Below are 57671 nucleotides of genomic sequence, written 5' to 3' on the forward strand. Positions count from 1 at the left end.
CCCGGCTTGCTTCAATTGACGATTGATGCTGTCGGCCAGCTTGTCGAGTCCTTCGTCGACAGAGACCTCCTTTGCGACCATCTTCTGCAACGATGCCGCCCACTCGGTCGTCAGGTCAAAGAACAAGGGCTGCGCCGTGAAGTAGATCTTGGCGCCGGGCGAGGAGACGTCATGCTGCTCGAGATATCCGGGATAGGATTTCGCGATCCGGTCGCGGAATTCGCTGTCCTTCCACACCGACGCCCGCACCGGATTGACAAAATCCATTTTGCGCGCGCCGAACAAATCATGCTCCACGGAGGCCGCCCACTGCATGAACAACCAGGCCGCGTCCTTCTGCTTTGAGAACCTCGACAGCGCGAGCGACCAGATCCAGACATTCGGCGTCGGCGCCTTGGCTGCCGGATTGGGGGCGAAAGGTGCGTAGCCCAGATTGCCCTTTTCCTTGTTGTCGCCGCCGTTCATGAAGTAGCCGAGAATGTCGGCGTCGAAGATCATGCCGGAAGCGCCGGCGCCAAGGTCGGTGCCGACCTGATACCAGGTGTAGGTCGACCAGTTCTTCGGTCCCGAGCCCTGGATCATCCTGACCCATTTCTCGTGGAATTCCTTCGATGCCTTCGTGTTCATCGCGGCCTTCAGCTTGCCGCCCTCCATCACGAAATCCTTCTGCCCGAAGTTTGAATAGGCCGACAGGAAACCGGGATGGATGGTCGCCCAGGAGCGCGAGCCGCGGACGCCGACGCCGTAGGGCCCTCCCGCGTCCTTGGTGATTTTGGCCGCGACCTCGATCATCTCATCGAGGTTCTTCGGCGGCTTGACGCCGACCTTGTCGAAGACCTTGCGGTTATAGGCGATGTTGTTGAGCTCATAGCCCCAAGGGATGCACCATTGCTTGGCCTTGCCGGAGCCGAGCTCGGAGCCTGCAACGCCGTCCCATGCCGTCGAGGCACGCAATCCAGGCAGCACGTCTTCCCAAGCGAACGCCGGATTGGTTTTTGCGGGATCCTTGATGTAGGTGTTGAGGTCCTCGATCCAGCCTGCCGGACCGTAGGTCCAGGTCATGTAGGCCCCGGTCATGAAGGCGTCATACTGGTCCGACTTCGAGGACAGCGCCGCCGTCACCTTGTCGAAATACACGTCCTCCGGAAAGATGTCGTAAGCGACGTTCATGCCAGTCAGCGCCTTGAACGCCTCGATATCGCCGATCATCGCATCGACGTAAGGATGCTTGTTCAACAGCAGCTTGACCGTCTTGCCGCTGTGGGCCTTCCAGTTGAAATCCGCGGCCATCGCCCCCGACACGGAGGATGCGAAGGCCGCGTTTGCGGCGACGCCTGCGATACCGAGCTTGGCGGCGCCATCCAGCAGATCGCGCCGGCTGATGCGTTTGGCGGCGTAGGATTCGAAAAGGTTCTTCTCACGATCGAACATTCATTCCTCCCAGGTTGCGCTTCTTACTTTCCCTTCCGGCCTTTGTTTTTTGCTCTTCCGGATGTTTTCTCCGGCTTGTCGGAAGCGAGCGCCTGAGCGGTCGCTTCGTCGATGATCAATCCGTGAAGTATGCCGCTGCGCAGCACGCCGCGGAGCGCCGTCACCTTGGCTGGGCCACCGGCGATGGCGACGATCCGGTGCTTCCTGAGATCGGCCACGCTCATGGAGGTCGCCCGCGCCGACAGGTCGGTATTCAGCACTGTTCCGTCGGCGCTGAAGAAATGCCCGAGCAGATCCGCGCAGGCGCCGACCCGCTTCAATTCGGCCACCTCATCGGGCTTGATCATGCCGCTCGACACCAGAAACCCATCACGGCTGACCTGGCCGATGCCGACGAACAGGAGCGAAGCCTTGCGCGCCAGCGCAAACACTTCGGCAATGCCGTATTGCTGCATCAGGACGGCCCGGTCAGCGACCGAATTGGCGAATACCGGCACCGGCAACAGATAGGCCTCCGCGTCCGTGCGCTCGGCGAGGCGATGAATGACATCGAACGGATTGGCCGCGAATTTCCGCGTCAACCCGCCAAGCAGCGACACGAACTGCACGTTGCTTGCGGGCGTTTGCGGCATCTGCTCGACCACGGCAGCGAGTGTGCGGCCATGGCCGACACCGATGACCTTGTCTTCGCCGCGTTCGAGGATCTGACGCAGGAAGCTTGCACCTTCGAGCGCCAGCGCCTTGAGCGGCAGGCCGCCCTCCCCGAGATCGGGCGCGACGCGGCAGAACGCCAGGCCGAAGCGCTGGGTAAGCGTGTTTTCCAGCGCGACGCACTCCGCCACCGGGCCTTCCACGAAAACGCGAATCATGCCCTCGCGGCTCGCGCGCGCGATCAGGCGATGCGCCTTGGTGCTCTGGATGTTCAGGCGGCTTGCGACTTCCGACTGCGTCAGTCCGGCGGCGAAATACAGCCACGCCGCGCGGGTCGCGAGCGACGCATCGCCATCGATCATGGGCAGCTTGTCGGAAGGGGCAGCCACGCTCGAAAGGTCCCACTTGCAAATTTCTTCACAGGCTGCAAAAAATTGCAGAGGGCAAACCAACCGTCAAGCCCTTACTCATGCTGCGATGCAATCGGATCAGCGGGATCCTGTTGCTCGCGCGAAGCCGAAGTAGGCCAGCGGTCATAGAGGCGAGCGCCAAATGGTGGTGAATTCCAATGGCAGGTTTGTTCCTCGGAATTGATATGGGGACCGGCGGCGTTCGCGCATGCGCTGTCGACGCGCAAGGCAACGTCCAGGGTTTTGCCTCGACTGCACTCCCCGCCCCGCGCCAGGATGGCGACGCCGTTGACCAGGAGCCGGAACTTTGGTGGCAGGCCGCGGTCACGACCATTCGCAAGCTTGGGGAGACCATCGATCTCGGCCGCGTGGAACATATTGCCGTTGACGGCACATCCGGCACGCTGCTGCTGATCGATGCGCTCGGCCGGCCGTGTTCGCCCGGGCTGATGTACAATGACGCGCGTGCCGTCCGGGAAGCGGAACGTATCGCTGATGTTGCGCCGGCGGAAAGCGGCGCCCATGGCCGCAGCAGCGCGCTCGCCAAGCTGCTCCATCTTCTGAACCGCGGCGATGTCGGGAATGCGCGTCATGCTGTTCATCAGGCCGATTGGATTGCCGGCCGGCTCGCGGACCGCCACGGCATCAGCGACGAAAACAACGCGCTGAAGCTTGGCTACGACCCGATAGCCCGTGCATGGCCGGCCTGGCTTGACCGGCTCGATGTCCCCGGCGAATGGCTGCCAAAGGCGCTTGTGCCGGGCACGCCCTTCGCCGAGATCGATCCGAACGTCGCGCGCACGCTTGGGCTTTCGCCGTCAACGCGCATTGCGGCCGGCACGACTGATGGCGTCGCAGCCTTCATCGCCACCCGCGCCGATCAACCGGGCGACGCCGTCACCTCCCTCGGAACGACGCTGGTGGTGAAACTGCTGGCAACGCAGCCGATCTTCGCGGCTAACCAAGGCGTCTATTCGCACCGCCTTGGCGAGCGCTGGCTCGCTGGCGGAGCCTCCAACACCGGCGGCGCGGCGCTGCTTTTGCATTTCACGACCGAGGAGATGCAACGTTTGACGCCGCAGCTCACGCCGGCGGAACCGACCGGACTCGATTACTATCCGCTGCCCAAACCTGGCGAACGCTTTCCAATCGCCGATCCGAGGCTCGAGGCACGGATCACGCCGCAACCAGCCGAAGACCACCGCTTCTTTCAGGGGCTTCTCGAGGGCATCGCTTCGGTCGAGGCGCTCGCCTACCAGCGCCTCGCTTTGCTCGGAGCCCCACACTTGCGCCGCGTCGTCAGCATTGGCGGCGGTGCGAGGAACCATGCCTGGACCGCTATCCGACATCGCATTCTCGGGGTTCCCGTCGCCGTCGCCGAGCAGACCGAGGCGAGCTACGGCGCGGCGTTGCTTGCATTGCACGGCGGTCCGCCATGAACGTCGCCACAACCGCGATCTCCGGCCTTCGCGCGATCGCCGACAGGTTCGACCACGTCCTGCTCGACCAATGGGGAACCTTGCACGAGGGCAAGGCGATCTTTCCGGCCGCACGTGAATGTGTGACCCGGCTGCGCGAGGCCGGCAAGCGCGTCCTTGTACTCTCGAACTCCGGCAAGCGCGCGAGCAGCAACCAGGAGCGCCTCGCCACACTCGGCCTGTCGCCGGAAGCCTACGACGGCATTTTGTCGTCCGGCGAAGTCACCTGGAGCGGGCTTCACGCACGGGCGCACGAACCCTTCGCTGGATTGGGCCGGGCCTGTTTCCTGATCACGCGGGGTGGCGATCGATCCATTGTCGACGGGCTCGACCTGACCATCGTGACGGATGTGCAAGAGGCCGATTTCATCCTGCTCGGCGGGCTCGACGATGCCGCCGCCGAGCCCGAGCGCTGGCGCGAATGGCTGAGCACCGCGGCCGCGCGCCGGCTGCCGATGCTATGCGCCAATCCCGATCTCGTCATGTTCGGAGCAAAGGGATTGATCCCCGCGCCGGGAGCGCTGGCAGCCTTCTATCAGCGGCTCGGCGGCACCGCGACATTTGTCGGCAAACCTCATGCGCCCATGTTTGCGGCGGCGCTGGAGCGATTGGGAAATCCCGACCCGCGCCGCGTTCTCGTCATAGGCGATTCCCTCGATCACGACATCGCCGGCGGGCGTGCCGCAGCGATGCTGACCCTGCTCGTCCGTTCAGGCGCCCACCGGGAGACGCTGGCGGATGCCGACGAACTGCCGGCGATCCGGGTGGCAGCCGGCTCGGAAGCCGGAATGCCGCACTGGACGATGAAGCATCTCACCTGGTGAGGTTCGCGCGATGCAACAGCCCGAAATCCTGAACGAGCTCCGCCGCATGTCGGCGCAAGTCGGCCGAAACATACAGCTGGTACAAGGCGCCGGCGGCAACTCTTCCATCAAGCACGGCGACGTGCTCTGGGTGAAGGCGTCAGGCACCTGGCTCGCCGACGCCGAGGACAAGGAGATCTTCGTGCCGGTTTCGCTCCCGAGGGCCCGCGCCGCACTCGCTGCCGGCAATGAGCGCATACCGCTGGCGTCCGGTCATCCTGAAGGCCCACTTCGTGCCTCGATCGAGACCTCGCTGCATGCGCTGATGCCTCATCGGGTCGTTCTTCATGTCCATTCAGTCAACACCATCGCCTGGTCGGTCCGGTCGGATGCCGGGGACGAATTGATCGCCCGACTGCGCGGCCTGGCCTGGCGCCGGCTCGATTATCATCATCCCGGCTTGCCGCTTGCGCAGGCCGTGAGCGAGAGTCTCGCGCAAGGTCCGGCCGACGTCCTGATCCTCGGTAATCATGGCCTCGTGGTCGGCGCCGCGACCTGCGAGGCGGCGGGTGAATTGGTAACTGAAGTGGAACGCCGGCCGGCACTGGAGCCGCACGGCGCCGCGCGCACTGACCATGGTTCGCTTTACCGGATCTGTGCGGGCTCGCAATATCGTCTGCCGCAAGATCCGCTCTGCCACACGCTTGGCACCGATCACCACAATTTGGCGATTGCCACGAAGGGCTCGCTATATCCGGATCATGTCGTGTTTCTCGGACCTGCCCTGCCGGTGTTGTCGGAGGGCGAGAATCTGACCACGAAAGTTGCCCTTACTGTTACGCGCGGTTACCCTCCTCCGGTCGCCGTGATCGTTCCCGGTAAAGGCACCGTGATCCGCAACGACTCCAGCGCCGGCGCGGAAGCCATGTTGAGCTGCCTCGCACTTGTGACCAGCCGCCTGCCTCGGAACGCGACGATCAAATACCTGTCGTCGCGCGATGAGCAGGCCCTGCTGAACTGGGATGCCGAGCACTACCGACAACAGATGACAGAAGATCGCTGATGCGACGGGTGTGTTCGCCGTGTCAACGTTTTTGGATCATGCCATGGGGCATTCAGGATGAAGCAAATGATGATCCGGCCGATTCAGTCCATGCGCTATGGTGGACGGGCGGATGCGGCTGCATTGTTGAGCCAGACAGCCCGCCGCCAGAGAGAGTCTGTGGGAGGCGAAGCATGCTGAAATCGATCGATCCAATTCTGAATGCAGACGTCCTTTACGCATTGCGCGCCATGGGTCATGGCGACGATCTCGTCCTCTGCGACACCAATTTCCCAGCCGACGCGGTTGCCCGTCAGACCGTGCTGGGCCGCCTCCTTCGTATCGATAACGTCACCGCGGCCCGGGCGGCGCGGGCCGTCCTTTCAGTCCTGCCGCTCGACTCCTTTGTCGAAAAGCCCGCGTCGCGGATGGAAATCGTCGGTCAGCCCAACGATGTCCCTCCTGTGCAGCTCGAGGTGCAGAAGGAGATCGACGCGGCAGAGGGACGCTCCTTGTCGATGGGCTCGGTCGAGCGATTTGCCTTCTATGAACGTGCGAAGAATGCCTATTGCGTGATCCAGACCGGCGAACGACGCTTCTACGGCTGCTTCATTTTCAAGAAGGGCGTCATCGCTCCCGACACGACGTAGCTTGGCGAAACAACAGACCCGCGAAAAAGCCGCGATGAAGACGAAACCTTTGCGTCATCAAACACCCGTCGGCAACAACGCCGATCTTTCTCAGCGCTATCGCGAGTCGCTACCGCGAAGACGATGTCAGCGGATCACATCACCCACCCATGCTCGGACGGAGAAGTCATAAACAGTCTACATAACCAAACAGGGAGGTTACGCGATGAAACGGCAAGGACACGATTCGCATCCAGCAATGCGACCGAACCGGCGCGCTGTCTTGATGGGAGCAGCCAGTGCCGCCGCACTGGGTACGACTGGCGCGCTCGGCACGTTCTCCGGGCTTGCGTTGGCACAGAACAATTTGCGGTCCCAGATCTCGCTAATCCCGGGAGTGGGAAAAGGCGCGCCAACCGATGCCGATTGGCAGAAGGTCGGCGAACTCTGCCTCGGCCCGACCAAGGCCAGTGTCAGGGAAGGAGAATTCAAGGGCGTCGAGCTCTCCTTCATGGGGCTGAACAACCAGAATCTGCACAATTTGCTGTTCCGCGGTTTCCTGAAACCGTGGGAGGCCTATACGGGCGCCAAGATTTCATGGATCGACCTCGCTCAAGCTGACTACAACCCGCGACTGCAGCAAGCGATCGCGACCGGCACGGTCGACTTCGACATCCTCGAAATGGGCGCACCGTTCGAGGGAGACGTGTGCGGCAAGGGACTGGCGTCGGAGATGCCGGACTGGGTCAAGAAGCAGATCGATATCGACGATTACGTCGACTATCTGAAACCGCCGGTCGGAACCTGGAACGGCAAGACCTATCGCGTCACGATCGACGGTGACTGCCACAACTTCAACTACAGAACCGACTATTTCTCAGACCCCGCTCTCGCGAAGGCCTGGAAGGACGCCGGCAACCAGAGCGAATGGGGCGTGCCGAAGACCTGGCAGCAGGTCCAGGCGGTTACAAAATTCCTCAAGGGCAAGAAGATCAAGGGCCAGAACGCATACGGTTACCTCGATGCGCCGAAGCCCTGGGGTGGGTTCGGCTTCTACTTCCTTGCCAGCCGCGCCTCTGCTTACGCCAAGCATCCGGACGACAAGGCCTGGCTGTTCGATGTCGACACGATGAAGCCGCGCATCAACAATCCGGCCTGGGTTCGCGCCATTCAGGACGTCATCGACGCCTTACCGTCCGAGCCGGCCGATCAGCTCAACGCCGACCCCAACACCACCGGTTTCCAGCAATTCCTGGCCGGCATCGGCTCGATGATCCCCTGGTGGGGAGACATCGGCCAAGTGGCGAAGGCGAGCGACACCTCCGTCGTCGGGGATATCGTCAGCTTCGACATCCTGCCCGGATCGGACGACGTCTACAATTCCAAGACAGGCAAGTGGGACAAACTCGCGACCGGTCCAAACCATGCGCCGAACTGCGCCTATCTCGGTTGGGGCATCTACGTTATGGCAAGGGTCGCAAGCGACGAGCGCAAGCACAAGGCGGCCTGGAGCGCAGCCGCACATCTCGGCGGCAAGGACCTCTCGCTCTGGACGGTCATGTATCCGTCGGGCTTCCAGGCGCACCGGACCAGCCATTTCGAATTCGATGAGTGGGTGGCGGCCGGCTATGACCGGAAATACATCACGTCCTATCTGAACTCGCAGCGCACTTCCTATAATCACCCCAACCGGGCGGTCGAGCCGCGCATCCCGGGCATCTTCCAGTATTACAGCATCGCCGAGGATGAGCTGACCAAGATCTTCGCCGGCAAAATCGACGCGCAGACCGGCGCGAACAATATCGCCGCCGCCTGGGAAAAGCTGACCGACCAGATCGGTCGCGAAAAGCAGATCGCGCTCTACAAGGCGTCTCTCGGCGTGTAGCATCCCAGCTACATTCCGCCTGATCACCATCGGGCTTTCGGCTGGCACCGCGTCGGGTGCCAGCCGAGGACTTCTCCTCCGTGCGACTGGGTCAAAGTCCAAATCGGCAGAGTGCGATCTTGATGCAGAATTCATCATCGGCGGCGGACGCCGGGCATCACAAGCCCGCCTCGCCGCGCGTTGCCGGCAGCCGGAAAAATGTGGGACGGGCGGTCGTCATCCTTGCCTCGCTAGCGTTCCTGGTCCTGCTCCTCATCCAGATTCTGTACACGACCGGAGCGACCACATCAGGCTTCGCCGATTGGCGCCCGATCCTTGCTGCGTATCTGTTCTGGGCCGTCGCGATCGGCGTCGGCCAGGTCGTGATCCGGGGGGAGCGCGGTCTGCGTGCGCTGTTCCTGCTACCGGCTGTTTTCTTCACTGTTGCGGTCGTGATTTTTCCGACGCTGTTCGGAATCTACATCGCGTCGCTGGATTGGAACCTGAGCTCGCTCGAAGGCCCGCGCTTCTACGGCTTCAACAATCTCATCGCATTGTTTCACGACACTTACTACTGGAACGCGCTAGGCAACATGATCTTCTACACGGCCGCAGTGATTGGCGAGTATGCGGTCGCGTTTGGACTGGCGCTGTTGCTGAACGCCGAGATACGAGCGCGGAAATTCTTTCGCGTCGTCTTCCTGCTGCCCATGATGCTAAGTCCGGTCGCCGTGAGCTGGATGATCGGCAAGTCACTGATGGAATACCGCTTTGGCCCGGCCGCTACATTGGCGCGCTATTTGGGGTGGGAAAATCCGGCGTTCTTCGCCTCGCCATGGATGGCGTGGCTGAGCATCCAGGCCATGGATGCCTGGGTATCGATCCCCTTCATCATGATCATCCTGCTCGCCGGTTTGCAGGCGATGCCCAAGGAGGTGCAGGAAGCAGCCAAGGTCGATGGTGCGAACGGCTGGCAAGCGTTCTGGCATGTCACATTCCCCATCATGCTGCCGGTGAGCATCACCGTCCTGATTATCAGGATCATTTTCAAGCTGAAGCTCGCCGACATCGTGATCAACGTGACCGCAGGGGGGCCCGGCGGCGCCACCGACACGGTTTCGAGCTTCATTTACCGCGTCTATCGCGATCGGTCGAATGTCGGATACGGCACCGGTCTCGCCATATTCTACCTGCTCTTGATTATCGCGCTGCTGACGATATTGCTGCGCCTGTCCAATCGCTGGACGCAGAAAGTCGAGTAGCACGAGATCGAAGCAGGTTTCTCAAGGGAGTGCTCGGTTGGCCACATTCACCTCGGCATCGAAGCCGGTCCGCAAGCACCATCCGGCGCCTTGGGCAAAGCGACTCCTGGGCCGGGTGCTGATCTATGGAGCATTGCTGTTCTGGGCGTTCGTCTGCCTGTTCCCGATCTATTGGACTATCACCACTTCGTTCAAATCGGCAGTTGATGTGACGCAGGGTCACTTGATCCCGTGGCTGGATTTTCAGCCAGATTGGAAAGGCTGGCGTTCGCTCGGCCTGTCGCCGGATACGATATTCGGAACATCCACCTCGCGCGCCGAGTTCGGAAGCCGGTTCGCGAACAGCATCGTCACGTCGGTCGGCGCGTCGGTGCTGGCGCTCATCCTCGGCTCGCTGGCGGCTTACGGCTTGAGCAGATTCCGATACAAGTTCGGATGGATGCGTAACGACGATATCCTCTTCTTCTTCATGTCCCAGCTGATCTTGCCGCCGGTCGTCCTCGCGTTGCCGTTCCTGGTGCTGTACAAGGCACTGTCCTTGCTCGACACGAGATTTGGCTTGATCCTGCTCTACACGCTGACGGTTCTGCCGATTGTCATCTGGATCATGCGCGACCAGTTCAATTCCATCCCGATCGAACTCGATGAGGCTGCTTTCGTGGACGGCCTTTCGACCTGGGGTGCCTTCATTCGCATCGTGTTGCCGCTCTCCGTTCCCGGAATGGCGGCTGCGTTCATCCTTTCGCTTGTACTGTGCTGGAACGAATACTTCTTCGCGGCGCTGCTGACGAGTACGGACGCAAAAACCCTGCCTGTCATGGTGGCAAGCCAGACCGGTTCGCAAGGCATCAACTGGTGGTCCATGGCGGCGCTGTCGACGGCGGCAATCGCTCCGCTTGTCATCGTCGGGATCTTTCTTGAACGCTACATCGTCAGCGGTTTGACCACGGGCGCTGGAAAGTAGCCAGGTGATCAATTGGCTTCGACATTCCGTCCCCGGCTTGAGAGATAGATGCGCGCCGCGTTACCGCCGAAAATGGCTGCCTTTTCATCCGGTGACTGATCGGCCAGCAGGGTTTCGACGGCGGCAAACCATTTTTCATAGCCGCCCGCCAGATTGACCACCGGCCAGTCGCTTCCCCATAGCAGGCGATGTGTCCCGAAGCATGCAACGACGTGATCCACGGCTTTCCGTAGATCCGCAGTTTGCCAGTCTGGCGCGGCCTCGGTTGCCAGACCCGATAGCTTGCAGACGATGTTGGGACGTTCGGCGAGCGACGCGATATCACCCTGCCACATCGCAAGTTCGTCGCTTGCAAGCCGCGGCTTGGCGCAATGGTCCAACACGAACTGGAGCTCGGGATGATCATCAATGACCCGCAGCAGCCGCGGCAAATGGTGCGGCAGCACCAGCGCGTCGAACACCAGGCCGTTTCGCGCCATCGCTGCCAATAGCGGCGCCAACGCAGGGCGGAGCAACCAATCGTCATCGGGAATGTCCTGCACCATCGGCCGCAACCCAACCAGGAGTTTGTGTGCGGCGAGAGCATCAATGCGCGCCTCGCCGTCGGCTGCGTCGAAATCCGTCCATCCGACCACGCCCCGCACCACCTGCGCCTTCGCCGCGATATCGAGCAGAAACATGGTCTCCGCCTCGGTCGGCGCAGCCTGCACCAAGATCGTCCCCTTGATGTCAGCCGCTGCCAGGTGCGGTGCCAGATCCGAAAGGGAAAAGTCACGATGGATCGGTGCGAGCGCGGGCGTCAACCAGCCATAATCGCCCCGAGCCAGAGTCCACAGGTGGTGATGCGCATCGATCCGCATCAGCCGGTTACCGACAGCGGAACGGGCGCTTCCGCATCCAGCAGACGCTCGGCCTTCAGATCGACCCAAAGCTCGGTCGGTACCTTGCTGGACAGCGCGGCGACGTTCCGCTCGACCTCCTGCGGGCTTTGGCCCCCCAGCACAACGCTTGCCACCGCCGGATGGCCCAGAGCAAAATGCAACGCCACGGTTGGCAGGGCAACACCATGTGCGTCGCAGACACGTTCGATCTGCGCTACCTTTGCCAAGATCTCGGGTGGCGCATCCCTATAATTGTACTTGGCACCACTCACCGCGCCGGTCGCCAGAATACCTGAATTGAATACGCCGCCGAGCAGCACACCGATTCCCTTTTGCTGCGCAAGCGGCAGAAACTCTGCCAGCGCCGGCTGCTCCAGCAGGGAATAGCGCCCGGCGAGCAGCATCGTATCGAATGATCCGGCTTGCGCGAAACGCACGCACATCTCGGCCTCGTTCACGCCGATCCCGATGCCCGCGACAACGCCCTCTCCGCGAAGCCGATCCAGCGCGACATACGCACCAGCCATCGCTTCGCGAAACCGCGCGTCGATCGCGTCGATGCCATGAGTCCAGACGTCGACGTCGTGGATCAGCAGCAGGTCCAGCCGGTCGGTCCCCAGCCGCAACAGCGACTGTTCCACCGAACGCATGGTGCCGTCATAGGAATAGTCAAACACTGCCCGGTGCGGCAGCCCACCCACAAAGCCGGAGCCGTCACCTCGCCCGTGAAACGGGTCCATCCAGCGACCGACCTTGGTGCAAACGACGATGTCCTGGCGCGGCACGCGCCTGATTGCGGCGCCGCAACGATGTTCGGCAAGGCCGTTGCCATAGTGCGGAGAAGTATCGAGGAGATTGATGCCCAGATCGAACGCGCGCTTCACCGTATCGATGGCCGTGCCATCATCCAGCTGCACGAAGAGATCACCAAGCGGCGCGGTTCCGAATCCCAGGACCGAAACCTGAAGCCGCGTCCGACCAAGGGCACGGCGCGGCACTGCGAATAGTGGCTTCATATTGACCCGCTCTTTTCGGCCCATTGCCCAGTCGCGGCGATGCGCCTTTTCTTCACGTTGCTTGCTACCGGACCTATTTCCGCTAACCGCCCCCCTGGCCAGCCATTGCCGCCCGTTAAGGGGATTGCCCTGGCCAGAGAGCGATTTTGCCACCGACAGACCTCGAGCGAAAGTCAATCCGACGGTATAAATTCGACGTGTGACTCGCGTTTGTTCAAACCCCTGGCGTCAGCGACTGAAAAGCATTCGGTGATTTGCTTGTCAGTCCGCTAACTGGCTCCATCAATGTAATTTCCCTATCAGTCGACAACTGGGTTCGGGATCGACGTTGCATCGGTTACGTGGTCACACAGCAGTCGGGCGATTTCGAAGTATGGCGATAGCGCGACGGCCCCGTTACCGTCGTAATCACATTTCCCGCATCGGAGATACTCCGGCAACAAGCAGGGGGCAAATTCACCGCATCAACTCGCGGAGAATTCTGAATTGCCAAGGCCCCTGCTTCACTCGTCGATGCCGGCCGCGTATCGGTCGGCCCTTCCATTGAAGCAACGCCTCGATGCCCTGGCGATCCTGCGGATCCTCAGATCGCCTCTCGCCGGACTGTTCGCACCACGTCGCCTTGCCTGTCGGAAGAAATTTGCAGCGAGGCCGAAAGACAATGATCGCTCCAATCGAATCACGCACTGCCGCCAGCCATCCCATTTTTTCATTAGGGAGCCAGACGTTCCGGGATCCTCACATGTATGGAGACACCGAATGACCACGACCAGACTTCTGTCAGTTGGACTAATCGCTACTGCCATGTTGATAGCCCCAGCTATGGCTCGCGAATACCGCGGAACTCCGCGGCATCTCGCGGAAGGCGTCGATGCCGGCGCCCCGCAGGGCGCTCCCCATATCGACGGGACTTTCTGTGTCCCCGCTTCTCGCGTGGGTGCATTCGCGACACAGCCCTGGGATAAGGCTCCCCCCTTGCGAACCCACGACGGGATATTACCCGCGCTGGTCGCGCTAAGCTTTCCAATGTCTGCCAGGCAGCAAGACTTACCTGACGTCTGCGCGTAGCTCGTGAGACAACAGACATTGAACATGTCGGGCTGGCTTCCCAGCCCGACTACTCTACACGTGAAGTCCGGATGTGATCAGCGACGGGCTGTGCCCGCACACACGACCGATTCCTCGAATTTGGTCTGCACCCAGCCTCCAGCAACGAAGAGCCTGAAACGGCCATCACCCATCGTTTCGCGGCCTTTGGAGCGAGCTCGTTCGACGACAACAATTGCGAGCGTAACGCATTATTCGAGACGAGTGATGCTGCCGTAATAGACGAGCTTCATGCTCGTCTCCGGCTTTGACTGGAGCGTTCCACGAGAGGCTCTATTTGAAATCAGACAAGACCTGGGTGCGCGAATGACGATTTCGGACGTTATCTACGACCTTTTCACGGTCTTCAATGCNACTCCGCCTCGCTTTCTATCTATCGCAGATCTATAAGATCGCGCGTGATCCCNGGCGACGCTGGGGCGATCTCCTATTCGACCTGGATCCTCTGGACCGCGGCGAACAGTTCGACGGCTATCTACTCCTTCACTAATCTCGGCGACCTCACGACGGCATGGACCAGTGGGCTTAACGCGCTGTGTTGCGCCATAGTGATCACGCTGAATGCGTTCAAGCAACGCCAATACCCCATGTGGCCTGGGCTGATGCCACAGAGATATCCAAACGCATTCAATTACCCTTCGGCCCGCCAACGGCGTCGCGCGAGCTGAGCCGGGTATGGTTCAAACATCCGTCTTGGCCGGAGGACAGCAATCGAGCGCGATGGATCGGAGCATTGCACGGCACGGGATCGTCCTCCCCGGAATCGCGTTACCGCTGAAATCGGGCGTCCAATCGAGATTGCACCCTGGCACCTCCAATTACAGCCCGTAGCTATAACTGCCGCTTGCGAAAGACGCCGCCAGACACCTTGATACTGCGCCAGCAAGCTCCCCTGACATGAGCGGGTAGTGGACAAGCTCCGTTATTCCGGAATCTGCCAACAGGAGTGCGCCCAAATCCGCGGTCGACGGCGCCGCCAGAATGATCGGTAACGTCGGCACGGCATCATGCAATGCTGCCGCGAGATCCAGGGTGGCGCCTCCCGGCAGGTGACACACCAGTGCCGCATCGAAACGCGCCCGCGCCGCGCGACAGGCCGCCACAGCATCGGAACTCTTTGTGAAGCCAACCGGCTCGTAGCCGAGTGCCGCCAGGATTTCCTCATGCCGCAACAGGCGTCTGCGGTCCGCCTCGAGCACAAGCACGGTTTCGCCCGCACCGCGGAGCGCCAACTCCGGCGCGTGCTGAACCAACATCGGCTCATTGAACCGAACGGATGGCAGCCACACGTCGAAGCGCGTTCCAGAACCGATTGCGCTTTGCACCTCGACCGCCCCGCCATGGTCCTCGACGATCTCACGGACCGTTGCCAGCCCAAGACCGTTGCCGTCCGGGCGCGTGGTGAAGAACGGCTCGAATATCCGCTCGACGGTTGCTTCATCCATGCCCGCCCCCGGATCGGAAACCGAAACAATCACGAATCGGCCGGGACCTATTTCGCCCCGCCCAACGCGCATGGGCTGTGCAATTTCTCGCGCTTCGATGCAAAGCTCGATCAGGCCGGGTTCATTCATCGCTTGCGCCGCGTTGTTGCAGAGATTCAAAATGACCTGCTGCAGTTGCGCCGGCTCGGCCCAGACGGTGCTCGTTTGAGTTTTCACGCTCACGACGAATTTGACATGCGAAGGCAACGAGGCGGCGAGCAGCGCCGTCGTTTCCGCAACCAGTGCGCTGACGCACAGCCGCTCCCGCCTGCCCTCCCCGCGGCGACCGAAAGTCAGAATCTGATCGACGAGTTCCCGCGCCCTTTCGCCGGCACGACGAATTTCCGCAAGGCTGTCAGCACGTCCGCCGCTCGACCTGAGGCGCGCATCGGCGATCTCCGTATAGCCGAGTATGGCCCCCACGATATTGTTAAAATTGTGCGCGATGCCGCTTGCGAAGGTGCCGATCGTCTCCATCCGCCGTGCCTGTTGCAGCTTCACCTGCAGCCGCTCCTGCTCCTGTTCGAGCCTCACACGATTGACGGCGTTGGCGATCGCGTCAAACGCCATGCGAAACAGCGGGAAGTCGGCCCACGGGATGAGATCGCCGGCCCGCACAACATCGAAACCGAGGATCGCGGCCCTCGCTCCGCCCAAGGCCGGGATGCACAACCAAGCTCGAACCCCCGCATCGGCGAGCAGGTTCATCGTACCCTGTCCGTGAACCGGCCTGACCCTGGGAATGCAAATGATGCCGTTTTCGTCCCGATCAAAGCGCGATACCGACTTTAATGCGAGATCCGGCCAGCCCTGCGGGAAATCGACGCCTGCGCGAGCCCATCGGCAACTTTTCGCTGTACTCACGAAATACGCGCGATCCGCGCCGATACATTCGGCCAATTGCTGGAGCGCACTCTCGACGTGGCCCGCGATGTCATCGGGACGCGAATTGATAAAGCGCGTCGAGACACTGGCGATCACGTGCTCAAAAGCCGCGCGGCGACGCAAGGCCATGGCCCCCGCACGCAGTTGTACTCCGAAATGCACCAGCCCGGCCAGCAGCAGCAACGATGTGGCGTACAATAAAAGCCGGTTCCTTCGGGCCAAGGCCCGCGCATCGAGCTGACGTTTCGTGATCGACGCCAGAAGCGCGTCCTGCTCGCGATTGCTCGCCTCCGCGATCAACGATTTCAGGATCGCATCGACTCCGGGAAGAACGTCATGCAACATCCCCCCGTGTCCGAGAATCGCGCGGATCGAATCAGCCTCGCCGGGCGAACTTTGCAGCCGCGACAGCCCATCCAACTTCGCCTCGACCTCGCGCGCCGCGGCCGCAGACGTATCGAGTGTAAGGTGCAGCATCGCAGCCGCCAGCGCTGAGGCAGCGAGGACAACCGCCTTGTCATCTGAAGCAGCAAGCCGGGCGCCGAACAGGCCAAAATAGGCAAAAGAGTTCTGCAGTAACGCATTCTTGGTCTTGAACTGCTCGATCAGTTCCTGGTGCCGCCGCACGCGCGCAGCCAGAACTTCAACGGCCGCACGTTCCTCGGAATCCGGACCTGCGGCTTCGCGCAATCGGACCAGCGCATCATCGTAGGCGTCCGCCAACCGCACAAGTCCGTCGTAGTTTCGCGACAGGCCGGCGCGCGCGGTCAGCACTTCCCGGCTGATCCCACGCTCGAACTTGGTGAAATCGGCAAGCGCCTTTATCTCGCGATCGAACCGAACCGAATTCATGTTCAGTCCGGTCCACAATAGCCAGGTCAGAAGCGCGAGCAGGCACAATACGCCGGCCGCCGCGTGGGTAACCTTCATCGCGCAGCTCCAACTGGCTTACCGCGATAATTGCCGGTCAGGCTATGAAGAAAGGCGACGATCGCCGTCACCTGCGGATCCGTTAGCATTGTGTTCAATTGGGCCTTGCCCATTTTGCGCACCGCATCATCGAGAGTGGGTGCACTGCCATCGTGAAAATAGGGAGGCGTCGTCGCGACGTTTCGCAAACTCGGTACGCGCAAAATTGCAGGATCTGGCGACGCCAAAGGATGGAATATGCCATGGCGCTGGAACAGATTGCCGCCGATATTTACGCCCTGATGGCAGGAGACACAGCCCAGAGATTTGAACAGATATCCGTCCAGTTCGTCAGCCGAGAGCGCGGTGGCATCTCCTGTGAGCCAGCGATCGAAGCGGCTTCCTGGCGTCACCAGCGTTCGCTGAAAGCTCGTGATGGCGTCGATGACATTGTGGGCGTCAGGGCCGCGGCCATAGGCGGCCGTGAACTTGTTGCGCATTTCGGCATCGGCGCCGAGTTTTTCGGCGACCTCGGAAGGGCTACTGCCCATAATCTTTGGGTTACCCAGCGAAGCTTTGACGTCCGACTCAGCGGTACGGAATTTTCCTTCCCATCCGAACCGGAAGCTGAGCGCCGCATTGAATACAGTAAGCGTGTTGAGTGGGAGCTCCGAGCCGTCGAGGCCGATGTCGCGTCGCCTTGGACTCGCGCCATTTGTACTGAGATCGTGGCATGACGAGCAGTTGCGCGAGTTGTCGCGCGACAGGCGGGGGTCACCGAACAATCGCTCCCCGAGCTTGACTTTCAGCGGATCGATCTCGGGAGGCCTCACCAGGGCGGTGACTGGCTCGTCGGCGCTTGTCGATGCAGGCGCCGGTCCGAATGGTTGTGCTTGCGCCGACGAAAGCTGCAAGCAACCTAACATGAGGGTACAAACCCCAACTGTTCGCCGCCAACTTGCACGGCGAACCGTTGGGGTTTCACCAGGTTTGGGCAATTGCCGCAGCTTTACGCGCAACATCTCGCCCAATATGTGGTCCGAAAGGAAATGTTCGGCCCCTTTCAAGTATTCTTGATCGGAGCGGAACAGCTTCGCCGGGACCGGCGCCGCCCGCGGATCCAGGCTTGCGGCACCAGGGTGGTCATGCCAGCCCTCAGTCCGCTGGAGAGTATCGAGCGGCCAGCGGCATGACAGAAGCCGATTCCGGCGACGGCGAGAAAGACCGCATCAGCAATCATGACAGAACCCCACGACCCGCTCGATCTCGGATCGGCTGGAAATGCCCATATCTCGCAACGTGCGATCGTCGAATTGTCCCAGCGCCGATACGGCCCGCCTGATCTCCCGTTCCCGGCGCCAATGAGCCCAGAGCGCAGCACCCGCGTCATGAATGAACACCAGCCAACTCCGGTGCCATGGCGGCTGCGCATCGAGCGTCGGGCCATGCCCAAGTTGGATGACATTTCCGTCCTCCGACAGCAGACCTGATTCCTGCTTGCGCCCGGTCGCGGTTGGCTCGCGACCTCGATGATCCTGCAGAGAATCCCTTCTCGCCACGAGGACGGGCTGAACCGGAAAGTTCGCGGTCGGATACAGCGCCATGCCATATGCGCCAAAGTCTTCCGTGAAAGAGGCCAACACCGACCACCAAAGCGAAGTCGGCGCGTAGTCCGCTCCCGCGACCGTCGAGATCGCTTCCGGGCAGCAATCCGCCAGATCCGGCCTCACGGCCGAGGTTTGACGGACAACGCCGTGATCATCCGACAGCACGGCGCAGACAGCTCCGCCCTTTTGCGGATCATGGTGCAGCCCAACGAAACGGTTCACATTCAGAGACGCCTGCTTCTTCAACATGAAAGTTCTCCCACCACACGTTTGCAGGAGAACTCTGAAGGTCGGCTGTTACATCGTGGTCACCGCTACAAGAAAAAGGGTTACAGCTGCAGTCCGCTACCGCCTTCCTTTCGCCACCACGGGCAACGTTGCCACTCCGAAAAGCGAGCGGGATTGGAACGGTTCTAGAACGGCTCCACCGGCAACGCGAACACATAGCCTACTCCGCGCTCGGTCTGAATAATGCGTGGCGCGCTAGGATCGGTCTCCAACTTGCGCCGCAGTCGCAGGACCTGAACGTCGATGCTCCGGTCGAAGATATCTTCGTGGACGCGCGTTGCCTGCAGCAGGTATTCGCGGGTCAGCGGTCGCTTCGGCGCCTCGAGGAACGCCAGCAACAGGGCATATTCACCCTTGCTCAGCGCGACCGTGCTGTTATTGGCATCGAGCAACTTTCGACCGCGGCGTTCGAGCGTCCAGCCGTTGAAACGATATCCGCCGCGCTCGGGATCGCGGGCGCGGGCGGCCCTCCCCATTTCCTGCCGCCGCAACACCGCGCGGACGCGCGCCAGCAGCTCCCTGAGGCTGAACGGCTTGATGATGTAATCGTCCGCGCCGAGCTCAAGGCCGACGATACGGTCGATTTCATCTGGACGGTGACCGGTGGTGATAATGACCGGTACATCGGAATAGGAGCGAATTTCTCTCAGGAGATCGAGCCCATCGTCCTGACCAAGCCTCAGATCCAGAATGATCAGGCTGGGCTCCGTTCCTTCAAGCTGACGCTTCAATTCGTCCTTGCTGGATGCCGCCCTGGTCGGAACGTCGTGATCCTCCAGATATCTGATCACCATCTGCCGCAGCGTGGAATCATCGTCGACGACGATTATGTGGCCGGCTTCTGTTGACATGAATCGATCCCGCAAACTCTTTGTCGCTAACCGAGTCGTGATGTCTGGATTGGAGCGAAATGCGTCTATCATCGCCAATAGCTCTTTTGATCGATTGAAATAGGGATCCGAAAGGTAAATGACGCTCTTGACTGACGCGTTACAGGCGCTCGCCAAGACGCCACGGGGCCCCTCTGAACTATGTCATTCTTATGCAGCTACCAGCAAACTCTCGCGGTTGTGATTACGCGTGATGCATCCCGTGATCGAACTGCCTGACGGCGATCCAAATGGCTGGCGTCAATAGAATGACGACCACCATTCAATCGAAGCCCGACTGCCGCGGACGGGGTCACATCAACTCCAAGTGACTATGGATGCCGGGTTACCGAGCCGCTTCAGCATCGGCCGCTCGGGTTACACCTGTAATCACGCTCACCGGCTGCTGGGCCTCCTGCGTGCCGGCGCCTCGGCACAACCATCATGCACTGCAGCCGTAACAAGTTCGCGCACGCCAGAAGCCGCAGTGTAACAGCGATGCCTGCACTCTTGTCCTGCTTCAGCCAATCGGCCGGAGGGTACCCGGACAAGCCGGAAGTCCTCATCCGGCTATCAGAGGACAGCATCTCATGAAAATTCTCATCGCATCGACTCCCGCAACGGGTCATCTCAATCCCCTGCTCGCGATCGCGCGCATCTTGATCGCCGAACGCCACGAGATCACCTGCCTGACGGGGACTGCCCTGCGCAACCGGGTCGAAAGCAGCGGAGTAAAATTCCGTCCGCTCCCCCCGGATGCGGATTTCGACCCGAATGATGCCTTCGCGCGGGTTCCGGAACTCAAGACCATTTCGCCCGGACCGGAATGGATACGCGTCGCCATTGAGCGCGTGTTCGTCGACAGCGTCGCACCCCAACACGATGGTCTGCAGGACGCACTGCTGGACTTCCCGGCCGACGTCATCATCGGCGACGATATGTTTTTCGGCGTGCTGCCGATGCTGCTCGGCCCACGTGCGAAACGACCTCCTGTCGTGCTTTGCGGCACATCCTTTCTACACTGGCGTCGCCAGGACGGCGCTCCGCATTTCGTCGGCCTGCTACCCGCAAGGACCGAGGCGGAGCGCAACAAATACGCCGCCATTGCAAGAGAATTCGACAGGATTGTCGACCAACCTGTCGCCCGCCGCCTGAATCCGGTTCTAAGGGAATTGGGTGTTGGACCGCTGTCGATACCTATCTTCGATTCCGTGGTCGAATTTTCGGACGCTTATATGCAACTGACGATCCCGAGCTTCGAGTTTCCGCGCGACGTAATCCCGGCATCCGTGAACTTCGTCGGCACGCCTCCCCTGATTCCGAACCAGGCTCCGCTGCCGCCGTGGTCACATGAACTGGACGGCTCGCGCAAGGTCGTGCTGGTCACGCAAGGAACCGTAGCAAACCACAATTTCGGCCTCTTGATTGCTCCGACCCTCGCCGCACTTGCAAACGAGCCCGACGTGCTCGTCGTCGTCACGGCCGGCGGCCGGCCGGTCGAGACAATTCCCGGCCCAATTCCCTCCAACGCGCGGCTCGCAAGCTATTTGCCGTTCGAGTGGTTGTTGCCGAAGGTCGACGTGTTCGTCACCAATGGCGGTTACGGCAGCGTCAACCAGGCCGTGAGCTTTGGAATCCCGCTCGTCACGGCCGGACTGACGGAAGACAAGGCTGACGTCAATGCGCGCGTCGCTTGGTCCGGCGTCGGCATCGATCTAGCAACCAACGAACCGACGCCGGAAGCCCTGCGCGGAGCTATTCGGACCGTGCTCGACCAACCCGGCTATCGCCTGCGCGCATCGCAAATGGCCGCCGAGTATGCCGAGATCGACACACGATCCGAGATCCTTGGGATCATCAGCGACGTCGTCGTCAATGAGTCGACCAAAATTGTCGTGCAACGCCGCGGCACAATGGTCGCTGCTCGGCGCGCCGCCCGTTAACGATGCCCCGGATCAACGGCGACAGAGGGGAGATGTTCTCTCCTCCACCCGAAGGACCCAAAAACGAGACTGGCGGTCACTCCATGAAAATTCGACCCGGCATCCCTCACACTGATGCTCAACAGAGGCACTCAATGTGACGGCATCGGATGGCATATGGGACCCTGTCGCCGACTACGGAAGCGGCGCGCCGTGTTACAATCGTAGCCAAGTTCCCCTCGATTGACACGGAATCGTAGCACAGCCCCCGGATCTTGCGACTCGGCAGCGCGGAGGTTTGCATGAAACAGAACAATTCAGCACGGCGCCTACCCGACATACGTATCAGGGCTAGGAGCGGATTGAATGGCGGACGCATCACCAACACCATTGCGCCGTCGATCGAGACCAAGGCAGCATCATTTCCGCCATGTGCGAACGCCAGGATCGGGGCATGATGAGAGGTGCCCCTCCTAGCACGGCTGCTTGTGCTGGTCGCTGTCGCGTTGCTGCCCGCGATCGCGATCCAGGTGTACAACGAGTTCGACCTGCGCCGCACGCGCCAGATCGAAGTGCAAGGTCACGCTCTCAACCTGGCTGAACTCGCCGCGGCAGAGCAGCGGCAGACCGTTCAGGGGATTCATCAGGCCCTGATTGCGCTGTCGGAGCTTCCAGCGATAAAGGCGAAGGACGCCGAAGGATGCAATGCTTACCTCGCCAAGATCAAGCAACTATATCCGGGGTTCATAAGCTTTCTCGTGGTCGACATAAATGGCAGTTCGTTCTGCAACGCGAACGACTATCTGAAGCCCTCGACCGCGGCCGGGAGACCCTATCTCGCCGATGTTCTGAGAACCCGTAAATTTACAGTCGGAGTGTTTGCGATTGGTCGACAGACCGGCCGCAACGTTCTTCACTTCGCGTTGCCTTTCTTTGGCGATGATGCCCGCCTCGGCGGCGTCGTCATAGCCGCTCTCAGCCTGGACTGGCTCGCCGACTCCCTCGCTCGGCGGAATGTTGCGCCCGGGGCTGCGCTCGCGATTGTGGACCGCAATGGCACATACCTCGCCCACTATCCTGACAACGCTCGCTTTGTCGGCCGAAAGATGGCCGGCGACAATGATCCAAGCCCTACCGATCGGACCACCGCCGACATCGTCGACCTCGATGGCGTGGAGCGGATCGTCGGCTATTCGGCCCTGCGAGATGATTCCGGAGGGCTTCTCATCAGCTTTGGCCTGGACAAGGCCCGGGCATTCAATGAGATCCAACGCGGCACGCAGCGCGGCATCCTTCAGATCATACTGAGCGCCGCGCTGGTTCTGGTCCTGACATCATTGGGCGCCCGGCGGTTTATCCATCGTCCGCTTGGGCAACTGGTCGACGCCGCCAATCAATGGCGGTTTGGTGAATTCGACCGACGCGTAGACGTCCGCGGAACGTCCGAAATCGCACGGGTTGCCGATGCGTTCAACACCATGGCCAACTCGCTGGAACACCGGGAACACGAATTGTCCGAGGCAAAGGAGAAAGCCGAGGAAGCCGCAGCCCGGATTACGATGATCTTTGAGAGCACCACCGACAGCGTACTCATCATCGATCGGGACTGGCGCGTCAGCTATCTCAATGGGCCGGCCAGGTTCCGGTTGGCCCAGGACCGCGACATCATCGGCATGCCCCTTACGGAAGCCTTTCCGGCCGCCGCCGATATGGAAGTCTTGAAACAAATTCGCGAAGCAACGGCAGAGCAGCGTCCGATCTTCCTCGAAATGCTCTGTCCACGTACCAAGGCCTGGTACACGATCAATGCGTTCCCATCGAGCCAGGGCCTCGCGGTCTTCCTCCGGGATATTACCGAGCACAAGCACGCCCTGGAGGCACGCCGTCTGATGGAAGAGCAACTCCATCAGAGTCAAAAGATGGAGTCCGTCGGACAGCTTACCGGCGGCGTCGCGCACGACTTCAATAACCTCCTTATGGTGATTTCCGCGAACCTCGAACTGATCGAAAGTGCAGAGGATACCAAGAAGATCCGCCAGTGCGCTGCGGCCGCGCGACGCGCCGCTGATCGGGGAACAAAGTTGACGGCGCAACTTCTCGCCTTTTCCCGGCGGCAGGCATTGAAACCGAAATTGGTCAATGCAAACCAACTCATTTCCGAATTCGAGGGACTTATCCGCCAGGCTGTCGGCGACGGATGCGAGGTCAAGCTGCAGACAGATGAGGAATTGTGGCTGTGCCACGTCGATCCGGCGCTGCTGGAGACGGCGCTCCTTAACCTCGCCCTGAATGCGCGGGACGCGATGGCAGATAGAGGCGTTCTCCGGATCGAGACCCGGAACATCGTGGAAGAGGAAAGCGTGGCCGGATGTTCACCCGGATCGTACGTTCGGCTCTCTGTCGCAGACAACGGCAGCGGAATGCCGCCTGAAGTGCGAGATCGGGTGTTTGAACCCTTCTTCACGACCAAGGAGGTTGGTAAAGGTACCGGGCTCGGCCTCAGCATGGTCTATGGCTTTGTGCGACAGTCCGGAGGACACATTGCCGTCGAAAGCGCACCGGGAGCCGGTACCACGATTGCGCTATACCTGCCTGCGACCACACGGGAGCCCGATGCCGAGCAGAACACCATCGAGACTCAAACCTTACCAAAAGGCTCCGAGAGAGTCCTCGTAGTCGATGATAACGAGGACCTTCTGAACGTCACATCGGCAATGCTGTCCGCCTTCGGGTATCAGGTGTCGTGCGCCCACAATGGCGCAGAGGCGCTTCGAACGCTCCAGAGCGACCAACCATTTGAACTTCTGTTCAGCGATATCGTAATGCCAAACGGAATGAATGGCATTGAGCTTGCCCGCGAGGCGAAACGGCTGCGCAAAGACATCAAGATCCTGCTGACCTCGGGCTACGCGGATGGCGCACTGCAACGAAACAAGGCCGTGGGCGAGTTTTCCATTATCGACAAACCCTTCAGCCTGCCAGACTTGGCGCGACGCGTTCGGTCAACCCTGCGCGAGGCATGATCTTCGATAATTCCACATCGGTTTGGCTGATTTAATACCTTGATCCGACACCCGGCCAGCAGCAGCTTCGAATGAGACCTAGCCCGGCCCTTCGATCTCAGAGGCTGCGCGACGGCGGTTTGGCACTTCGTTCAACAACCCGGCAAGTCGCAGGCCTTCCAGAATTCCGTCCAGCCGCTGCTCGCGGATCATCGCGGCAACCATCGAAACGGCGTCCTGCTGTTGGATCGTGAAGTGTATGTCCGGCAATTGCTCAGACATCGCTTCGAAGATTGTCTGAGGATTTGTGACGTGATCCCGGAGCGCATGCGCCGCGTCCTGCGCAAGGTAAGTCGCAAGATCGCGGTCAATCATCTCGCCGAAACTGAAGTCATAGTGGGTACTGTCTTTTATCGATCGCCGAATCAGCTCACTCTGCTGCTTTGCCTCCATGAAGAGCAAGAACACCGCATCCGGCAGATTTTCGCGCGGCACTTTCTTCAAGTCAGCAATTCGGGCGTAAATGGCTTTGCCGGCGCGCTCGCTCCGCTCGAATCGCGCCTGAGCTTGCTCGGCTTCATGCTCACGCAAAATCTCTTCTCGTCGCCTTTTTCCAAACATCATTGCCTCCTGCAGGCCACGATATAGGTCGGATCTCGCACCATAGGAAAGATCAAATCACCTCAGCGAGCGCGAAAAGCGCCGCTGGATGCAGGACCGTGCCGGTCGGCAGCCCGAGGCTAGCCGGGATTGACCTTAGACGCTCGTGAAGACTTCAGAGATCCAGCTGCGGTCTTCACCCATGTCGGGCATCAGCGGTGCAAGAATCTCGCGAACGTTTAATGCGCGTCCGCGGCCGTTCGCAAACGCTTCCACATGGCGCTCGCATCAAACGCGGCCTTCCCCCTCCGAAGACAAGTGATCGCGGGATGAGCGGCATGACGACCACCGACCGCATTTGCGCGAAGAGTTCTCCCCTCCCCCTGCGGTCGCATTTTCCAGCGGGTCTGGAATATCCCTTCTGGATTATCCCTAGAGAGCACACTTCTCAGCGCTCCGCCGGACCTCGTGCAACACCACTCGGTTCGACCAAGGCCGTGAATGACCGGCCGAAGCAAGAATTAAGTCTAAGCTCCTAAAATAATGCAACAATTTCGGCCGTCGGCGCTGTGCACAGAGTTCTATAAGTGTCCAAGAACCTCAGCCAGCTCGCTGATCCCATCCGAACGGGTTTTTCGCCGTCCGATCCGTCTTGGACCATGCTCGTGAAGCACCCAGCCTAAGCGCATCGAACTCGGTCCCGCCCACTCAAACCGCAAATTGTTTTCATAGGTGGAGGCGCGCGTCATTGGGCGCGTCGAGCCGGGCCCGCCCGCTGTAAGGATCAGCGCGAAATTGCACCGTCACTGGTCCAGCCGGGCATTCTCGAAGCGAGAGTAACGCTTGCGCGCGTCTATTGCAGCGGCGAAAACTTCACCGGAACGATGATCTTGGATTCCTGGTGCAACAGCGCACCAAGCTCCTCGTTCTTGCGCAAAAAATCGTGCCAGGCCGGATCCTTGGCCATTTCGGCGCGGCGCCGGGCACGGTCATTGAGGTCCGCAAAGCCCCAGAGATGAACCACCTGATTGAGCGTGCCGATTTCGGTCTGAAAGAAGCCGATCAAATTGCCGAGGTATTTCTGCTGCACCGGCAGCGCGCATTCTTCGTAGAGTGCCAGCCATTTGCCCATTTTGAGCGGCACGAGATTGTAGGTTCGGTGATCGTAGATCATTTTTCGCGTTTCCTCGTTAGATCGCCAGGCGGACCGGTGTTGAAGCGTCATCGGCCGGGTGCACCACCCTGCCGCTTTCGGGATCGATCAGATAAATATCCTTCGCCGCCGCCCTGAGCCGAACCCGCCCTCCCGGCCGCCGCATCAGGGCGACGTCGCCGATCGCGGTGTAGCTCGTTCCCCCCAGCACGAAAGTCAGGAGGCTGGTCGATCCCAGCGGTTCGACCACGTCGACGGTGACGTCCATGGCGACGGCGCCGGAGTCGATCGGCCTGGCATCATCGAGCAGATGCTCGGGACGAATGCCGATCTCGACGCTGCGGCCGGCATATGGCCGATACGCCGCGTCGCGCTCTTGCGGCATTTCGATCCGGATGCCCTCGCCGAGATCGGCATGAAGACCGCTCTCGTCGGCTAGCAGCCTGGCGGGGAAAAAATTCATTTTCGGCGATCCGATGAAGCCGGCCACGAAACGGCTCACCGGCCGGCGGTACAAGGTCAGGGGATCGCCGACCTGCTCGATATGGCCGCCGTTCATCACCACGATCTTGTCGGCCAGCGTCATGGCCTCGACCTGGTCATGCGTAACGTAGATGATGGTGGTGCGGAGCCGCTGATGGATGCGCTTGATCTCGATGCGCATCTGCGCGCGCAGCGCGGCATCGAGGTTCGACAGCGGTTCATCGAACAGAAACACCTTCGGCTCGCGCACCAGCGCCCGTCCCATCGCGACACGCTGGCGCTGACCGCCGGACAGTTGCCGGGGTTTGCGGTCCAAGAGATCGGTGATGCCCAGCATCTCGGCAGCGATGCCGACCAGCCGCTTTTTCTCCGCGGACGAGACGCCCTTCATTCGCAGGCTGAAGGCCATGTTGTCGCGCACGCTCATATGCGGATAGAGCGCATAGGACTGGAACACCATCGCGATATCGCGATCCTTCGGTTCCAGCCGCTCGACCGCCTTGCCGTCGAACAGGATGCTGCCGCCAGTCACCTCCTCCAGGCCCGCGACCATTCGTAACGTCGTGGTTTTGCCGCAGCCTGAGGGCCCGACCAGCACGGCAAACTCGCCATCCGCAATATCGAGGTTGATACGATGGATGACGCTGATGTCCCCGAACTTCTTTTCCAGCGCAACCAGTTTCACTTCAGCCATTGGACCTTAATCCCATCATCCCTTGACGCCACCGCTGCCCCAGCCGGCGACCAGAAATTTCTGCACATAGGAGAACACGATGATTACGGGAATGATGACCAAAAGGCCGCTGGCCATGATCATGCCCCAGTCGATCACGCTGGCGTTGTAGAGATCGGCAATGCCGACCGGGAGCGTCTTCAGATTATCCGACGAGATCAGGATTCGCGCGAAGATGTAGTCGTTCCAGGCGAGGATGAAGGTCAGAATGGCGGTCGCGATGATGCCCGGCAGCGCCATCGGAATCACCACGTGGATGACGGCGCGGAACCGGCTCGCACCGTCGGTCATCGCTGCCTCCTCCAGGTCGATCGGGATCGACTGGAAGAAGGTGCGCAACATCCACAGCGCGAACGGCAGGCTGAACGCGCAATAGGCCAACACCAGCGCGATGTGAGTGTTGGCGAGCCCAAACGTTCGCATCACGATGTAGAACGGAATGATGATCATGATCGGCGCGAACATGTAGGTGAACAGAACGGTCGCGGCGATCGTCTCGCGGCCGAAGAAGCGGTAGCGCGTCAGCCCGTAGGCCCCGGGTACGGCAAGCAGCAGTGTGAGGATCACCGCCGCGCTGGAGACGATGACGCTGTTCTTGAAATAGGTCACAAAGTGCGTTTGCGCGAACAGCCGCTCGATGTTGGAGAGCGTTGGCGCCTCCGGCAGCAACCGCGGCGGCCATGTGAATATTTCCGTTGAAGGTTTCAGCGCGGTCAGCCCCATCCAGAGCAGCGGAAATGCCGCGAAGGCGAGCAATAGCGCGACCGCTAGTCCGAGAAGCAGCCACTGCAATCCCGACCGGCCGGTCATAGCTGGTCCTCCCCGCGAAACAGGAAGAAATAGGTAGCTGCCGCCGCCACCAGCATCAGGAACATCACGATCGCAACCGCGGCTCCCATGCCGGCTTCATAATAATTGAACGTCCGCAGATAGGCGTAGACTGGCATGGTGCGGATGTAGCGCTCGGCGCCGCCGCCCTGCGTCATCAGCCATACCGTATCGAACTTGGTGAACATCCAGATCGACCGCAGCAGGATGGTGATAAACAGCACCGAGGCCAGTTGAGGCAGCGTCACAAACACGAAGCGCGCCACTGGACCCGCGCCGTCGACCCGCGCCGCGTCGTAAAGCTCGGTCGGAATGGTCTGCAGCCGCGCCAGCACCGCCAGCAGCACGAAGGGAAAAAATTGCCAGACCGAAACCAGGATCAGCGAAGCCATGATGTAGCTGCGGCCGAACCAGTTGATCGGCTCGCTCGAAATCCCCAGCGAGACCAATCCGAAATTGATCAGGCCGAATTGATTGTTGAGCATCCATTTCCACAGAATGACCGCGACCACGGTCGGGATCATGTAAGGAAACAGCACGAGGCCGCGAACGATGTTGCGACCGAAAAAGCTTTGATGAAGCAATAGCGCCGCCGCCACCCCGAGCACGAGTTGCAGGAAGATCGTGCTGACCGAATAGATCAGGCCGATGCGGAGGCTTTCCCAGAATTCGGGGTCGTGCCAGAGATAAATGTAATTATCGAGGCCGACGAAGGCCTGCTGGGGAAACAGCGAATGCTTGGCGTGGAGGCTGAGCCAGAAGCCGTATCCGACCGGATAAATCGTCAGCGTTGCAAGCAACAATAGTGCCGGCAACACCAGGAGAAGGCCAGGAAGGCCGCGCGTTTGCATATCAGGATATCCGTACGCCGCGCCGAGCCACGACGTTCATCTGTGAAGCATGAGGCCGCGCCGGCATTGCCGCCGGCGCGGGTTCGATTGGAGATCACCACTTCGCGAAACCGGCCTGGCGAACGATCTGCTCGGCCCGCTGCTGGCCCCGCTTGGCTGCTTCCGCCGCCGGTTTGCCTTCAACCGCGACGTCCAGCACCATGTCGCGCAGCACGCCTGAGCCAAGTATCTGCAGCAGATACGGCTTGTTGGTCAGGTCCTCCCAATCGATGATCAGGGTCGGGCGCGCCTGGTCCTTGTCCAGATCTTCCTGCTGAACCTGCAGCCAGCTCGCCCAGCGCTTCACCATGGGAATGTCGCGGTAAGCCGGTGAATTGCGCAGCGACTTCGTGATCGGAAAGAAATGGATCGGCACCGACTTGATGTATTCGATGTAATTTTCATCCTTGTAGAAAAAGGCCAGAAACTCCTTGGCCAGTTCCGGGTTGGCCGAGCCTTTGAACAGCATCCATGTTTCTTCGTCCACCTGCGACGCGGGCGCGTTTCCGCTCGGACCGTGGGGCTTGCGCCAGACATCATACGTCTCGGTGTTGCGCATGTTTTCGGGGGCATACTGCTCGATCAGCGACGCGCCGCGACCGAAGCCGGCATACATCAGCGCGGCTTTCTGCCCATACAGATTGGAGAAGGTGTCGAGATAGCCGTGGCCTTCCCAGCCCGGCGGCATGAATTTGGCCAGCCGCTTCCAGTAATCAAGCGTCTCCAGCATCTGCCTGGATTCGAACAGCGGACGGTTCTTTTCATCGAACAGCTTGCCGCCGTTAGCCGCCATCATTTCGCCGACCAGGATATTGATGAACAGATTGTCGCCCGGCATGGTCAAGCCATAGATCTCGGGCTTGCCGTCCTTGTTTTCGTCGATGGTCAGCTTTTCCGCAATCCTGACGAAATCGTCCCAGGTCTTCGGCGGCTCGATGCCGATCTTTTTCGCAAGGTCCTTGCGATAGATCATCAGCGAGGTGCCGGACGCATGCACGAGCCCGTACCACTTGCCATCGGCAAAACAGAGCTTCTTGTAGTGCTCCCAAATGTTGGATTCGCCAATTGCCTTGACGACATCGTCAATCGGCAGCAGCAGCTTCTGCTGCAGAAGCGCCGCGCAAGTCACCGGCTGGCCGTGTGACAATTCGGGTGGACTGCCGGCGGCAAGCGCCGCCATGATCTTGCCTTCGAGGTCATTCCAGGACAGCGCCTCGGCCTGGATCTTCACGCCTGGACGAGTCGCCTCGAAGCGTTTGACGATCTCAGCGACCGCCGCCTGGGACGCCGGGTTGGTTTCGGTATGCCATACCCGAACCGTCTTGACCGGCTGAGCCAATGCCGTCCCGGTGAGCCCAATCGCAACTGCGCAGCCGAGCAAACCCGCCGTCAGCCTCAATCGCAGTGTCACTGCTTTCATGTTATCCTCCCCCAACAAGCTCTCGAAGCCAATTTTTATCACTATGTGGACACAGTCCGCATTTTTTGATAATTTAGTGAGAGCGTGCAAAACCTGTCAATGATGAAACGACGGAAGCGGCGGATGCCGCCGAAATGGCGTGCGCGACGAAGAAGAAGCGCGGAGCTTATTTGAATGGATGATCAGCCCACGCCGGATAGCATCAAAGGCGCGGCGGCACTCACCAAGGGCATCAAGCTTCTAACCGCCATTGCGGACGCCGAAGTGCCGCCGACGGCGCGCGACCTCAGTGATCAGACGATGCTGCCGCGCCCGACGGTTTACCGCCTGCTCGCCGCCCTGACGGAGGCCGGTCTGGTGCGACTATCCTCCGGCGGCCATACCTATCAGCTCGGCGCAACACTGCTTACCATCGCGCATCGCGCACTCGACCAGATGGACATCCGCGATATTGCCCACGAACATCTCCTGAAGCTGCGCGACCAAACAGGCGAGACCGTGCATCTCGCTGTGTTCAGCAATGGCGCCATGCTTTACGTCGACAATATCGAGAGCCGCGAACGGGTTCGCATGAAGTGTTCGCTTGGAGTCTCGGTGCCGCTGCATACGACTGCGGTCGGCAAGGCCTATCTTGCCTTTTCACCGCAAGACCAGCGCGAGAGTACGCTTGAACGATTACGGCTCGACGACGTGACTGGACATTCCATCACTTCCCGTGACGCGTTGCGTGCGCAAATTGCGGAGGCGGAGCGTCGCGGCTGGACCACGGACGAAGAGGAAAACGAGCGCGACATCTTTTGCTTCGGCGCCCCAATTCTGGACCGGCGCGGCAATGCGGTGGCAGCCGCCAGTATCAGCATTCCACGGTTCCGCCTGCGTCCGATGGCTGAGCAAGTCTACGTCGCACCGCTGCTCGAAGCTACCACCAACGTCTCGCGCATTCTCGGTTACCGGCCCAGTTTGTCAGGCGCAAAGCCAAAGGCCGCCGCGGCGGCTATACGGATCGAAGGTCGCCGTTGAGAGCCTGATCGATTGTGGAATTTGGATCGACTTGCTTCCTTTCGCTCCACCTCCTTTCACATTCCGTCCAGAGCATCCCGCCGCAGGCCGAAGACGGCCTGCGTCTATGTTTCGTCGCCCTCGACATCGAGATTGGAATTCGGTTCATCGAGCACGACGAGGAATGGATCGTCAGACAGCGCCGGCGCAAGGCGCTGCTGCGACAATGTGCTCATCCTCGGCGATGTCCGTTCGTTCGACCGCCGGGCTAGCCGCCGCACTTCGGCAGAAGGTTGGACACTTCCTTAACCAGCTCAGGCATGACCTGCTCCGCCGTGCGCTTGGCCGTCACCAGGCTTTCTGTATGGTGCTTGATCACCTCGATAATTTTCAGCGAATTATCACCCGGGAAAGATGCCCATTCCGTCAGCAATGGCAGTTGCTGGATACTGGTCGAGTGGTTGGGGCTCTTTGCGTAGAACGCTCCAAGCAGGTCCGGCGTCTTCACGGCGATCTCGTTGCCGGGCATGTAGCCGGTCAAATTGACCATCGCGGTCTGGCCGACCGGCCCGGTGGCGAACTTTACGTATTTCCAGGCGGCCTTCTGGCGTTCGGTGTCCTTTGCGAAAACCATGGCGACGTTTCCGCCCGCGGGAAGGCGTCCGTCGGCGACAGCCAGCGGGAACGCGACGGTCTTGAACTGGAATCGACCGCCGATCTGGCGCTCGGCCGCGGCCACGTAGGATGTGGAATCCGCAAGTATCGCGATGTTGCCGGCGACGAAGGATTGCCGGGCCTGGCCGAGGGCAAGATTCGGCATGCCCGATTTGCCGAAATCTTCGAGCGTCTTCAGCGCCCACATGCCGTTTGCGTCATCGAAAGCGATGCTGCACCCGTCAGCTTTGAGAATGCGGCCACCCTTGCTCGTCACCAGCGACTGGAACAGCCAGTTTCCGGTCTGCTCCCACTGATAGTAGAAGCCGGTAGCCGGACTGCCCGCTTTCGCCTCGACGGCCTTGCCCAGGGCGAGAAGTTCCGGCCAGGTCTTTGGAAGCGCCGACGCATCGGCGCCAGCCTTTGCGAGCAGATCGGCATTGACGTAGAGCACCGGTGTCGAGACGGCGAACGGCAGGCCGTAGAGCTTGCCCTTGTATTTAGCGAGTTCCGCAAGCGTCGGGTAATAGCCAAGCTCGGCAAGCCCGCCATCCGCCGTCGCGAATCCGTCCAGCGGCGCGCCTAGTCCCCGATCCACGAACAAGCTGATCTGGTTGATCCCGTTGAAGGCCACGTCGGGCGGTCGGCCGGTGATCTGGTCACGCAGGATCTGCTGCGCGGCCTCCTCGTAGCTCGCTACTGGATTACGGAATTTCACCTTGATGTCGGGGTGCGCCTCGGTGAAGCGCTTGGCCAAGTCCTGATGCAGCGCATTGAAGGTGCCGGGCGTGGTGTAGAGCACGTCGAGCGTGACCTCCGCCCGCGCAGAAGTCGCGCCGATTGCCATGAGGGCAGCGGCTCCGGCGAGCACCGGTCCTAGCCGGTTTACGATTTGATCAAGCATGGACGATCTCCATTTTGGACTACTTCATGGTTGTTACGGCGAGGCCGTCGATGAACCGGCGCTGCGCGATCAGGAATGCAAGGAGAAGTGGGGCGACGATAATCACGGCGCCGGCCATCAGCGGACCGAGGAACTGCCCGGCTTCATCGTCACGGAAGAGCAGGATGCCGAGCGCGGGCGTGGAAATCTCCGCGCGACGCACCGCGATGAGCGGCCAGAACAAGTCGTTCCAATGGGCCACCACCGAGAAGATGCCAAAGGCGGCCAGCGCCGGCGCCGTCATGGGGATCATGATGCGCCAGATGATCTCGAACTCGCCGAGCCCATCTAGGCGGGCTGCGTGAATGATCTCGTCGGGTATGGAGCGAAAGAATTGCCGCAGCAGAAAAATGCCGAAAGTGGAGATCGCCCACGGCAGGATCAGCGCGGCATAGGTGTCCAGAAACCCGAACACGTTCAGCATAACGAAATGCGGAATGGCGAGAGCCTGAGGCGGCAGCAGCAGGCCGACCAGCACCGCGGAGAACAAGGTGTCCCGCCCACGAAAACGCAGCTTCGCAAGTGCATAGGCGCAGGGAATGCAGACAAGGAGCTGCAGCGCAAAGATCGCCGCGCACACCAGTACCCCGTTCAGCAGAAAGCTGAACATCGGCGCCGCCGTTAGCGCGATGCGGTAATTCTCGCCCCCATGAAAGGCCGTCGGCCAAAGGCGGAAGTCGGCCTGAAAAATCTCTTGCGGCGGTTTGAGCGACAGGCTCACCATCCAGACGAACGGCAACAGCGCAAAGGCCGCGGTGAGAAGCAGAATCGCATGCCGGGCGACCCGGCCAGCGAACCGCCGGTCTGAAAAGCGGGAGATCATGAATAATGAACCCGCCGCTCGAGAAGCCGCGCCTGCGTCAGCGTCAGCAGCACGATGACTGCGAGATAGACCACGGTGAGCGCCGCGCCGTATCCCATGTGCAGGAAATCGAAACTCTCGGTGTAGAGCCGATGCAGCAGCACCTCGGACGCATAGTTCGGCCCGCCCTGGGTCAGGACGCGAACGCTGTCGAAAACCTCGAAGGACCGTTTCGCCGTCAGGATGACGACGAACATGGTGACCGGTCCGAGCATGGGTAGCGTCACGAAACGCAGCCGGTCCAGAACGCCGTCGGCGCCGTCAACGGCGGCTGCGTCGTAAAGCTGCTGCGGAACGGCCTTGAGGCCCGACACGAACAGCACCATGGCGAAACCGAAGCCTTGCCATATGCCGATCAACGCGAGAGCGAGCAGCGCCGTGCGCTCGTCCCGAAGCCAGTTCACCCCGGAAATCCCCATCACGCCCAGGGCGCGGTTCACGAGACCGATCGTCGGATGCAGCATGGTGCCCCAGACGATCGCCATGGCCGACATCGTGGACATCACAGGAAGAAAGTGCGCGGCCCTGTAGAAACCACGCAAGCCTGGACTGGTCTCGATGAGCAGAGCCACGACGAGACCGAGCAGCACGGTGCCCGGCACGACGATGGCCACATACACCAGCGTGTTGGTCAACGCCTTCCAGAAGGTCGGGTCCGCGAACAGCGCCCTGAAGTTCGCGATCCCGATAAAGTGGAAGGTAAATGATCCCAGCTGCCAGTCCGTCAGGGAGAAAAGCACGACTGCCGCGACGGGGCCGAACAGAAGGCCGACCAACAGCAGCAGTGCCGGCGATACGGCGAGCCAGGCAAGCCCGTGCTCTCCCGATCTCGTCGCCAACCTTGCTTTCGCAGCGGCCTCGCGCGGGCGATTGCAGTCAAGCGCGGTCATGCTGCAGCCTCTACCCGCTCGACCTCGCGCTGGCGCATGCCCGCGCCATCAAACTGCAGCAGGCAGGCCGGGTCGATCTGAAGGCCGACCGAACGGCCCGCCTCGGAACGCGATGCGTCGGGATGGGTACGCACGACGACGGTGCCCTGCCCGTCTGCCAGCGTCACGTTCAGGAAGATGTCAGAACCGAGATTCTCGACGCTGGCGACGACACCATTGAGTCTTCCATCCCCGGACGCGACTATGCCGACGGCTTCGGGACGAAACGCGAGGTGCGCGGTGTTGCGATGAATACCTGCAGGGAGCGATGCCCCCAAAGATACCCAGTGGGCGCGAGAAACCACGTTGATCTTCGGACTGCCGATCATCTCGGCGACCCGCAGGTCCTCCGGATCGCGATAGAGCCGCTCCGGTCGGTCGACCTGAAGCAGTTCGCCGTCCATCATCACGGCAACGCGGTCGGACATCGTCATCGCTTCTGCCTGATCGTGGGTGACGTACACGAAGGTGACGCCGAGACGGCGGTGCAGCGCGATGATTTCCGCGCGCATCTGCACCCTCAATTTGGCGTCGAGGTTGGACAGCGGCTCGTCCATCAGGAACACCGCGGGATGCCGCACCATCGCGCGGCCCAGCGCGACGCGCTGGCGCTGCCCGCCGGAAAGCTGGCCTGGCTTGCGGCGCAGCAGATGGGCGATGTCGAGCATGGAGGCCGCCTGCTCGATCTCGGCGCGGATCGCTTTTTCGACATCGCCGCGTCCCGGCAACGCACGGCCCACCAATGGCAGCCGTTGGGCGAAGCTCAGGCGCCGCGTCCGCAACGGCAAAGCGAGGTTGTCGAACACGCTAAGATGGGGATAGAGCGCGTAAGACTGGAATACCATGGCGACGTCGCGCTCCTTCGGACGCTTGTCGTCCACGCAGCGGCCGGCCACCAGCACCTCACCGCTGTTCTGCGCCTCCAACCCGGCGATGATCCGCAGCAAGGTCGATTTCCCGCATCCGGAGGGGCCCACCAGGGTGAGAAATTCCCCATCTCGAATGCTCAGCGAAACTCCCTTCACAATGGCGGTTTCGCCATAGCTCTTCTCGATATCGCGCAGTTCGATCTCAGCCATTGCCGCCTCCCCGCATCGCCTGGAGCGCACGCCCATCCATTCCGGAGACGGGAAGCCCGAGATGCGTGAGAATGGTTGGCGCGATGTCGGTGATGCAGGAAGGCTCGTGCCTCGCCACGCCAGGGCTGAAGCCCGCGCCGTCGATCATGAGAAAGGGCGCTTGCTCGCCGGCACCGAGGCCGCCGTGCTGGCCGCTGCCGAGGATGTCCGCTTTGTTGCCGGCGCGCTCTGCGACAAGGCTGGAGCCGGCGACACCGTAGGCATTAGGCTCGTCGCTCGCGCGCATTGAGACCGCAAAGGCGAGGCCGTGATCCCGGCCCTGCCCCACCGACGCCAACGCGCCGCCATCGAAAACGGTTTCCGCCCATTCCTGGCTGGCGAGGAAGTCGCCGACCAACGGCGTGCGCGCGACGAAATCGGGATGGACATAGAGCAGCGCGGAGGTGCCGTTCGAGGCGACGACCACGTCGGTCGATTCGAGGCTCTCCTTCAATCCCGCAGTGACCAGTTCCTCGTCGATGTCGATGACGCCGGTGACCGTCTGATGGCCGTGATCCGATCCGATCAGCAAGAGAACATCGTCCCTGTCGGCGAGCGTGGCCACCGCGTCCATGACGCGCCCGGCATTGCGGTCTGCCTCTTGCAACACCGCAAGATGACCAGGCGATCCCATGGGCAAGGCGTGCTGCGTGGCATCAGGCTCGCCGAGCCACAGCACCGCTAGCGCAGGCGGATCATAGGGTAACACCGCTTCGCGGATGAAGCGCTCGGTCATTGCCCGGTCGCCTTCTACATCCAGCGTGATGCGAAGCTGCTCGTCTTCCGGCAGCGGGACGCGGTCCCGGCCGAACGATCCGGCGCGATGATAGACTCGCCCAAATCCATCCGGATCGTGCGCATAGGCCGCTCCCGGCGAAACGTTGCTGAAGATGATGGCACCGCCGCTGCCCGTTAAGCGCTCGGCCAAAGTCGGCACCGCCAGCGAGCGACCGGTGACGCGCCGCTTGTGCTGCAGGAAATCGGGGCGACCCGCATCGTGCCGAACGAGGCGCCCGTTCTCCATCAGCGCCATGGTGTTGCCCTGCAAGCCGTGGCGCGCCGGATAGCAACCGGTCGCCAGGCTTGCCGAGACCACCCGCGTGCAGGACGGAAACACCGTGCGATGGGCGGCGAACTGCTCGGAGCGGGCGGCGAAGGCGGCAAGATGCGGCGTGGTCTGCGGCGTCACGAGATCGCGGCGCAGACCATCGAGGATGACGAGGATAGCACGAGGCATAGTCAGACTTTCACTTCGTTTAGCAGGACCGAAAAGACATCGTAGTTGCGGAGCGGCTTCCCTGCCCCGCCCTCAACCCGTCCGGCCTTCAGCGGGTGAGAGAGGATGAACGGCACCACCTGTTCGGCGATCCCGCCGTGAGAACGCAGCCGCTCGCCCGAGAGCTGCGAAATGTCGTGGTCGCTCGCATGGGCGCCGAGGGCGACACCGGACCTCGCCACCACGGCGATGTCGCCTTCGCGATCTTCCGGTAATTCGAAGCGCAAGCATGCTTCCTCGCGCGAAGCGACCATGCCGACGCCGGGAATCTGCCGGATGAAGTTCAACACCGCTGTGCTGGAAAGCTCCGTCCGTTGCAGATGGACACGGACAAAGCCACCCAGCGCGCCATGGTGACGCACGAAGGGATCGGTGATCGGGCAGATGACACGGGTGGCGCCTGCGCCGAACGCGTCATCCAGGAGGTCGCCAAGATAGACGACATTCGGCTCGCCGCTCGGATGGGCCATGTCGTTCATGCCATGGTCTGCAACAATCCCGAGGCAAGCGCCGAGCGCGATCATCCTTTCGAGCCGCAGATCCACCGCGCGCATGAAGGCGATCGCTTCGGGTGCATCCGGTGCATGCTTGTGCTGCACATAATCGGAAAGGGACAGATAAATCAGGTCCAGCCGGCGGGTTTCCAGCAGGCGAATTCCGGCATCGAGCACGAACAAGGAAAGATCGGCGGAATACTGGTCTGGCGCTCCACGTCCGACCAGCGCGCCGACAGCCGAGATGCCGTTCTCCATATCGGTCGCCTCGTCGGCTTTTTCGGCAGAGAAAGTGATGCCGTCGAGCCCATGACCAAGCGCCTTGCGCAGCTTGTCCTTGGCGGTAACGGCAGCAACCCTGGCTCCCGCCTGCGAGAACGCTGCCAGAATGGTCGGTGCGCGCACGGGAGTGGCGTCCACCATCATGATTTCCGCGCCGGTGTCGGGGTCGAGATAGAAGTTGCCGGAAACGCCGTGAACGGCGGGCGGCACACCGCAGACGATGGACACGTTGTTGGGGTTGGTGAACGTCGGCATTGCCGCGAGCGCAGAGGCGGCAAAACCTTCGCGCCGCATCCGGTCGATGGCGGGGATGGCGCCGGCGGCGCTGGCAGACTCGATATAGGCCGGATCGCAGCCGTCGAAACAGATGACGACAGCCGGATGTTTCGGCCATGCATAGGCGCGCCCGTTCACGCTTATCAGGGGTCTCTCAGCGCGGTGGAACGCGGGATCAGTCAGGATTCGGTCAGGCTTGTTCATGAGTAAACTTGTCGTTGAGGGTTACAGTATCGGTGAGCCACGCCGCCACGCGCAGCAGATTGCGGTCGCCGCCCTGGCAACCGACGAGCTGAACGCCGATCGGCATGCCATTCGTCCCGCGCAGCAGCGGCAGTGACACGGTCGGTAGTCCGCACAGGCTCCAGGGCATGGACATGGCGCCGGAGCCCGGTCCCTCCTCGAGGCGCGTCGCCTCGCCTGGCGCAGAGAGCGTGATCAAGGCGTCATGATCATCGAATAATGCCGCGGCCAAAGCGGTGAGACGGTCAGCCATGGTCTCAAGTTCGAGATAACGAGCGGCGCTCAACGCACGCCCGGCAACGATGCCCTCCTGCAGCGGAGGGCAGAAGCTGCGGAGCGTTTCCTCCGGCAGGGCACCGAAGCGATCTGCCAGATGAGCGTTCAGAAGGCCGTGTACGATCTCAAGCGCTCTATCGAATTCGCAGGGAAGATCGACGGCGGCCACGTCGGCAGGAAGTCCAGCGACCAAACGATCGAGCGCTCGACGCGCGTCGGGACTTGCCGTGTCCCAGCCCGGCCCGCGGACCAAACCGAGTCTCGGCGGATGCCGCAGCGCTTCGACCTCCGCGAGCCTGCAATCGAATGCGCCGGCAANTCCTCGACAGACCGCGCCAGCAGGCCCAGATGCGCCATGCGGGGGACCAGCACGTTCGATCCCCGCATGCTGGTGAAACCGAGCGATGGCTTGAAGCCGAACGCGCCGCAAAACGAAGCTGGCAGCGTCGTGGATGCCGTGTGCTGCGTGCCGAGCGTCAGCGGAACCATGTGATCGACGACGGCCGCCGCGGAGCCCGCCGACGACACGCCGGGTGACCGCGACAGATCCAACGGATTACGCGTCGGGCTGGGATGGTACATTCCGAATTCGGACGTGGTGGTCTTGCCGACGATGAGCGCCCCGGCCCGGTGCAGCACACCGACGGCTTCCGCGTCTTCCGCCGGCCGGCGACCACGCAAGCTTGCGCTGCCGTATTCGGACGGCATGTCGCTTGTATCGAACACGTCCTTCACGCCGATTGGCAGACCATGCAACGGGCCGAGCGGGAGTCCCGCGGCCTGCCATTCATCTGCCACCCGCGCACGTTTCCGCGCCACATCGGCATCCAGAAAGCTCCAGGCCTTCACCTGCGGTTCGCGAACGGCAATCCGCGCGAGGCAGGCTTCCATCACCAATGTCGCCGTTATCAGGCGATCGCGGATCGCAGTGACGATCGTGCGTGCCGACAATTCGTTCAATCGCTGGCTATTCGAAGCGAGCGCCGGCCTCTGGATAGCCAAAGCGTCGTTCATCCGCCGCACAACAGTAATGACCCGACGATCAGCCGACGCATGGATTGTCTCCCGTTTCCAAGCTCGGCGGACAGATAGAGGCTCCCCTTAACACATTTGTGACAGGTGCGGCACATTTGGGCAAAGTAAGCTGGGCTGTGGACAAATATGATGAGTTGCCATTCCGCCCCGGAAACGGGCAAACAGCGGCTCCCTGAAGCCGATTGGAGGACCCGGGGCGTGTTGATTCGAGGCCCGCAAGCGGCGCCAAACGAAGGCGAATCCGGCGATGGCCGGGCCGATGCCGCGTTGGTGGCCAAGATCTGCTGGTACTATTTCCGCGAAGGGCAAACCCAGGACGCGATCGCGCAGCGGCTGAAGATGACCCGCAAGCGCGTCAACCGGATCCTCGGCGACGCCCGGGAAAGCGGTTTCGTTCAAATCACGATCGCCGACCCGTCGGGTCAGCGCACCGAGCTCGAAGAAGAACTCATCCGCAAATTCAATCTGCGTCACGCGATCGTGGTGCCGGTCCCCATGGGCGGCACCGACGTGCGCTCTTTCATCGGAGCCGCCGCCGCGCGATACGTGGCCGAGTGCCTTCCGCCGTCGGGTTCGCTGGGAATCACCTGGGGCGGCACCATCAATGCCGCCGCCCAAAACCTGCCGCAGCGATCAGGAGACGGCACCCGCGTGGTGCTGATGTCCGGCGGGCTGGCCGAAAGCGCGCCGATCAATCCATATGACAATGCGACGATGATTGCCCGGGCGCTCGGCGCGCGATGCTATTATCTGACCGCGCCGATGTTCGCCGAGACGGCGGAGCTGAGGGATATCCTCGTCGCCAGCGAACCTGTTCGTTCCGTGCTCGCCATGGTGCCCTCCCTCGACGTCGCCCTGTTGAGCGCGATCGATCTCTCCGAGCAGTCAAAGGCGCTCGAATACGAGGTCATTTCTCGCGAAACCCGCGCCTCACTGCTTGAAGCGGGCGCTGTCGGCGATATTTGCGGTCACTACCTCGATTCGTCAGGTAAGCCGCTTGACCACCCCCTGGTACAGCGGACGATCAATCCGCCGATCGAGCACGTGCTGCAGATCAGGCACCGGATCCTCGCCGCGGGAGGCGAGCACAAGGTCCCCATTATTCGCGCCGGCCTGCTGGCGGGCTTTGGCCAGGTGCTGGTCACCGATGAGGCGGCGGCGTCCAAACTGCTGGATTGAGGTTCGCCTCACCACGGCAGCGAGTAGGTTTTGATATTCGTGAAGCTCTTCATGGCTTCCAGCACGCCCTCCTTATGGCCGAGGCCGGAATCCTTGATGCCGCCGAACGGCGTTAGCTCCGTCCGGTATCCCGGAACTTCCCACACGTTGACGCAGCCGACGTCGAGGGCATCGACAAAGCGGGTGATGGTGTCGAGCCGGTCGGTGCACAATCCCGCCGAAAGACCGAAGGCGGTCGAGTTGGCGACGGCGATGATGTGTTCGACGTCGTCAGGGCAGCGAAGGATCGGCAGAACCGGGCCAAAAGTCTCTTCGCGCACCAGCTCGCAATCGGGTGGAACGTGATCCAGCAGGGTCGGCGGGTAAAGCGCGCCCTCTGGCGTATTGCCGAGCAGCAGGCGGGCGCCGCCCGCAGTTGCGGCTTGGACACGTCCGGCGATTGTCGAGGCTGCCTTTGCGTTGATGACCGTCCCCACATCCGTGTCGGGGTCCATGGGATCTCCCGCCCTGAGGCGCTTCATCAGAGAGAGGGTCGCCTCGGCAAAGCGATCGGCGACATCATCGACGACCAGGACCCGCTTGACGGCGGTGCAGCGCTGCCCGGAATTTTTGGTCGCGCCCTGCACCGCCAACCCGGCGGCGCGGTCGAGATCGGCGTCCCCCATGACGATCAGGGGATCGTTCCCGCCGAGCTCGAGCACCAGTCTTCTGTATCCCACTCGTTCGGCGATTTTCTTTCCGGCGCTCACCGATCCCGTAAACGTCACCAGGTCGATGTCCGGGTCATTGATCATCGCGTCTCCCAGCGAACGCGGTTCGCCGGTGACCACGGACAACATCTCCGGCGGTAAACCCGCTTCATAAAGCAGTTCGGCAAGCGCGAGCGCGGTCAAGGGCGTCGCCTCCGCCGGCTTCAGCACGACCCTGTTGTTGGTCGCGATCGCCGGAGCAAGCTTGTGGCTGACGAGATTAAGCGGGTGGTTGAAGGGGGTGATCGCCGAGATGACGCCAAGAAGCGGTGTCCTGGTCGCGAAGATACGCCTGTCCTGCGCCCCTCCTCCGATATCGCCTGCGTAGATCGCTCCATCGTCCTGGAGCACGGCTTGCGCAGCGAATGACCAGACATCCCTGGCTCGCGTTGTTTCATATAGCGAGTCTTTCAGGCACAGGCCGCTTTCCGACGTAATGAGATGCGCAAGTCGCTCCCGGTTTGCTTCGATCGCTTCCGCCGTGGCCAGGAGGATCCGTGACCGCTCACGCCTTGTGAGCCTGGGACGGAATGTCCGGGCGATTGCGAAGGCGCGCCGAACGTGCTCCGGACTCGCCTGCGGCACTGCAGCTATCACCTGACCGGTAAAGGGGTTCCGGACCTCGATGGACGATTCCGAAACGACGTTCTCTCCTGCAATCTTCATCGGGTGATAGAGACGTGTCACATCCAACATCGACGGGCTCCATGTGGTGTTCGCTGACGATCGCAGGTTTCCAGGTGCGTGAAATCGTGCTCGCAGGGAGCGGCGCCTTTGACCGCCGCCATATTGCGATGGTGACACCGACGAGCATAAGGACACAGGTAACCACGACGCACGTCATGGAAGGCTCCCGTTGCAAGAGGGCAGCCGCAACCAGCGCCACGACGGGGACGAGCACGAGGCTCTGAGAGGCGATCTGCGAGGAAATGCGGCTGAGCGCGCGGTACCAGGCGACGAATGCCAACCCGGTCGCCACGATCAAGTTGAGCGCGATAGGCCAGCCAAGTATCGGCAATTGGGTCCAGTCAAGCCGACGTTCGAGCAGCAGCGACGCAACGATGACGACTGCCCCCGCGGTCGCCAATTGAAAGACGGCACGGTGCCACGCATTGAGGTCGCCGGCCGCGCGTTTATGGATCCATGTTCCCAGTGCCCAACTGAAAGCCGCCATCGAAAGCAACGCGAGCCCCAGGATGCCATGAGATGTCGCCACCGCAATAGTGCCCGACGCCAGCATCGCAAGACCAAGCATGCCGCAGGCCAGTGCAACAACATCGACGAGCGATTGCATTTGGCGACCGATCGTCCATTCGATCGTAACGAGCCACAACGGCATCGCATAGAAGATCAGGGTGCGGGCGCCGCCATCGAGATACTCCCAGCCGACAATGGCGACCCCGAGGCCTCCGACGATTTGAGGGAGACCCACCGCGACAAGCCTGCCCTTCCCTTCACCGCTCTGGAGTACGTCTCCGAGGCACAGGCGGACAACACCGATCGCGATGGCCCCGCCGAGCAAACAGATGCCGGTGAAAAATAACGGCGGCGAAGACGGCAAGGCATCCTTGATCGCAAGCCAGTTCGCGCCCCAAATCACGACCACGAATGAGAGGCGACGGAAGCTGGCCAGCCTATTGACCGCCTGATGTTTCACCCGGCCACTCCCGCCGGCACGGCCTGCAGATCGAAAGCCTCCGGCTGGTTCAGCGCGATCTGGAACGCTTCCTTGTTTTCCTCCGGGCTGTGACGCGACGTCACCCGGGGTAGCGAGCGCGCATGCGATTGATTGACCTTGCAGAGCAGGAAGTGCGGCCCCTCGGTCGACAGGCCTCGCGCAACCGCCTCGCCCAGTTCGGTACCGGTTACGCACCGGCTGACCGCCCGGTACCCGCAGGCCTTGGCGACGGCTTCGAGCGAGGAAGTTACCGAGGTGGATTCCTGCTTCCCGGTTGAGACGTAGCCTTCGTTATCGAGCACGATGTGCAGGAAATTTCGGGGAGATGCGTACCCGATCGTGGATAACACTCCCATATGCATCAGCACCGCGCCATCGCCATCGAGCGCGATCACGCGACGCGATGGATGCGCCAGCGCGACGCCGGCAGCCACCGCGCTGCAATGGCCCAGCGATCCCTGCATGTAGAAATTCTCCGGACGGTCGCTCACGCGAAATAGCTCCCGGGAGATGAACCCGGTCGTTGAGACGACGAGATCAGTGGGTCGCAGGGCTTCGCTGATCATTTCCAGGGCACTTCCGACGCTGAGCGGGTAGCCTTCCGCTTGCTGCTCGCCATTGGCGACGACGCCGAGGCCCGCCGACAGCTGACCTTTCCGGACCAGAATCGCAAACGAGACCGATCGCTGGAATGCCTCCTCGGCCTTCAGGAGGCTTGCTGTTAAACCCTGCGGCGTCCCGTCGAACTCGCTCCACGGGATTGCCAATTGGTCGAGCAACGCGTGGGTATTGGCACCCATGATGCGATGCTGCGGCTCGTCCTCGGGCTCGTCCGTATGTCCCCGCACAGAGATCAGAAGCAGCGTCGGAATAGAGTTGACCTGCACCAGCGATGTCAGCGGATTGATGATGTTTCCCAGTCCGGAATTCTGCAGGGCGACGACGCTTCGTCGTCCCGCCAGCGCCGCGCCGACGGCAAATGCCAGCGCGCTGCCTTCGTTCGCCGCCGGGACCGACGCAATATCGCGGTCCAGGGATACCTGCTCGAACAGATCAGCGAAATTGGAGCAAGGCACCCCGGAAAAGAACTCATATTTCTGCTGCTTCAGCAGGCCCAAGAGGGTCGTTGTCGACAAGGTCATTTCAGGTTTCCTCCCGATAGGACGATTTTTTCCGGCACCAAGACAGAGCGGAACGTTTGGTGCCGTCAGCATCGACGACACCAGGATCAGGCGAAACGCCTTCAAGCAGCGATATTGTTCAGATAGGCGCTTGTTTCAGCTCGGTCTGTTGGCGAGCTTTCGTGCCGTGATGAGACTTCGGTTGCAAATCGACTTGCGATAGTCGACGTGCTGAAAGCCTGCGCCTTCCATGAGGGACCGCATGTCCTCGAAGCTGTAGCAGCAGCCCTCATAGCTGGTGGTCAGCAGGACCGAATATTCGGCTTCCTCGACCGGCGCAGGCCCGCCTCGATCGTCCGGGTGGCAGCTGTAAACGGCCACCCGACCGCCGGGCAGCAGGCTCTGGTAGGATTTGTCCAGCAGCATCCGCACTTTTTCCGGTCCCCAATTGTGAAGCACATGCGAATAGAGATGGAGAGAAGCGGTTTGGGGGAATGGATCGACGAACATATCTCCGGCGATCACGCGCGCTCTTGGCGCCGTCAGCTTGCGCTCGGCAAGGCATCGCGTGGCGAGTTGATCGACCGGGGGACGCTCCAATATCATCGCCGACAGATTGGGATATCGGCCCAGCAGGTGCGCGGAATAGACCCCGGATCCTCCTGCCACATCCAGGACGGCCGTGTCGTGCGTACAATCGAGCAGGCGCACGAGCTCGGGAGCAAAAATCCGCCCACGCTCCTCCATTCCGCGCGTATTCAGATAGGCGAAATCGTCGGTTTGCATCAGCTCGTCAAAGTTGGTCGCGCCACCACGCTCGACGTGCCACGTATCAGGTGTGTCCAGGCGTAATACGTCGTAAATCTCCCGGACAGACGATTTGTATTTCATGACGGCAACGTAGGAGGAAATGTTCTCGCTCGAGTTACGGCTCAGGTACCGCCGCGCCGATTCCGTAGCGAAAAGCTTGCCGTCGACATTGGCGATCAGTCCCCAGGACTCGAAGAGCCTGACCATCGTTCGCGTCGGCCGTTCCTTGATCTGAAAATGCCCGCGCAGCTCCGCTTCGCTCGCCGGTGTCTGGTCGAGATAGGTGAAGAGATCGAGCCATGAGACAGCCGCGATATAAAGGTCAGCCGCATAGGAACTATCGCGCCATCGGATCACCTGGGCGATGTCAGGTGCAGGTAGCTGGTTTGGTATTGAAGCCGCTAGTGTTGAATGAAGCATGACGCGATCTCCGCATTCGAAGGGTTCTACGCTGTGGGATGAGAGTTGGAGAATCACGCCTTCGCGTGACCGTTTCCGTTGCATGTCGGCAGGTATCGCTCCTCGGCGGTAGCGAGTTCGCCGTAACGCAACAGACCAAAGACCTCGTCGAGCGTGGCGACTTCGCCTTCAATGCCGGCGATGCTTTCCTCGGCGATAATGCAGCCGCAAATGTCCCTCATCCCGGCGATCGCCGCCCGCATCGAATGGTTGGCCCAGATCACCGTGGAGATGCCGGCTTCGCGATAAGCGGAGACGGGCGTTCGATAGTATTTGGTGGGGACGATCACGACGGGAAGCCGGTTCTGCCAGGCGGCGGCGAAAGCGAGGATCTCGTCCGCCACGCTCTTGCGCGAATGAATGAGGATGGCGTCAGCTCCGGCCTCGGCATAGGCATGGGCGCGCGCAAGCGCCTCGTCCATTCCGTGGCCTGCGATCAGCGCCTCGATCCGGGCGACGAGGACCAGGTCGTCGCCTACCGTATCTTTCACAGCGCGCAGCCGGCCCGCGAATTCGCCGGTATCGGCAAGCGGATGCCGATCGCCGACGAACGAATTCATCTTGGGAAAGCCCTTGTCCTCCAGCGCGACGCCGCCGGCGCCGCGTTGCTGCAGCTTGCGGGCCAGGAGGCGCGCGTTGTTGAAATTGCCAAAGCCGCTGTCGCCGTCGACAAGCACCGGAAGGTCGGTCGAGTCCACCATCCGCTCGACGACATCGACGAGTTGGGTCCAGGAGGCCTCGTTGGCGTCGCGGTAGCCGAGCGAGCACGAAATTGACAGGCCCGACGCCCAGATTCCCTTGAAGCCTGCGCGCTCGGCGATGGCGCCCGACAGACCGTCGTGGGCCTCCATCAGGAAGGAGAGCTCGTGATTGCACGAAATCTGGTTACGAAGCCTGTCCGCCGCGCGCGATGCGGCGTGGTGGTAACTGCCGTTGACGACGACTGATTGTTTTTGCGGTTGCATGCCGAACTCCTTGAATGTCCCGTCTGCAATCATGACGATTGACTAACAACAGTTGTGACACGTTTATGCACCACGTCAATATCTAATTCTAGTTGATGATCGAAATATCTAATTGTAGTTGATCTCGAGTCGTGTGGAGCGGATGCAGTGCTACTTCAGCAATTGGTGCAACCGGGAAGCGATTCGGCCCCTGACCTCGCGCAGTCAGATCGGCACCACGACTGAGGCACAGCAGAACCGCGGGAAAAATGCCGTCACGAAAGCGTGAAGCCAACTGCTCATCGAATTTTGATGTCTATCCGAACGAGTATCACTACGATGCCGCAACTGCGCCAAATAACGAGCGTTAGATGGACGACTTTGCTCCTCGGTTGGGTGGGGGTCGCATGCAAACAACCATTCTGGACGACCATGGACGCGCATGGGACGCGCGATCCCCGGCCCTCAGAAGCTTCCTGCACTGCTCACTTCCTGACTTCGATTTTCTGACCTACCTCGTCGAAAATCTTGGATTTGTGGCTGTCACGAAAATCGCTCCCAATGCGGCGCGCATCCGATTTCGGCCGGAAACGGTGTCCCAGACCAGCATCGCCGCCGCTCTGTACTGTCTTGCTGATATGGGGATCGAGCGCACCATCATTTCCGGCCCGGAGCAGTTCGTCGAGAAGCTTTTACCAAGCTTCGCGCAGACGATTGCCTACATTGCCGAGCTGATTGCTACGAGCCATCAGCAACCTTCTTCCGCATTCACGAGCAGAGAGCTGCCGCTCGAAACACTTCCAAAGACGGACGGAGCACTTTCATCCCTTTTCGCGCAATGGATTAATTCGAAGCAGGTTTACGATTCAGCGACGCTGGCCGACGTGCTGGCTAAATCGTTTCGCGCGCGCTTCATGCTTGTCGAGCCCGTGGATGGCCGCCTGACCATTACTGACGTTGGATCCGGCTTTGAGATTTTCGGCGAGACCTGGCGGAAGAATGCGCGGGGCCTGCCGATGGAAGAACAACCGGATTACGTTTACGGCCAGTGGGTGCAAGGCATTTACCGCCGCGTCCAGGAGACGCGACTGCCGCGCCTGGACGAGGTGAACGCCACGATCAGACGGCCAGACAGGAACGATAGCATTCACTGCCATTATCAGCGTCTCATCCTGCCGTTCACCTGCAACGGGGGGCCATGCCTTCTCGGCGCGTCGGTCGTTGACTTCTGGGAGCAACAATCCGCCCTAGATCGCCGGGCTGTCGAAGAATGTCCGGCGTAGATCAATCCGCCCTTCCCTGATGCGGTAGACATCTGCAAAACGCATGCTGAGATCGCGCCCATTCTTGGCAACGCCGGAAAAGCTGCCCCAGCACGCAATGTTTGCGCCGTCGCTCAGCACCCGCTCGACGCGGTGCTGGCCGAGCGAAATAATCCGTTTCGTCAGGTAGAAGTCCAGGATAGCCGGCTTTCCGACGAACGGCTCATAACCCGGTCGTTCGTAGATTGCCTCGTCATGGAGAAATTCGGATAGCCCTGCCCAGTCCCGGCCGTCGATGCAACCGAACAACCCTTTGACTAGCCCTTCCGGATCCTCGTGATCCAATGTTCGGATGTTCATACCCGCCTCGCCTTGCGACATCAGTGATTCGCCTCCTCGGCAACGCGGGACTCGATGACAGGAACGGCAACCCGACCCATCATGGTTGCGAGATCGGCGAGGAGTTCGTCTGACGGCATCCAGCCCAGTCCGCAACGCATCTCGCCAAGCGGCGACGCCACAAGTTCGATGCAGCTACGCTCGATCTTCGTGTATCCGGCACGCTCCGCCAAGCCGCCGGCAATGACGCCATCGGCCATCATGCCGATCGTGAAATCGCTATTCCAGCGTGTGAAGGCATATGCCCGCCCAATGCGCGACTGGATGGATGCAAGGTCCTTGCCTCTGAAATCGCGCCGATACCAGACGGCACCGGAAAAGACCACGCGCCCGTTGATTTTCTCGGCAATCGGCGTGGTGATCTTGCAGCGATCTCCACGCGCGAATGCGGCATCGGGATCGGCAAAGAACATTCGCAGCGAAGCTGCTTCGTCCTTGAGAGACGTTTCCGGCCAATCAAAGATGCGCCCCGCCTGGGTTGTGACGACCTCCCCATGCTTGTTCCGCCCGATCAGGACAAAGGCTGTCTCCGGCGTAACGCCGCCCAAAGCCTCGTCAAAAACCGGCACAAGCGGGCGCCAGCTATCGGAATTGCTCCTGTTGGCTTCAAGGAGATCCTGCAGGCTGCCAAAGGACAGTGTTACGCCGAGATCCCTTGCAGCGGTGTCCGCCCAGAGGAAGAACCGCCCGAGCAGGTCCACGGGGCCGTATTTGATCTTGAGATGAGCAGGCAGGCGCCCTGATCTCGGAAGAGGCTCTTGCATGGGCTATACATTCCCCCATTCTCACATCGTGTGGTTGAGGGCTAATAATCCGTGCATTTGTAACCCGCATGACATAATTCTAGTTGATATTACCGCCTAGGAGTTGATATGCCATTTCCACCATTCCAGTTGATTGTACCCAGCAAGAATTCAACCGCGGTGATTGATGCCTTCTGAACCTTCCGCGAAGAAATCGAAATCCCGTGCGCCGAACAGGCGCGGCGGCAAAATCAGGATTTCGTCGAAGAAGCCGACTCACGTCGACGAACACGTTGGGAAGCGGCTGCGTCTCAGGCGCAATCTCCTTGGCCTGAGTCAGGACGAACTGGCAAGGCGTCTTGGACTGACGTCGCAGCTCATCCAAAAGTACGAGGCCGGGGAAACCCGGATCAGCGCATCGAGACTTTACGGCATCGCTACACAGCTTGCCGTCCCGATCACATGGTTCTTCGACGAGCTGGAAGGCAAGAAGCGACCGTCCGCCGAATCCAGGCAAACCTCCGAAGCGCAGGATTGGAGTGAACTCGTCACGAAGCGAGAGTCGCGTCAGCTCCTCGAGCTGTATTTCGGCATCAATGACGAGCGCCTGCGCCGAAAAGTGATGGAAGTCGCGCAGCTTCTGAAGGCAACTGACGCTGAATAGGAGCCAGCAGGAAACGGGAGTGACGCGAACTGCGTCGTCGGCCTCACGATGATGAAGAGCTGAGGCGTGACCCGTCCATTGCGGGAGGGAAGCCGATAGCGTCCCCATAGGGCGACATGCGGTGCGCGTGAAAGAACAGCTCGACCAGCCGCCCCCGTTTGCCCGCGAGGGAAAAGATGTATTCCGGCGACTCCGCTTCCATCTCGGCAATCAAGACCTTCGCGATCCGGTCAACGCGGCTCGAGCCATGCTCCCAGCCGAAGCCTATGCCGAGCTTGTTCGCGACCGCCTCCAGCATGCCTTCCCGCGTATTGACGACGATCGCAGGCATTGGGCGCAGTCCCGCCAGCCGGAAGGCTTTATCGACCGTGCGCTGTGCCGAGGAGTCGCGGGAGCGAAACACCAGCGGGTGCTCCATCAGGTTTACAATCGCAACCGGTGTCTGGCTGGCCAGCGTGTAGCCCGGATGGCACATCGCCACCACGCGCTGCTGGATGCAGGCTTCGCGGCGAAAACGGTTGTCGTCGGGGACTTCGGGCAGCACGGCAACATCGACCCGCTGGTCCACCACCGCGCCGACAATGGTCGACCAGCTGCCGATCTCTATGCTGATCTGGACCTTCGGGAACAGCTTTCGAAAGGTCGCGATCAGCAACATGCCGGGCATGGCGTTGCCGAGCCCGATGCGCAACTCGCCGCCCGACAATTCGTCACGCTGCTGCAGGATCGCGAGCGCTTCGGCTTCGATCGATTGCACCTTGTTGGTCGCAGCATAGAGCCTGCGACAAAGCGTCGTCGCGATCAGCGTGTGTCCGTGGCGGTCGAACAACGCTACCTCGTATTCAGCCTCCAGCTCGCGCACGAGCTGGGCCACCGCCGGCTGCGAAACCCCTAGCCGGCGTGCTGCGGCAGCAAATGTGCCGGTCTCGAATACCGCATTGACCGCGCGCACGCGGGACCAGGTCAACGCCACAGCGCACATTCCCAGGTTGCGGCCGACGTTCCGACGTTTCAAACACGGCCAAAAGGACTTCTTGGGTCCAGCATAAGATTGGCCTTTGAACGTTATGTGACTGTCAGACCGTCCGCCTAACCCTGTGCGCAACGCAATGCAGCCCGGCACACGGGGACAGGTACGGGAAATGGCGCGGATTGAGCTCAACGGTATTCGAAAGTCGTTTGATGCCACCGAAGTGCTGGGGGGTATCGATCTCACCATTGAAAACGGCGACTTCCTCTCGCTGGTCGGGCCATCAGGCTGCGGCAAGTCGACCCTGTTGCGCATCATCGCCGGCCTCGAGCCGCAGAGCGCGGGCCAGGTAACCATCGACGGCAGCATCGTGGATGGCATCCGCCCAAGCGCGCGCAATCTCGCGATGGTGTTCCAGTCCTATGCGCTCTATCCGCATTTGAGCGCCTTCGACAACATGGCGGTGCCGCTGCGCATGCGCCGCCTGTCGACCGTCGAGCGCCTGCCGCTGCTCGGTTCGCTGCTGCCCGGTCGCCGCCGCGAGGAGCGGATCATTCGCGCCGATATCGATAAGGTCGCGGCCCAACTTGAAATCTCCCATCTGCTGCAGCGCAAGCCCGCACAATTGTCGGGCGGTCAACGCCAGCGCGTGGCGGTCGGGCGCGCCATGGTGCGCCAGCCCGAAGCGTTCCTGTTCGACGAGCCGCTTTCCAACCTCGACGCCAAACTGCGCGTGCACATGCGCGCCGAGCTGGCGGAGCTGCATCGCAGCCTGAGAAGCACCTTCATTTACGTGACGCACGACCAGGCCGAGGCAATGACGATGTCGAGCCGGCTTGCCGTGATGATCGGCGGCGAGCTGGTGCAGGTCGGCAGGCCCGCCGAGATCTACGATAACCCTCGCGACGTCAGGGTCGCGGAATTCGTCGGCAGCCCGAAGATCAACATGATGCCGGGCCGGATCCGCGACGACAGCCGGATCGAGGTTTTTGGCCACGTCCTTCGGCTAGCCAGCTCTCAGCCGCCGGGAAATTGCAGCATCGGGGTTCGCTCGGAGCGGATCGAGCTTGGCAGTGGCCCGTTCTCGGGCGCCGTCATCCATGTCGAGAACATGGGCGCGGAAGCCTTCGTTCATATCGGCCTGAACGGCACCGAGGCGCGGCTGGTCGCACGTGTCAACGACGTCAGGCGGCTGCCCGATATCGGAAGCCACCTCTCCTTCAACTTCGCTGCCGACGCCGTGCGCGCCTTCAACAGCGCGGGCAAACGCATCGACGTGACGGCAGAACAGCCCGAGCGGATCAGGGAGCGCGCCGTTGTCTGACAACGTGGCCACGATCGGCGGCGTAACCGTCCGCCTTCCCGTCCCTGCGACGGCGCAGCGCCGCGGCCGCTTGTCGTTGACGCCCTATGGACTGGTGGCGCCGGCGCTGACGCTGATGCTGATAATGCTGCTCGGCCCGCTGGCCGGCGTGATTGCGCTGTCGTTCACCGACTATCAGCTCGGCGCACCGAGCCTGTCCTGGATCGGGCTTGCCAACTATCACGAGATGTTCGGCGACAGGGTGTTCTGGACCTCGCTGCGCAACACGCTTGTCTATGTCGGCATCGTGGTGCCCGGTGCGGTCACCACCGGGCTTGCCATTGCGCTGCTGATCCAGAGCGGCACCAGCCTGCGCAGCCTCTATCGCACCATCTACTTCCTGCCGGTCATGGCGACGCTGATCGCGATGGCCGTCGTGTGGGAGTTCATGCTGCATCCGCAGTTCGGCCTGGTGAACGGCGTGCTGCGCGAGATCGGCATTGCCGGCCCGAGCTGGCTGCAGGACCGCAGCACCGCGCTCTACGCGCTGTGCGCGATCGGCATATGGCAGGCGGCGGGCTTCAACATGGTGCTGTTCCTGGCCGGCCTCGTCTCGATCCCGAAACAGCTCTATGAAGCCGCCGAGATCGACGGCGCTGCAAGCGCCTGGGCGCGCTTCCGGCTGGTGACCTGGCCGCTGCTGCGGCCGGTGACGACCTTTGTGGTCGTGATATCGGGCATCCGCTCCTTCCAGGTGTTCGACACCGTACATGTATTGACCAAGGGCGGGCCGTCGAAATCCACCGAGGTGCTGATCCACAGCATGTACACGGAAGGGTTCGAGTTCTTCCGCTCAGGCTATGGCGCGGCGCTCACCGTGGTGTTCCTGACCTTCATCCTGCTGCTCACGCTCATCAAATCGAGGCTCGCCGATCGCGGCGTGCAATACGCATGACGACGCCTGCGAAACTCTCGCTCTGGTCGGTGGTCCGCCACATCCTGCTCGTCGCGGGCGCCGTCGTGATGCTGCTGCCGTTTGTCTGGATGATCTCCACGGCGTCGAAGCCGCCGTCGGAAGTGTTTTCCAGCGAGCTCCATCTTATTCCGCACCAATTCGCGCTGTGGGAGAATTTGCAGACAGCGTTCGCCAAAGCCAATCTCTGGCGCTTTCTGCTCAACGGCGTGATGGTCACCGTCTCGATCTTCGTCCTGCAGGTACTCGTCGCCCTGCCCGCGGCCTACGCGCTGGCAAAATTGCGCTTCATCGGCCGCAACGCGTTGTTTGCGCTGGTGTTGTTCGGCATCCTGATCCCGCCGCAGGCGACCGCCATTCCGGTGTTTCTGCTCCTGCACAAGCTCGGCGTCCTCGACAGCTACGCCGCGCTGGTGCTGCCCTTCACCATTTCCGTGTTCGGCATTTTCCTGATGCGCCAGTTCTTTCGTAACGTTCCCGACGATCTCGTCGACGCGGCGCGGATGGATGGCATTTCCGAGTTCGGCATCGTCTGGCGGGTGATGCTGCCGGCCGCGATCCCGGCGGTGACCGCCTTTGGCATCTTCTCCGTGGTTGCGCACTGGAATGACTATTTCTGGCCGCTGATCGTGCTCAACAGCGAGCATCTGCGCACGCCACCGCTGGCGGTCGCGCATTTCCGCAATGCCGAGGCCGGCACCAATTACGGGGCGCTGATGGCGGCTGCGATGGTGATCATCGCGCCGCTGCTGGTCGCGTTCCTGCTCGCCCAGCGCCGCTTTGTCGAGGGCATCGCGCTCACCGGAATCAAGTAACGCGTCATCTCAAACAGAGGGGGAGTTTTCAATGCTGAAATCCTGGATCGCGGCAGCCGCGCTGTCGCTTGTGGCCAGTGCGTCGCTGGCGCAAACGCAGACCGAAATCGTCATGCAGTATCCCTATCCGGAGCTGTTCACCGAGACCCACAAGAAGATCTCGGAGGAATTTGCCAAGGTTCAGCCGAACATCAAGGTCACGATGCGCGCGCCGTACGAGTCCTACGAGGACGGCACGCAGAAGGTCCTGCGCGAGGCCGTCACCAGTCAGATGCCGGATGTGAGCTTCCAGGGCCTCAACCGCATCCGCGTTCTCGTCGACAAGAACATCCCGGCCCAGCTCGACGACTACATCGCGGCCGAAAAGGATTTCGACAAGCAGGGTTTCCACCAGGCGATGTTCGACATCGGCACGGCCAGCGGCAAGGTCTATGCCCTGCCCTTCGCCATCTCGCTGCCCATCGTTTATGTCAATCTCGACCTGGTGAAGCAGGCCGGCGGCGATCCCGCCAATCTGCCGAAAACCTGGGATGAGCTGATCGCGCTGGCGAAGAAGATCAAGGCGCTCGGCAACGACATCAACGGCGTCACCTACGCCTGGGATATCACCGGCAACTGGCTGTGGCAGGCGCCGGTGTTCTCGCGCGGCGGCACCATGCTCAATGCGGATGAGACCCGCGTCGCGTTCAATGCAGCGGAAGGCCAGTTCGCCATGCGCATGCTCGCCCGCCTCGTCACCGAGGGCGGCATGCCCAATCTCGATCAGCCGGCGATGCGCGCCGCCTTCGCCGCCGGGAAGACGGGTTTCCACATCACCTCGACCTCCGACCTCAACAAGGTCACCCAGATGGTCGCCGGCAAGTTCGGGCTGAAGACCCACACGTTCCCCGACGTGGTGTCGCCGAACGGCCGCCTGCCGGCAGGCGGCAATGTCGTGCTGATCCTGTCGAAGGACAAGGCCAAGCGCGACGCCGCCTGGGAAGTCGTGAAATTCTGGACCGGACCGAAGGGCGCGGCGATCATGGCCGAGACCACCGGCTACATGCCGCCGAACAAGGTCGCCAACGAGGTCTATCTCAGGGATTTCTACGTCAACAACCCGAACAACTACACCGCCGTGAGCCAGCTCGCGCTGCTCACCAAATGGTATGCCTTCCCCGGCGACAACGGGCTGAAGATTACCGACGTGATCAAGGATCACCTCAACTCGGTCGTATCAGGCGCGCGGACGAAGGAGCCGGATGCGGTGCTGGCAGACATGGCGACCGATGTGCAGAAACTGCTGCCCAAGACCACCGGCACGGCGGTCCGATGAAATTCGTCATCCTCACCGATACTCACTTTGTCGCGCGCGGCCGCAGGATCTACGGCCTCGATCCCGCCGAACGGCTTGCGGCTGCGGTCGATTGCATCAACCGTCAGCATCGCGACATCGCCTTCGTCATCGTCACCGGCGACCTCGCCCATTGGGGCGAGGATGCGGCTTACGAAAACCTCGCCGATGTGCTCTCCCGCCTCGACGCACCGACCATCCTGCTGATGGGCAATCACGACCGGCGCGACGCCTTTGCGCGCTATTTTCCGGGCGTGAAGCGCGATGCCAACAGGTTCGTTCAGGCCATGCAGGTGTTCGATGAGGCGACGGTCGTGACGCTGGATACGCTGAACGAGGCCGCGCCCAATCATGAAGGCCTGCTCTGCGCCGATCGCCTCGACTTCCTGGAGCAGGCGCTGCGCTCCGCGCCGACCGACCGGCCGGTGCTGCTGTTCCAGCACCATCCGCCCTTCGACACCGGCTTGCGCTATATGGACACCATCCGCCTCGCCAACCCCGAGGCGGAATGGGACGTAATCGCGCGGACGCGCCGGCCGGACTATCTGTTCATGGGCCATCTGCACCGACCGATCGCAGGTGCCTGGAACGGCATCCCCTTCCACATCCAGCGCGCGCTGGCGCATCAGGTTGCGTTCGATCTGGAAACCGAGGGCCACATCCCGGGCTCACACGAGCCGCCCGATTATTCGCATGTCACTGTAGCGGGCGGACAGATCGTGATCCACCAATGCTCGTTCCTCTACGCCGGCCCCCGCTTCTCGCTGCACGACAAGGCCGCGCTCGACGGTCTGCTCGATTGATGAACAGCCGCGCCTTTCTCTGCGTACTTCAATCCCCGGCCACGGCCGGCAACGCTGCGATCATGCGAATGCCGGGCCGTCTCCGCCAATGAATCTGTGACGGCTCGACCGCCAGCTTCAGGCCGGGCCAGCGCGTGAACAGCGCCTGCAACGCGCAGCTCGCTTCGATCCGCGCGAGCTGATGGCCGAGGCAGAAATGAATGCCGGTGCCGAACGACAAATGCCGGTTCGGCCGCCGCTCGAGATCGAGCCGTTCCGGGTGCTCGTTTGCCTGCGGGTCAAGATTGGCGGCGACGAGCATCGTCATGACTCGATCGCCCTTCTTTAATTTCACGCCCTCGAGGTCGACGTCGTGACGCACGTAGCGCGGCTTTGAGAACTGCACGGGCGAGACGAAGCGCAGGAATTCCTCCACCGCAAGGCCTGTGCGGCTCCAGTCCGCCGCGAGCCATTCGCGCCTGGCCGGATCCTTCAGCAGTTCGAACACCGACCCGCTGATCAGATGGGTCGTGGTCTCGGAACCGGCGTTGAGCAGCAGGAACATCATCGCGACCATCTCGTCCGGCGTGATGCGTCCGCCCTCCTTCTCGACGCGCACCAGTTCAGCGATCAGTCCCTCGCCTCCCTCCTCGCGCGCCACCTGCAACCGTTCCTGCAGATAGCGGCGCATTTTGAACAGTCCCCCGATCAACCGCAGGAAGCTGAATGCATTGGTGAGATGCGCCAGCGAATTGGCCCAGGCGATGAATTTCGGCCGGTCCGCCGGCGGCAGGCCGAGCAGCTCGCAAATCACCGCCAGCGGCAGCATCCGCGCATAACGCTGCACCAGATCGGCTGGACTGCCTGCGGCAAACAATTCCTCGGCGAGGTGATCGGCAATGGCACGGATATGCGGCTCCATGTCCAGCACGGCGCGGCGGCGGAACGCTTCATCGACGATGTCGCGCAGCCGCGTGTGATCCGGCTCGTCCATCGTCAGCATATTGTTGGCGACGGTGCCGATGACGCGCGGCATCCACCAGGGCAGTCCGACCAGCGCCCCGCCCTCCTTGCGCAGCGTAAACGTCGCGCTGTCCTTCAGCACGCGCGCTGCCGCCTCATAGGTCGTGGTGATCCAGACGCGGCCGATGATCGGAAATCGCGTGAAAACGGCAGGGCCGACCGCGCGCAGTTGCGCGACGCCGGCCTGCGGGTCACGAAAAAACGCCTCGCTGGTGAAATCGAAGTCCACATGCTGTGCCATCGCGCCATTCCACGCCGCCGCCCCGCCACCTGATCAAGATGGTGCGCGACAGTGAAGCCGCAAGGCTCGGGCTTTCGATCATCCTCGCCGTCATTTTTCGCGATCAATGATCTTGCCGTCTCTGATAACCGTGGTCAGGCGTAAACCGGCGGCCGCTTCTTGAAGAAGCCGGCGTAATAGCCTTCCATATCGCCGATCGAGGTATCGCCCAGCACCTTCGCCTGG

At 61.4% G+C, this 57671-nt stretch carries 48 protein-coding genes and 2 pseudogenes (1 of these 50 only partly in view); 18 read left to right on the top strand and 32 right to left on the bottom strand.

Going from position 1 to position 57671, the window contains the following annotated elements; genetic code table 11:
• Both CQ14_RS05935 and CQ14_RS05940 read right to left on the bottom strand, forming a co-directional pair.
• On the bottom strand, positions 1–1431 hold a 1431-nt coding region (locus tag CQ14_RS05935; protein ID WP_057857217.1), incomplete at its 3' end, for an extracellular solute-binding protein.
• Positions 1432–1454: 23 nt separating this feature from the next.
• Positions 1455–2444, bottom strand: coding sequence for a sugar-binding transcriptional regulator (locus CQ14_RS05940; RefSeq protein WP_057856997.1), 990 nt, complete (start codon positions 2442–2444; stop codon positions 1455–1457).
• Between the two features lie 206 nt (positions 2445–2650).
• On the opposite strand from CQ14_RS05940, the gene CQ14_RS05945 reads away from it, so the two are divergent.
• The 7 genes from CQ14_RS05945 to CQ14_RS05975 all read left to right on the top strand — a co-directional run bounded on the left by CQ14_RS05945 (position 2651) and on the right by CQ14_RS05975 (position 10534).
• Positions 2651–3931, top strand: a complete 1281-nt coding sequence (locus tag CQ14_RS05945; protein WP_057856998.1) for an FGGY-family carbohydrate kinase — start codon at positions 2651–2653, stop codon at positions 3929–3931.
• Positions 3928–4794: a TIGR01459 family HAD-type hydrolase gene (locus CQ14_RS05950; RefSeq protein ID WP_057856999.1), complete on the top strand. Its 867-nt coding sequence runs from the start codon at positions 3928–3930 to the stop codon at positions 4792–4794. Before CQ14_RS05945 ends, CQ14_RS05950 begins: the two co-directional genes overlap by 4 nt.
• Before the next feature lie 10 nt (positions 4795–4804).
• On the top strand, positions 4805–5836 hold the full coding sequence (locus CQ14_RS05955; protein ID WP_057857000.1) for a class II aldolase/adducin family protein: 1032 nt from the start codon (positions 4805–4807) through the stop codon (positions 5834–5836).
• Between the two features lie 173 nt (positions 5837–6009).
• Positions 6010–6465, top strand: a complete 456-nt coding sequence (locus CQ14_RS05960) for an RbsD/FucU family protein (RefSeq protein ID WP_057857001.1) — start codon at positions 6010–6012, stop codon at positions 6463–6465.
• Positions 6466–6670: 205 nt separating this feature from the next.
• On the top strand, positions 6671–8329 hold the full coding sequence (locus tag CQ14_RS05965; protein WP_057857002.1) for an extracellular solute-binding protein: 1659 nt from the start codon (positions 6671–6673) through the stop codon (positions 8327–8329).
• Positions 8330–8451: 122 nt separating this feature from the next.
• Positions 8452–9570, top strand: coding sequence for a carbohydrate ABC transporter permease (locus CQ14_RS05970; RefSeq protein ID WP_057857003.1), 1119 nt, complete (start codon positions 8452–8454; stop codon positions 9568–9570).
• Between the two features lie 37 nt (positions 9571–9607).
• Entirely contained in the window at positions 9608–10534 is a 927-nt protein-coding gene (locus tag CQ14_RS05975; RefSeq protein WP_057857004.1) for a carbohydrate ABC transporter permease, read from the top strand.
• A gap of 8 nt (positions 10535–10542) precedes the next feature.
• On the opposite strand, the gene CQ14_RS05980 is transcribed toward CQ14_RS05975, so the two are convergent.
• The 6 genes from CQ14_RS05980 to CQ14_RS06005 form a co-directional block, all read right to left on the bottom strand.
• Positions 10543–11394 carry an amidohydrolase family protein gene (locus CQ14_RS05980; RefSeq protein WP_245320210.1) on the bottom strand — a complete coding sequence of 284 codons (852 nt, stop codon included), beginning with the start codon at positions 11392–11394 and terminating at the stop codon, positions 10543–10545.
• On the bottom strand, positions 11394–12431 hold the full coding sequence (locus tag CQ14_RS05985; protein WP_057857219.1) for an aldo/keto reductase: 1038 nt from the start codon (positions 12429–12431) through the stop codon (positions 11394–11396). Before CQ14_RS05985 ends, CQ14_RS05980 begins: the two co-directional genes overlap by 1 nt.
• A 1925-nt stretch (positions 12432–14356) precedes the next feature.
• Positions 14357–16837 carry a two-component system VirA-like sensor kinase gene (locus tag CQ14_RS05990; RefSeq protein WP_057857005.1) on the bottom strand — a complete coding sequence of 827 codons (2481 nt, stop codon included), beginning with the start codon at positions 16835–16837 and terminating at the stop codon, positions 14357–14359.
• Positions 16834–17883, bottom strand: coding sequence for a cytochrome-c peroxidase (locus CQ14_RS05995; RefSeq protein ID WP_245320211.1), 1050 nt, complete (start codon positions 17881–17883; stop codon positions 16834–16836). Before CQ14_RS05995 ends, CQ14_RS05990 begins: the two co-directional genes overlap by 4 nt.
• Positions 17884–18045: 162 nt before the next feature.
• Entirely contained in the window at positions 18046–18672 is a 627-nt protein-coding gene (locus CQ14_RS06000; RefSeq protein WP_057857006.1) for a DUF1127 domain-containing protein, read from the bottom strand.
• A gap of 164 nt (positions 18673–18836) precedes the next feature.
• The gene (locus CQ14_RS06005; protein ID WP_057857007.1) at positions 18837–19562 is read right to left on the bottom strand and encodes a response regulator; all 726 of its coding nucleotides are present in this window, start codon (positions 19560–19562) and stop codon (positions 18837–18839) included.
• Between the two features lie 608 nt (positions 19563–20170).
• Between CQ14_RS06005 and CQ14_RS06010 the strand changes: the two genes are divergently transcribed.
• Both CQ14_RS06010 and CQ14_RS06015 read left to right on the top strand, forming a co-directional pair.
• Positions 20171–21523: a glycosyltransferase gene (locus CQ14_RS06010; RefSeq protein WP_057857008.1), complete on the top strand. Its 1353-nt coding sequence runs from the start codon at positions 20171–20173 to the stop codon at positions 21521–21523.
• Positions 21524–21990: 467 nt separating this feature from the next.
• Complete coding sequence (locus CQ14_RS06015; protein ID WP_245320212.1) at positions 21991–24525, top strand: ATP-binding protein; 2535 nt, start codon at positions 21991–21993, stop codon at positions 24523–24525.
• Between the two features lie 78 nt (positions 24526–24603).
• On the opposite strand, the gene CQ14_RS06020 is transcribed toward CQ14_RS06015, so the two are convergent.
• From CQ14_RS06020 to CQ14_RS06045, 6 genes are all read right to left on the bottom strand, one after another.
• Entirely contained in the window at positions 24604–25125 is a 522-nt protein-coding gene (locus tag CQ14_RS06020; protein WP_057857010.1) for a hypothetical protein, read from the bottom strand.
• A gap of 832 nt (positions 25126–25957) precedes the next feature.
• Complete coding sequence (locus tag CQ14_RS06025; RefSeq protein ID WP_057857011.1) at positions 25958–26278, bottom strand: NIPSNAP family protein; 321 nt, start codon at positions 26276–26278, stop codon at positions 25958–25960.
• A gap of 16 nt (positions 26279–26294) precedes the next feature.
• On the bottom strand, positions 26295–27434 hold the full coding sequence (locus CQ14_RS06030; RefSeq protein ID WP_057857012.1) for an ABC transporter ATP-binding protein: 1140 nt from the start codon (positions 27432–27434) through the stop codon (positions 26295–26297).
• Positions 27435–27449: 15 nt separating this feature from the next.
• On the bottom strand, positions 27450–28283 hold the full coding sequence (locus CQ14_RS06035) for a carbohydrate ABC transporter permease (RefSeq protein ID WP_057857013.1): 834 nt from the start codon (positions 28281–28283) through the stop codon (positions 27450–27452).
• Entirely contained in the window at positions 28280–29152 is an 873-nt protein-coding gene (locus CQ14_RS06040; RefSeq protein ID WP_057857014.1) for a carbohydrate ABC transporter permease, read from the bottom strand. Before CQ14_RS06040 ends, CQ14_RS06035 begins: the two co-directional genes overlap by 4 nt.
• Before the next feature lie 94 nt (positions 29153–29246).
• On the bottom strand, positions 29247–30611 hold the full coding sequence (locus tag CQ14_RS06045; protein ID WP_057857015.1) for an ABC transporter substrate-binding protein: 1365 nt from the start codon (positions 30609–30611) through the stop codon (positions 29247–29249).
• Positions 30612–30785: 174 nt separating this feature from the next.
• Here CQ14_RS06045 and CQ14_RS06050 point away from each other — a divergent pair, with 174 nt between their 5' ends.
• Positions 30786–31631 (top strand): IclR family transcriptional regulator, encoded by an 846-nt coding sequence (locus tag CQ14_RS06050; protein WP_057857016.1) that lies wholly within the window; start codon positions 30786–30788, stop codon positions 31629–31631.
• A 247-nt stretch (positions 31632–31878) separates the two neighbouring features.
• On the opposite strand, the gene CQ14_RS06055 is transcribed toward CQ14_RS06050, so the two are convergent.
• The 8 genes and pseudogenes from CQ14_RS06055 to CQ14_RS47530 form a co-directional block, all read right to left on the bottom strand.
• Entirely contained in the window at positions 31879–33168 is a 1290-nt protein-coding gene (locus tag CQ14_RS06055; protein WP_057857017.1) for an ABC transporter substrate-binding protein, read from the bottom strand.
• Positions 33169–33187: 19 nt separating this feature from the next.
• Positions 33188–34030, bottom strand: a complete 843-nt coding sequence (locus CQ14_RS06060) for a carbohydrate ABC transporter permease (RefSeq protein ID WP_057857018.1) — start codon at positions 34028–34030, stop codon at positions 33188–33190.
• Positions 34027–34959 carry a carbohydrate ABC transporter permease gene (locus tag CQ14_RS06065; protein WP_082649723.1) on the bottom strand — a complete coding sequence of 311 codons (933 nt, stop codon included), beginning with the start codon at positions 34957–34959 and terminating at the stop codon, positions 34027–34029. Before CQ14_RS06065 ends, CQ14_RS06060 begins: the two co-directional genes overlap by 4 nt.
• On the bottom strand, positions 34956–36077 hold the full coding sequence (locus CQ14_RS06070; RefSeq protein WP_057857019.1) for an ABC transporter ATP-binding protein: 1122 nt from the start codon (positions 36075–36077) through the stop codon (positions 34956–34958). Before CQ14_RS06070 ends, CQ14_RS06065 begins: the two co-directional genes overlap by 4 nt.
• Positions 36070–37353, bottom strand: a complete 1284-nt coding sequence (locus CQ14_RS06075) for an alkaline phosphatase family protein (protein ID WP_057857020.1) — start codon at positions 37351–37353, stop codon at positions 36070–36072. The genes CQ14_RS06070 and CQ14_RS06075 overlap by 8 nt, the downstream gene beginning before the upstream one ends.
• A 2-nt stretch (positions 37354–37355) precedes the next feature.
• Complete coding sequence (phnA, locus tag CQ14_RS06080) at positions 37356–38648, bottom strand: phosphonoacetate hydrolase (protein WP_057857021.1); 1293 nt, start codon at positions 38646–38648, stop codon at positions 37356–37358.
• Complete coding sequence (locus CQ14_RS47525; protein WP_283807200.1) at positions 38635–39216, bottom strand: amidase family protein; 582 nt, start codon at positions 39214–39216, stop codon at positions 38635–38637. The genes phnA and CQ14_RS47525 overlap by 14 nt, the downstream gene beginning before the upstream one ends.
• A 66-nt stretch (positions 39217–39282) precedes the next feature.
• Positions 39283–39977 (bottom strand): annotated as a pseudogene (locus CQ14_RS47530) (amidase); the annotation flags it as partial.
• A 219-nt stretch (positions 39978–40196) separates the two neighbouring features.
• On the opposite strand from CQ14_RS47530, the gene CQ14_RS06090 reads away from it, so the two are divergent.
• Complete coding sequence (locus tag CQ14_RS06090; protein WP_057857022.1) at positions 40197–41177, top strand: sugar-binding transcriptional regulator; 981 nt, start codon at positions 40197–40199, stop codon at positions 41175–41177.
• An 8-nt stretch (positions 41178–41185) separates the two neighbouring features.
• Here the strand turns inward: CQ14_RS06090 and phnY are convergent, their stop codons facing one another.
• The 5 genes and pseudogenes from phnY to aepX form a co-directional block, all read right to left on the bottom strand.
• A complete protein-coding gene (phnY, locus tag CQ14_RS06095; protein WP_057857023.1) occupies positions 41186–42622 on the bottom strand; it encodes a phosphonoacetaldehyde dehydrogenase in 1437 nt (478 codons plus the stop codon).
• Between the two features lie 106 nt (positions 42623–42728).
• Positions 42729–43583, bottom strand: a pseudogene (locus tag CQ14_RS06100) (DMT family transporter); the annotation flags it as partial.
• The gene (aepY, locus tag CQ14_RS06105) at positions 43580–44818 is read right to left on the bottom strand and encodes a phosphonopyruvate decarboxylase (RefSeq protein ID WP_245320232.1); all 1239 of its coding nucleotides are present in this window, start codon (positions 44816–44818) and stop codon (positions 43580–43582) included. The pseudogene CQ14_RS06100 and the gene aepY, both read right to left, overlap by 4 nt.
• A 63-nt stretch (positions 44819–44881) precedes the next feature.
• Positions 44882–45955 (bottom strand): methyltransferase, encoded by a 1074-nt coding sequence (locus CQ14_RS06110; protein WP_057857025.1) that lies wholly within the window; start codon positions 45953–45955, stop codon positions 44882–44884.
• A 53-nt stretch (positions 45956–46008) separates the two neighbouring features.
• Positions 46009–46959 (bottom strand): phosphoenolpyruvate mutase, encoded by a 951-nt coding sequence (aepX, locus tag CQ14_RS06115; RefSeq protein WP_057857222.1) that lies wholly within the window; start codon positions 46957–46959, stop codon positions 46009–46011.
• A 350-nt stretch (positions 46960–47309) separates the two neighbouring features.
• Here aepX and CQ14_RS06120 point away from each other — a divergent pair, with 350 nt between their 5' ends.
• A complete protein-coding gene (locus CQ14_RS06120; protein WP_057857026.1) occupies positions 47310–48221 on the top strand; it encodes a hypothetical protein in 912 nt (303 codons plus the stop codon).
• On the opposite strand, the gene CQ14_RS06125 is transcribed toward CQ14_RS06120, so the two are convergent.
• Together CQ14_RS06125 and CQ14_RS06130 are read right to left on the bottom strand one after the other, a co-directional pair.
• Positions 48186–48581 (bottom strand): nuclear transport factor 2 family protein, encoded by a 396-nt coding sequence (locus tag CQ14_RS06125; RefSeq protein ID WP_057857027.1) that lies wholly within the window; start codon positions 48579–48581, stop codon positions 48186–48188. The two genes, CQ14_RS06120 and CQ14_RS06125, sit on opposite strands and share 36 nt — an antisense overlap.
• Complete coding sequence (locus tag CQ14_RS06130) at positions 48581–49300, bottom strand: hypothetical protein (protein ID WP_245320215.1); 720 nt, start codon at positions 49298–49300, stop codon at positions 48581–48583. The genes CQ14_RS06125 and CQ14_RS06130 overlap by 1 nt, the downstream gene beginning before the upstream one ends.
• A 229-nt stretch (positions 49301–49529) precedes the next feature.
• On the opposite strand from CQ14_RS06130, the gene CQ14_RS06135 reads away from it, so the two are divergent.
• A complete protein-coding gene (locus tag CQ14_RS06135) occupies positions 49530–50006 on the top strand; it encodes a helix-turn-helix domain-containing protein (protein ID WP_199805448.1) in 477 nt (158 codons plus the stop codon).
• 43 nt (positions 50007–50049) lie between these two features.
• On the opposite strand, the gene CQ14_RS06140 is transcribed toward CQ14_RS06135, so the two are convergent.
• A complete protein-coding gene (locus CQ14_RS06140) occupies positions 50050–50958 on the bottom strand; it encodes a LysR family transcriptional regulator (RefSeq protein ID WP_245320216.1) in 909 nt (302 codons plus the stop codon).
• Positions 50959–51148: 190 nt separating this feature from the next.
• Between CQ14_RS06140 and CQ14_RS06145 the strand changes: the two genes are divergently transcribed.
• From CQ14_RS06145 to CQ14_RS06165, 5 genes are read left to right on the top strand one after another with little or no spacing between them, the layout of a single operon-like run.
• The gene (locus CQ14_RS06145; protein ID WP_057857029.1) at positions 51149–52300 is read left to right on the top strand and encodes an ABC transporter ATP-binding protein; all 1152 of its coding nucleotides are present in this window, start codon (positions 51149–51151) and stop codon (positions 52298–52300) included.
• On the top strand, positions 52293–53234 hold the full coding sequence (locus CQ14_RS06150) for a carbohydrate ABC transporter permease (protein ID WP_057857030.1): 942 nt from the start codon (positions 52293–52295) through the stop codon (positions 53232–53234). The genes CQ14_RS06145 and CQ14_RS06150 overlap by 8 nt, the downstream gene beginning before the upstream one ends.
• Positions 53231–54067 carry a carbohydrate ABC transporter permease gene (locus tag CQ14_RS06155; protein WP_057857031.1) on the top strand — a complete coding sequence of 279 codons (837 nt, stop codon included), beginning with the start codon at positions 53231–53233 and terminating at the stop codon, positions 54065–54067. Before CQ14_RS06150 ends, CQ14_RS06155 begins: the two co-directional genes overlap by 4 nt.
• Positions 54068–54098: 31 nt before the next feature.
• On the top strand, positions 54099–55382 hold the full coding sequence (locus tag CQ14_RS06160; RefSeq protein WP_057857032.1) for an ABC transporter substrate-binding protein: 1284 nt from the start codon (positions 54099–54101) through the stop codon (positions 55380–55382).
• Positions 55379–56203 (top strand): phosphodiesterase, encoded by an 825-nt coding sequence (locus tag CQ14_RS06165; protein WP_057857033.1) that lies wholly within the window; start codon positions 55379–55381, stop codon positions 56201–56203. The genes CQ14_RS06160 and CQ14_RS06165 overlap by 4 nt, the downstream gene beginning before the upstream one ends.
• A 28-nt stretch (positions 56204–56231) precedes the next feature.
• Here the strand turns inward: CQ14_RS06165 and CQ14_RS06170 are convergent, their stop codons facing one another.
• Both CQ14_RS06170 and CQ14_RS06175 read right to left on the bottom strand, forming a co-directional pair.
• Positions 56232–57446 carry a cytochrome P450 gene (locus CQ14_RS06170; RefSeq protein ID WP_057857034.1) on the bottom strand — a complete coding sequence of 405 codons (1215 nt, stop codon included), beginning with the start codon at positions 57444–57446 and terminating at the stop codon, positions 56232–56234.
• A gap of 134 nt (positions 57447–57580) precedes the next feature.
• Positions 57581–57671, bottom strand: the 3' end of a protein-coding gene (locus CQ14_RS06175) for a lysozyme family protein (RefSeq protein ID WP_156434711.1). 413 nt of this gene lie beyond the right edge of the window; the window shows 91 of its 504 coding nt (coding positions 414–504); its start codon lies off the right edge, out of view — the gene reads right to left on this strand; its stop codon occupies positions 57581–57583.

The sequence above is a fragment of the Bradyrhizobium lablabi genome (assembly GCF_001440475.1).
In the GTDB taxonomy this organism is placed as follows: Bacteria; Pseudomonadota; Alphaproteobacteria; order Rhizobiales; family Xanthobacteraceae; genus Bradyrhizobium; species Bradyrhizobium lablabi.

What these genes read in the sequence shown, in the direction of transcription:
- CQ14_RS05940 (WP_057856997.1), bottom strand. Translation starts at nt 2,444, where the DNA reads ATGATCGATGGCGATGCGTCGCTCGCGACCCGCGCGGCGTGGCTGTAT.
- CQ14_RS05945 (WP_057856998.1), top strand. Translation starts at nt 2,651, where the DNA reads ATGGCAGGTTTGTTCCTCGGAATTGATATGGGGACCGGCGGCGTTCGC.
- CQ14_RS05950 (WP_057856999.1), top strand. Translation starts at nt 3,928, where the DNA reads ATGAACGTCGCCACAACCGCGATCTCCGGCCTTCGCGCGATCGCCGAC.
- CQ14_RS05955 (WP_057857000.1), top strand. Translation starts at nt 4,805, where the DNA reads ATGCAACAGCCCGAAATCCTGAACGAGCTCCGCCGCATGTCGGCGCAA.
- CQ14_RS05960 (WP_057857001.1), top strand. Translation starts at nt 6,010, where the DNA reads ATGCTGAAATCGATCGATCCAATTCTGAATGCAGACGTCCTTTACGCA.
- CQ14_RS05965 (WP_057857002.1), top strand. Translation starts at nt 6,671, where the DNA reads ATGAAACGGCAAGGACACGATTCGCATCCAGCAATGCGACCGAACCGG.
- CQ14_RS05970 (WP_057857003.1), top strand. Translation starts at nt 8,452, where the DNA reads ATGCAGAATTCATCATCGGCGGCGGACGCCGGGCATCACAAGCCCGCC.
- CQ14_RS05980 (WP_245320210.1), bottom strand. Translation starts at nt 11,394, where the DNA reads ATGCGGATCGATGCGCATCACCACCTGTGGACTCTGGCTCGGGGCGAT.
- CQ14_RS05985 (WP_057857219.1), bottom strand. Translation starts at nt 12,431, where the DNA reads ATGAAGCCACTATTCGCAGTGCCGCGCCGTGCCCTTGGTCGGACGCGG.
- CQ14_RS05990 (WP_057857005.1), bottom strand. Translation starts at nt 16,837, where the DNA reads ATGAAGGTTACCCACGCGGCGGCCGGCGTATTGTGCCTGCTCGCGCTT.
- CQ14_RS06000 (WP_057857006.1), bottom strand. Translation starts at nt 18,672, where the DNA reads ATGTTGAAGAAGCAGGCGTCTCTGAATGTGAACCGTTTCGTTGGGCTG.
- CQ14_RS06005 (WP_057857007.1), bottom strand. Translation starts at nt 19,562, where the DNA reads ATGTCAACAGAAGCCGGCCACATAATCGTCGTCGACGATGATTCCACG.
- CQ14_RS06010 (WP_057857008.1), top strand. Translation starts at nt 20,171, where the DNA reads ATGAAAATTCTCATCGCATCGACTCCCGCAACGGGTCATCTCAATCCC.
- CQ14_RS06020 (WP_057857010.1), bottom strand. Translation starts at nt 25,125, where the DNA reads ATGTTTGGAAAAAGGCGACGAGAAGAGATTTTGCGTGAGCATGAAGCC.
- CQ14_RS06025 (WP_057857011.1), bottom strand. Translation starts at nt 26,278, where the DNA reads ATGATCTACGATCACCGAACCTACAATCTCGTGCCGCTCAAAATGGGC.
- CQ14_RS06030 (WP_057857012.1), bottom strand. Translation starts at nt 27,434, where the DNA reads ATGGCTGAAGTGAAACTGGTTGCGCTGGAAAAGAAGTTCGGGGACATC.
- CQ14_RS06035 (WP_057857013.1), bottom strand. Translation starts at nt 28,283, where the DNA reads ATGACCGGCCGGTCGGGATTGCAGTGGCTGCTTCTCGGACTAGCGGTC.
- CQ14_RS06040 (WP_057857014.1), bottom strand. Translation starts at nt 29,152, where the DNA reads ATGCAAACGCGCGGCCTTCCTGGCCTTCTCCTGGTGTTGCCGGCACTA.
- CQ14_RS06045 (WP_057857015.1), bottom strand. Translation starts at nt 30,611, where the DNA reads ATGAAAGCAGTGACACTGCGATTGAGGCTGACGGCGGGTTTGCTCGGC.
- CQ14_RS06050 (WP_057857016.1), top strand. Translation starts at nt 30,786, where the DNA reads ATGGATGATCAGCCCACGCCGGATAGCATCAAAGGCGCGGCGGCACTC.
- CQ14_RS06055 (WP_057857017.1), bottom strand. Translation starts at nt 33,168, where the DNA reads ATGCTTGATCAAATCGTAAACCGGCTAGGACCGGTGCTCGCCGGAGCC.
- CQ14_RS06060 (WP_057857018.1), bottom strand. Translation starts at nt 34,030, where the DNA reads ATGATCTCCCGCTTTTCAGACCGGCGGTTCGCTGGCCGGGTCGCCCGG.
- CQ14_RS06065 (WP_082649723.1), bottom strand. Translation starts at nt 34,959, where the DNA reads ATGACCGCGCTTGACTGCAATCGCCCGCGCGAGGCCGCTGCGAAAGCA.
- CQ14_RS06070 (WP_057857019.1), bottom strand. Translation starts at nt 36,077, where the DNA reads ATGGCTGAGATCGAACTGCGCGATATCGAGAAGAGCTATGGCGAAACC.
- CQ14_RS06075 (WP_057857020.1), bottom strand. Translation starts at nt 37,353, where the DNA reads ATGCCTCGTGCTATCCTCGTCATCCTCGATGGTCTGCGCCGCGATCTC.
- phnA (WP_057857021.1), bottom strand. Translation starts at nt 38,648, where the DNA reads ATGAACAAGCCTGACCGAATCCTGACTGATCCCGCGTTCCACCGCGCT.
- phnY (WP_057857023.1), bottom strand. Translation starts at nt 42,622, where the DNA reads ATGTTGGATGTGACACGTCTCTATCACCCGATGAAGATTGCAGGAGAG.
- aepY (WP_245320232.1), bottom strand. Translation starts at nt 44,818, where the DNA reads ATGCTGACGGCACCAAACGTTCCGCTCTGTCTTGGTGCCGGAAAAAAT.
- CQ14_RS06110 (WP_057857025.1), bottom strand. Translation starts at nt 45,955, where the DNA reads ATGCTTCATTCAACACTAGCGGCTTCAATACCAAACCAGCTACCTGCA.
- aepX (WP_057857222.1), bottom strand. Translation starts at nt 46,959, where the DNA reads ATGCAACCGCAAAAACAATCAGTCGTCGTCAACGGCAGTTACCACCAC.
- CQ14_RS06120 (WP_057857026.1), top strand. Translation starts at nt 47,310, where the DNA reads ATGGACGACTTTGCTCCTCGGTTGGGTGGGGGTCGCATGCAAACAACC.
- CQ14_RS06125 (WP_057857027.1), bottom strand. Translation starts at nt 48,581, where the DNA reads ATGTCGCAAGGCGAGGCGGGTATGAACATCCGAACATTGGATCACGAG.
- CQ14_RS06135 (WP_199805448.1), top strand. Translation starts at nt 49,530, where the DNA reads ATGCCTTCTGAACCTTCCGCGAAGAAATCGAAATCCCGTGCGCCGAAC.
- CQ14_RS06145 (WP_057857029.1), top strand. Translation starts at nt 51,149, where the DNA reads ATGGCGCGGATTGAGCTCAACGGTATTCGAAAGTCGTTTGATGCCACC.
- CQ14_RS06155 (WP_057857031.1), top strand. Translation starts at nt 53,231, where the DNA reads ATGACGACGCCTGCGAAACTCTCGCTCTGGTCGGTGGTCCGCCACATC.
- CQ14_RS06160 (WP_057857032.1), top strand. Translation starts at nt 54,099, where the DNA reads ATGCTGAAATCCTGGATCGCGGCAGCCGCGCTGTCGCTTGTGGCCAGT.
- CQ14_RS06165 (WP_057857033.1), top strand. Translation starts at nt 55,379, where the DNA reads ATGAAATTCGTCATCCTCACCGATACTCACTTTGTCGCGCGCGGCCGC.
- CQ14_RS06170 (WP_057857034.1), bottom strand. Translation starts at nt 57,446, where the DNA reads ATGGCACAGCATGTGGACTTCGATTTCACCAGCGAGGCGTTTTTTCGT.